The sequence below is a fragment of the Streptomyces vulcanius genome, assembly GCF_042653945.1.
GTDB classification, from domain to species: Bacteria; Actinomycetota; Actinomycetes; order Streptomycetales; family Streptomycetaceae; genus Streptomyces; species Streptomyces mangrovi.
Genome location: NZ_JBHSFK010000005.1, coordinates 335,933 through 391,717 on the forward strand (window position 1 = coordinate 335,933; position 55,785 = coordinate 391,717).

The window sequence follows — 55,785 nt, forward strand, 5'->3', positions numbered from 1 at the left end:
GGCCCCGGACAACAGCGGCAGCGGCCGGGGGGCCCTTTCCACACGCATCGCGAAGCGGTGTGCGGGGGAAGGGCCCGTCTGCTGCCGCTGTGACTTTTTTATGGAGGCACGATGGGGCGATATGTCGCACGACGACTGCTCCAGATGATCCCGGTGTTCTTCGGGACCACCCTGCTGATCTTCCTGATGGTCTACGCCCTGCCCGGTGACCCCGTCCGAGGGCTGTTCGGCGACAAGGGCGGCAGCCCACAGGTGATCGCCGCGCTGCGGCACGAGTACGGCCTGGATCAGAACATCTTTGTGCAGTACTTCAATTACATGAAGGGCATCATTCTGCACTTCGACTTCGGTACGCAGATCGCCAGCGGACGGCCCGTCACCGACGTGCTCAGCGACGCCTTCCCGGTGACCCTGCGCCTGGGCGGCTTCGCCTTCGCCATCGAGGTCGTCATCGGTATCGGCCTCGGTGTCTTCGCCGGCCTGCGCGCCGGACGCGCCGCCGACACCGTGGTACTGCTGATCACCCTGCTGCTGATCTCGATCCCGGTCTTCGTCCTTGGCTTCATCCTCAAGTGGATCTTCGCCGACGAACTCCAGTGGCTGGAACCGAACGTCAGCGACCCCTCGAACTATGGTCAGTTGCTGATGCCGGCGATTGTGCTGGCCACGGCGTCACTCGCCTATGTGTCCCGGCTGACCCGTACGTCGATCGCGGAGAACATGCGCGCCGACTACGTCCGTACGGCCATCGCCAAGGGTCTGCCGCGGCGCCGGGTGGTGACCGTCCACCTCATGCGCAACTCGATGATCCCCGTGGTCACCTACCTGGGCACGGACATCGGCGCCCTGCTGGGCGGTGCCGTCATCACCGAGGGCATCTTCAACATCCAGGGCATCGGCGGCACGATCTACCAGTCGATCATCCGCCGGGAAGGCACCACCCTCGTGGGTCTGGTGACCATCCTCGTGCTCGTCTATCTCGTCGCCAGCCTCCTTGTCGACCTGCTCTACGCGGTCCTTGACCCGAGGATTCGCTATGCCTGACATGACCAAATCCCCCGCCGCCACCGCACCGGACACCGTGAGCGCGGCAGACCTCGCCCCGCAGCCGGTCAAGTCCGAGAAGACCCGCAGTCTGTGGGGCGACGCCTGGCAGGACCTGCGGCGCAACAAGATCTTCCTCGTCTCCTCGGTGATGATCCTGCTGCTCCTGACGATCACCTTCTTCCCCGGCTGGTTCACCAGCGCCAACCCGACCTACGGCGACCTGTCCAAGTACTACCTGCAGAAGCCGCAGCTCGGAAAGGTCTTCTCGCCCGAGTGGCTGGGCTACGACCAGCAGGGCCGCAGCGTCTACGCACGGCTCATCTACGGCGCCCGGGCCTCCATAGCCGTCGGCTTCGGCACCACGATCGTCGTCACGATCGCGGGCGGCCTGGTCGGCATGATCGCCGGCTACTTCGGCGGAGTCGTCGACTCCATCCTGTCCCGGTTCGTGGACGTGTTCTTCGGCATCCCGTTCCTGCTGGGCACCATGGTCGTCCTCAACTCCTTCCCGGAGCGCACCACCTGGGTCGTCATCGGCGCCCTGGGCTTCTTCGGCTGGACCCAGCTGGCCCGCGTGATGCGCGGCGCGGTGATCACCACCAAGCAGTCCGACTACGTCCAGGCGGCCAAGGCGCTGGGTGCGAGCACTCCGCGCATCCTGTTCCGGCACATCCTGCCGAACACCCTGGCCCCGGTGATCGTCGTCGCGACCATCTCACTCGGCGTCTACATCGGCGCGGAAGCCACCCTGTCCTTCCTGGGCCTCGGCCTCAACGGCGTCTCCTGGGGCAACGACATCTCCGACGGCGGCAACCAGATCCGGGTGGCCCAGTGGATCATGCTCTACCCGTCGATCATGCTCACCATCACGGTGCTGGCATTCATCATGCTCGGCGAAGCGGTCCGCAACGCCCTTGACCCGAAGACGCGCTGAGGGAGGCGTACGTGACCACCATCGAAGAAGTCGCTCCGGTACCGGAGCCCCGCGACGGCGGGGACGCCCCGCTGCTCGAAGTGCGTGACCTGCACGTCGAGTTCGTCACCCGCGAGGGTGTCGTACGGGCCGTCAACGGCGTCAACTACAACGTCCACGCCGGTGAGACCCTCGCCGTGCTCGGCGAGTCCGGCTCCGGCAAGTCGGTGACCGCGCAGGCCGTCATGGGCATCCTCGACATGCCGCCGGCCCGGATCCCGCAGGGCGAGATCCTCTTCCGCGGCCAGGACATGCTCAAGATGTCCGCCGAGGAGCGCCGCCGTATCCGCGGCCGGCGGATCGCCATGATCTTCCAGGACGCGCTGAGCTCGCTCAACCCGGTGCTCTCCGTGGGCTACCAGCTCGGCGAGATGTTCCGCGTCCACCAGGGCCTCTCCAAGAAGGACGCCAAGGCCAAGTCGATCGAGCTGATGGACCGGGTGAAGATCCCGGCCGCCGCGGCCCGGGTGAACGACTACCCGCACCAGTTCTCCGGCGGTATGCGCCAGCGCATCATGATCGCCATGGCGCTGGCCCTCGAGCCGGACCTGATCATCGCCGACGAGCCCACCACGGCTCTCGACGTGACCGTCCAGGCCCAGGTCATGGACCTGCTCGCCGACCTCCAGCGCGAGTACAACATGGGGCTCATCCTGATCACCCACGACCTCGGCGTGGTCGCCGACGTCGCGGACAAGATCGCGGTGATGTACGCGGGCCGGATCGTGGAGCGCGCGCCGGTGCACGAGCTCTACAAGCGCCCCGCGCACCCCTACACCCGGGGTCTGCTGGACTCGATCCCGCGCCTGGACCAGAAGGGCCAGGAGCTGTACGCGATCAAGGGCCTGCCGCCCAACCTGCTGCACGTGCCCACCGGGTGCGCCTTCAACCCGCGCTGCCCCAAGGCACAGGACATCTGCCGTACCGAGGTCCCGGCGCTGGTTCCGGTGACCGAGCAGGACGGCACCGATCTGGTCGGCCGGGGTTCGGCATGCCACTTCTGGAAGGAGACGATCCATGGCTGAGCTCAGCAAGAACGACGAGCCGCAGGAGGCCACGCCGAACGTCTCCGAGGTGGAGACCGCCGAGGTCCACTCCGAGACGGAGGCGGTCGCCGCCATCGAGGCGCCCGTCGACCGCGGCGAACCGATCCTTCAGGTGCGCAACCTGGTCAAGCACTTCCCGCTCACCCAGGGCATCCTGTTCCGGAAACAGATCGGCGCGGTCAAAGCCGTCGACGGGGTCTCCTTCGACCTCTACCAGGGCGAGACCCTCGGCATCGTGGGCGAGTCCGGCTGCGGCAAGTCCACGGTCGCCAAGCTCCTGATGAGCCTGGAGCGGGCCACCGCGGGTGAGGTCTTCTACAAGGGCCAGGACATCACCAAGCTGTCCGGGCGCGCCCTGAAGGCCGTCCGCCGCAACATCCAGATGGTGTTCCAGGACCCGTACACCTCCCTCAACCCGCGGATGACGGTCGGCGACATCATCGGCGAGCCCTTCGACATCCACCCGGAGGTGGCCCCCAAGGGCGACCGGCGCCGCAAGGTGCAGGAACTCCTGGACGTCGTCGGTCTCAACCCGGAGTACATCAACCGCTACCCGCACCAGTTCTCGGGCGGTCAGCGCCAGCGCATCGGCATCGCCCGCGGCCTGGCCCTCAACCCCGAGATCATCATCTGCGACGAGCCGGTCTCCGCACTGGACGTGTCGGTCCAGGCCCAGGTCATCAACCTGATGGAGCGCCTGCAGGACGAGTTCAACCTGTCCTACATCTTCATCGCGCACGACCTGTCGATCGTCCGGCACATCTCCGACCGGGTCGGGGTCATGTACCTCGGCAAGATCGCCGAGATCGGCTCCGACGAGCAGATCTACGACCACCCGACGCACCCCTACACCCAGGCGCTGCTGTCGGCGGTCCCGGTCCCCGACCCGGAGGCCCGTGAGGGGCGCGACCGGATCATCCTCACCGGTGACGTGCCGTCCCCGGCGAACCCGCCGTCCGGCTGCCGCTTCCGCACCCGCTGCTGGAAGGCGCAGGACAAGTGCTCGACCGAGGTCCCGCTGCTGGCCGTACCCGAACGCTTCCGTGGGGAGGACACACCGGCCGCGCATGAGTCGGCGTGCCACTTCGCGGAGGAGAAGGACGTCGTGCACGCGGCGTGATCCGCGTACCGGCTCGCCGGTGCCCGGCACCTTTGGGGAGGTGCCGGGCATCGGTGTGTTTCCAGGAGAAGCAGTTCGAGGAGGAACAGTGCTGCACCATGTCGAACTGTGGGTCCCCGACCTGGCGAGGGCCGTGGAGGAATGGGGCTGGCTGCTCGGCCGGCTCGGCCACGAGCCGTACCAGGAGTGGGAGCACGGCCGCAGCTGGCGGCTGGGGCCCACCTACCTCGTCGTGGAGCGGTCCCCGGCGCTACGGGGTGAGTCCCACGACCGGCTGCGGCCGGGCCTGAACCACCTGGCGTTCCACGCCGGAAGCCCTGCGGCGCTCGACGCGCTCGTGGCGGAGGCGCCGGCGCACGGCTGGACGCCGCTCTTCGCGGAGCGCTACCCGCACGCGGGCGGTCCGCAGCACTACGCGGCCTACCTGGAGAACACGGACGGCTTCGAGGCCGAGCTGGTGGCCGGCTCCTGACGTCATCCTCTTGACGCCTGTTTTGACGCCCATTCAACCCGTACGGGTGGGGTGAAAGTGCACTGAACCCCTCATGTGCCGATATTGACTGGTAAAGGATCAAGGCGTCAGGGCGACAGGCGCGCAGTCAAGAGGAGGCATCCCATGCGTGGAGCCACGCACGCGAAGTGGGCCGTATGTGCGGCGCTGACGGTGCTCGCGGCGACGGCCTGCGGGGGCGAGGGCAGCGGCAGCGGCAACGGCGGCGCGGTGCTCAGTTCCTCCTGGGGCGACCCGCAGAACCCGCTGGAGCCGGCCAACACCAACGAGGTGCAGGGCGGCAAGGTCCTCGACATGATCTTCCGCAGCCTGAAGCGGTACGACCCGGGGACCGGCAAGGCCTACGACATGCTGGCCGAGAGGATCGACACCTCCGACTCGCAGAACTTCGCCGTCACCGTCAAGAGCGGCTGGACGTTCAGCAACGGCGAGAAGGTGACGGCCAAGTCCTTCGTCGACGCGTGGAACTACGGCGCGAGCCTGAAGAACAACCAGAAGAACGCGTACTTCTTCGAGTACATCGACGGCTACGACAAGACCCACCCGGACGACGGCAGCGCACAGAGCGCCGACACCCTCTCCGGACTGAAGGTCACCGGCGACCTCACCTTCACGGTGAAGCTGAAGCAGAAGTTCTCGACCTTCCCCGACACCCTCGGCTACAACGCCTACGCCCCGCTGCCCCAGTCCTTCTTCACCGACCACGCCGGCTGGGTGGACAAGCCGGTCGGGAACGGGCCGTACGCCATCGACTCGTACACCAAGGGCTCGCAGATGTCCCTGCGGAAGTGGGACGACTACCCGGGCGAGGACGTGGCGCAGAACGGCGGCGTGGACCTCAAGGTCTACACCGACAACAACACGGCCTACACCGACCTGCTGGCCGGCAACCTCGACCTGGTCGACGACGTGCCCGCGGCCCAGCTGAAGAACGTCAAGGCCGACCTCGGCGACCGCTACCTCAACACCCCGGCCGGCATCATCCAGACCCTGGCCTTCCCGTACTACGACCCGGACTGGAACAAGTCCGGCTCGGACAAGGTCCGTACAGGGCTGTCCCGGGCGATCGACCGTGCGCAGATCACCAAGACGATCTTCCAGAACACCCGCACCCCGGCCACCGACTCGACCTCCCCGGTGCTCGGCGAGGACGGCGGCTACAAGGCGGGCCTGTGCGGGGACGCCTGCGTCTACGACCCGGCGGCCGCCAAGAAGCTGATCCAGGAGGGCGGCGGCCTCCCGAACGGCCAGGTCAAGATCACGTACAACGCGGACACCGGCTCCCACAAGCAGTGGGTGGACGCGGTCTGCAACTCCATCAACAACGCCCTGGGCAACGACAAGGCCTGCGTCGGCAATCCGGTCGGCACCTTCGCCGACTACCGCGGACAAATCACCGACAAGAAGATGACCGGTCCCTTCCGGGCCGGCTGGCAGATGGACTACCCGCTCATCCAGAACTTCCTCCAGCCGCTCTACTACACCAACGCCTCCTCCAACGACGGCAAGTGGTCCAACAAGGAGTTCGACCAGCTCGTCGACCAGGCCAACGCCGAGAGCGACACCGCCACGGCCGTGGAGACCTTCCAGAAGGCCGAGGGGGTCGTCCGCGACAACATGGCGGCCATCCCGCTCTGGTACCAGAACGGCAGCGCCGGCTACGCGCAGCGGCTGTCGAACGTCAGGCTCAACCCGTTCTCCGTCCCCGTCTACAACGAGATCAAGGTCGGCTGACCCGGGATGGGACGCTACGTCGTCCGGCGTCTGCTGCAGATGATCCCGGTGTTCATCGGCGCCACGCTGTTGATCTTCCTGATGGTGAACGTGATGGGCGACCCCATCGCGGGCCTGTGCGGTGACCGCCAGTGCGACCCGGCGACATCCGCACAGCTCAAGAAGGAGTTCGGCCTCGACAAGCCGGTCTGGCAGCAATACCTGACCTACATGGGGAACGTCTTCACCGGCGACTTCGGCACGGCGTTCAACGGCCAGCCGGTCACCGAGCTGATGGCGTCCGCGTTCCCCGTCACCATCCGGCTGACGATCGTCGCGATCCTCTTCGAGATCGTCATCGGCATCACGCTGGGCGTGATCACCGGCCTGAAGCGGGGCCGCCCGGTCGACTCGGGGGTCCTGCTCGTCACACTCGTCGTCATCTCCGTCCCCACCTTCGTCACCGGTCTGCTGCTCCAGCTGCTGCTCGGCGTCGAGTGGGGCTGGATCAAACCGTCCGTCTCCACGGAGGCCACCTTCGGCGAGCTGATCGTGCCCGGCCTGGTGCTCGCGTCCGTGTCACTGGCCTACGTCACCCGCCTCACCCGGACCTCCATCGCGGAGAACCGGCGCTCCGACTACGTCCGCACGGCCGTCGCCAAGGGCCTCCCGCGCCACCGGGTCATCACCCGGCACCTGCTGCGCAACTCCCTCATCCCCGTGGTCACCTTCATCGGCACCGACATCGGCGCCCTGATGGGCGGCGCGATCGTCACCGAGCGCATCTTCAACATCCACGGCGTCGGCTACCAGCTCTACCAGGGCATCCTGCGCCAGAACACCCAGACGGTCGTCGGCTTCGTGACCGTCCTGGTCCTGGTCTTCCTGGTCGCGAACCTCCTCGTCGACCTCCTGTACGCCGTACTCGACCCGAGGATCCGCTATGCCTGAAGCCCTGGAGCCCGAAGGCGCGATCGCCGGCACGGGTGCGGGCGGCGGGATGGACCTGGCCACGGCCGAGGGCGAGACCCTCGAGGAGACCCCGCCGGGCCAACTCGGCACCGGACCGGCGGAGAAACCCCGCTCCCTCTGGTCCGACGCCTGGTGCGACCTGCGCCGCAACCCGGTCTTCGTCATCTCCGGCCTGATCATCCTCTTCCTGCTCTTCATCTCCCTGTGGCCCGGGGCCATCACCTGGATGAGCCCCCTGAAGTGCGAGCTCTCCAAGGCCCAGGAGGGCTCCCAGCCCGGCCACCCCTTCGGCTACGACGGCCAGGGCTGCGACGTCTACACACGCGTGGTCTACGGCGCCCGTACGTCCGTCACGGTCGGCGTCCTCGCCACCTTCGGGGTGTCCCTCCTCGGCAGTGTGCTGGGCGGCCTCGCCGGCTTCTTCGGCGGCACGGGCGACTCGGTCCTCTCCCGCATCACCGACATCTTCTTCGCGATCCCGGTGGTCCTCGGCGGCCTGGTGCTCCTCTCCGTCGTCACCAGCAACACCGTCTGGCCCGTCATCGGCTTCATGGTGCTGCTCGGCTGGCCCCAGATCTCCCGTATCGCCCGTGGCTCGGTCATCACCGCCAAGCAGAACGACTACGTCCAGGCCGCCCGCGCCCTGGGCGCCTCCAACTCCCGCCTCCTGCTGCGCCACATCGCCCCGAACGCCGTCGCCCCGGTGATCGTCGTGGCCACCATCGCGCTCGGCACGTACATCGCCCTGGAGGCGACCCTGTCCTACCTCGGCGTCGGCCTGAAGCCGCCCACCGTCTCCTGGGGCATCGACATCTCCGCCGCCTCCCCGTACGTCCGCAACGCCCCGCACGCCCTGCTGTGGCCCTCCGGCGCCCTCGCCCTCACGGTCCTGGCGTTCATCATGCTCGGCGACGCGGTCCGCGACGCCCTCGACCCGAAGCTGAGGTGACGGACGGATGCCGCGTGACGTGCGTGAAGTGAGGGTGCGGGTGGCGCCCGGTCAGGGGTGTTGGCGCGCCGCGTGTTCCGGGACGGCCGCCGGCGGTCTTCGAACGGGGCGGCGATCACAGCGGCCGCGTTCATCATGCTCGGCGACGCGGCTGCGCGACGCCCCCGGCCCGAGGACGAGGTGACGGCGCGATGCTGCTCGAAGTGCGGGATCTGCACGTGGAGTTCCGGACCCGGGACGGGGTCGCCAAGGCCGTCAACGGGGTCAGTTACGCGGTGGACGAGGGGGAGACGCTCGCCGTGCTCGGGGAGTCCGGGTCGGGGAAGTCCGTCACCGCGCAGGCGGTCATGGGGATCCTGGACATGCCGCCGGGGCGGATCACCGGCGGCGAGATCCTCTTCCGGGGGCGGAACCTGCTGAAGCTCAAGGAGGACGAGCGGCGCAAGGTCCGGGGCGCCGAGATGGCGATGATCTTCCAGGACGCGCTGTCCTCCCTCAACCCCGTCCTCTCCGTGGGCGACCAGCTCGGCGAGATGTTCGTCGTGCACCGGGGGATGTCCAGGAAGGACGCGCGGGCGAAGGCCGTCGAGCTGATGGACCATGTGCGCATCCCGGCCGCCAGGGAGCGGATCAAGGACTACCCGCACCAGTTCTCCGGCGGGATGCGCCAGCGCATCATGATCGCCATGGCGCTGGCCCTGGAGCCGGCCCTCATCATCGCCGACGAACCCACCACCGCGCTGGACGTCACCGTCCAGGCCCAGGTCATGGACCTCCTCGCGGAACTCCAGCGCGAGTACCGCATGGGCCTCATCCTCATCACCCACGACCTCGGCGTGGTCGCCGACGTCGCGGACCGGATCGCCGTCATGTACGCGGGCCGGATCGTCGAGTCGGCGCCCGTGCACGACATCTACAAGGCGCCGGCGCACCCTTACACCCGCGGCCTGCTGGACTCCATCCCGCGCCTGGACCAGAAGGGCCAGGAGCTCTACGCCATCAAGGGCCTGCCGCCCAACCTCATGAACATCCCGCCCGGATGCGCCTTCAACCCCCGCTGCCCGATGGCCCGCGACGTCTGCCGCACCGACGTACCGCCGCTCCACGACGTCACCGGCGCCTCCGAGGGCCGTACCAGCGCCTGCCACTTCTGGAGGGAGTGCCTCGATGGCTGAACCGATCCTCGAAGTGACCGGGCTGTACAAGCACTACCCGCTCACCCAGGGCGTCGTCTTCAAGAAACAGGTCGGCTCCGTGAAGGCCGTCGACGGCGTCGACTTCGCGCTCGGGAAGGGTGAAACCCTCGGCATCGTCGGCGAGTCCGGCTGCGGCAAGTCCACGGTCGCCAAGATGCTGGTCAACCTGGAACGGCCGACGGAAGGGCAGATCCGCTACAAGGGCGAGGACATCACCAAGCTGTCCGGCAAGGCGCTCAAGGCCGTCCGGCGCAACATCCAGATGGTGTTCCAGGACCCGTACACCTCCCTCAACCCCCGGATGACGGTGGGCGACATCATCGGGGAGCCGTACGAGATCCACCCCGAGGTGGCCCCCAAGGGCGACCGGCGCAAGCGGGTCCAGGACCTCCTCGACGTCGTCGGCCTCCACCCGGAGTACCTCAACCGCTACCCGCACCAGTTCTCCGGCGGCCAGCGCCAGCGCATCGGCATCGCCCGGGGGCTGGCGCTCCGCCCGGAGATCATCGTCGCCGACGAACCGGTCTCCGCGCTGGACGTCTCCGTCCAGGCCCAGGTGATCAACCTCCTGGACCGGCTCCAGACCGAGTTCGAGCTGTCGTACCTCTTCATCGCCCACGACCTGTCGATCGTCCGGCACATCTCGGACCGGGTGGGGGTGATGTACCTCGGCCGGATCGTGGAGATCGGGCGGGACGCCGAGATCTACGACCATCCCACCCACCCCTACACCCAGGCGCTGCTCTCCGCGGTCCCGGTGCCCGACCCGGAGGCGCGGGAGCACCGGGAGCGGATCATCCTGTCCGGCGATGTCCCGTCCCCGACGAACGTCCCCTCCGGCTGCCGCTTCCGCACCCGCTGCTGGAAGGCCCGGGAGCTGTGCGCGCTGGAGGTCCCGCTGCTCGCGGTACCGGCGGAGTTCCGGCACGCGAGCGGGCCGGCGGCGCACGATTCGGCGTGCCATTTCGCGGAGGAGAAGCGGGTGGTTCCGCTGGACGATCTTGCGGAAGGGCGGGAATAACCGCACAAATGCACAGTAACTGCGTTAACAAGCAGGCAACTTGGCCGACCCGGTACCGATATACGGACGCGTCAGTCTGAACAGCGTACGGCCGTGCGGGTGCCGTAAACGGGCCGGGATGCGCCATGTCATCCCGGCCCGTTGCCGTATCTAGCCGCTCAGCCCCAGTGAACGCTTCAGGAAGTCCACCTGAAGTCGGAGCAGGTTCTCCGCCACCTGTTCCTGGGGGGTCATGTGGGTGACGCCGGACAGGGGCAGTACCTCGTGCGGGCGGCCGGCCGAGAGCAGGGCCGAGGAGAGCCGCAGGGAGTGTGCGACGACCACGTTGTCGTCGGCGAGGCCGTGCACGATCATCAGCGGCCGGTGCGGCTCCGCGGGCGCGGACAGTCCCTCGTCGGTGACGAGCGAGCTCTTGGCGTACGACTCCGGGTGCGCGGCCGGGTCGCCGAGGTACCGCTCGGTGTAGTGGGTGTCGTACAGCCGCCAGTCGGTCACCGGGGCGCCCGCGATGCCCGCGTGGAAGACGTCCGGGCGGCGCAGCACCGCGAGCCCCGCCAGCCAGCCGCCGAAGGACCAGCCGCGGATCGCCACCCGGGTCAGGTCCAGGGGGTGCCGGGTCGCGAGGTCCTGGAGCGCCTCGATCTGGTCGTCGAGGGTGACGGTGAGGTCGTGGTGGATCGCCTTCTCCCAGCCGGGGGAGCGGCCCGGGGTGCCCCGGCCGTCGGCGACGACCACCGCGAAGCCCTGGTCGGCGAACCACTGCGAGGTGAGGTGCGCGTTGTGCGCGGCGAGCACGCGGGGCCCGTGCGGCCCCCCGTAGGGGTCGAGCAAAACCGGAAGCAGCGGTTGTGCGGTGTCACCGGGGTAGTCCGCAGGCATAAGCACGGCGCACGGGATGCGCCGTGCGCCCCCCTCGGTGAGCGTCACGCGCGGGGACAGACCGGGATCTTCCGCATATGACCGGACGGTCGTCGTCTCCTTGCCGTCCCGCAGGACCCGGGCCAGGCTCCCCGGCCGCTCCGGCACCGCCGACACCAGCACGGTCACGCCCCCGGCGCGCACGGCGGAGTGCACACCGGGCTCCTGCGACACACGCTCCACGCCGAGTTCGTTGACCCGGTAGACGTGCACCTCGCCGATTTCCGGGCCCTCGGCTCCCGGGAAGGCCTCGCCCGCCGACGCCGAGACCAGCACGTCGTCCGATGTCACGTCCAGCACCGCCCGCACCTGCAACTGCGCGCCCGTCAGCGGCCGTTCACCCACCGCGAGGACCCGCGCCCCGCCCTCGTCGGCGATCCGCACCAGCTGTCCCGAGGGGCTCCAGCACGGCACTCCGGGGAAAAGATCAAGCCAAATCGGATCTTCGTCGGCATGCACCATCCGGGTCGCCCCCGAGTCGGTGTCCACCGCGAGGAACAGCTGGCTGCGCTGGTCGCGCGCCTGGACGAGCAGCAGCGGCGCACCCGCCCCTGACCAGTGCACTCGCGCCAGATACGGATAGCGCGCCCGGTCCCAGACGACCTCCGTGCGCACCCCGTTCAGGGCGAAGAGGAACAGCCGAACGTCCGCGTTGGGCGTCCCGGCAGCCGGATACGGCACGTGTTGTGGGTCACGTTTCGGCTGGGCCGGATCCGAGATCCACCACCGCTCCACCGGCGTGTCGTCCACGCGCGCGACGAGCAGCCGGTCCGACTCCGGGGCCCACCAGAAACCTCGCGAACGGGCCATTTCCTCCGCCGCGACGAACTCGGCCAATCCATAGGAAACCGTGTCCGACTCGGGCTCCACCACCGCCCGGTCGTCCTCGCCCCCGGCGCCCACCACCCGCAGCGCGCCCTGGGCGACATACGCGACGAGCCGCCCGTCGGGGGACGGACGGGGGTCGATCACCGGCCCGGGAACCGGCAGTTCACGGGCCGTCCCGACCCGCAGCTCGGCCGTGAACAGCCGCCCCGACAAGGCGAACGACGCCAGTTCCACGGTCTCGTCGGTGGCGTACCCGACGATCCCTGCGCCGCCCTCGCGGCTGCGCTCACGGCGTGCCCGTTCCTCGGGCGAGAGGTCCTCGGAAGCACCCCCGAGGAGGGCGCGCGGATCGGCCGCCACGCGCTCCGTACCGTCCGAGGGGTCGAGCACCCACAGGGAGTTGGCGCGGTCCGTGCCGCTGCCGGAGCGCAGAAACGCGACCCGGGAGCCGTCGGGGGCCACCGTGAACGAACGCGGCGCGCCGAGCGTAAAACGCTGGGTGCGGGCGTGCCGGCGGGGGAAGGAGTCGGACTCGGTCGTCATCCCCCGACCATATTGGCCATGCGCCCCCTTGTGCGGCCGTGCGCCGCGAGATGCGCACGCACCCGTAGTTATGATCACTAGCGCTGAGTGGGTATGAACCTGCTGGCAGTCGTATGGATTTACAAGTTCCCCCGTTCTGTTCTGCTCCCACGTTCCCGGGTTCTTGGAGGTGAGCCGCCGTGGCACTCTCGATTTCGGCGGTGGTGCTGCTGGCGATCATCGTCGTTCTGCTGATCAGGAGGTCAGGCCTGAAGGGCGGTCACGCGGTCGTCTGCATGCTGCTCGGCTTCTATCTCGCCTCCTCGACGATGGCGCCCACGATCAGCGATCTGACGTCGAGCGTGGCGAGCATGATCGGAAGTATCAAGTTCTGATCCCCCTGGGGTGGTCCCCTTAGGCTGGGGGCCATGACGGAACTGCCCGACCGGCGTCTGCTGCTGGTGCACGCGCACCCGGACGACGAGTCGATCAATAACGGCGCGACCATGGCCAGGTACGCGGCCGAGGGTGCCCGGGTCACCGTGGTGACCTGCACCCTCGGGGAGCGTGGCGAGGTCATCCCGGCGGAGCTGCGGCATCTCGCGGGCGCCGCACTGGGTGCGCACCGGCTTGGTGAGCTCACCGCCGCCATGGCCGAACTCGGGGTGACCGACTTCCGGCTGCTGGGCGGCGCCGGTCGGTACGGCGACTCCGGGATGATGGGCCTGCCCGACAACGACGACCCGGCCTGCTTCTGGCAGGCCGACGTCGACGAGGCAGCCGCCGTGCTGGTCCCGGTGATCCTGGAGGTACGGCCCCAGGTCGTCGTCGCGTACGACGACAACGGCGGCTACGGCCACCCCGACCACATCCAGGCCCACCGCGTCGCCCTGCGCGCCGTGGAGCTGGCCGCCGAGGCCGGCTGGACCGTCCCCAAGGTCTACTTCAACCGCGTCCCGCGCTCGGTCGCCGAGGCCGCCTTCGCCCGGCTCCAGAGCGAGCTGCCCGGGCTGCCCTTCGCCAAGAGCGCCGCCGTCGACGACGTGCCCGGAGTCGTCCCCGACGAGCGGATCACCACCGAGATCGACGGCACCGCGTATGCGACGGCAAAGGCCGCAGCGATGCGCGCCCACGCCACCCAGATCGAGGTCGCCCCCGGCGAGCGCCACTTCGCGCTCTCCAACGAACTCGCCCAGCCCCTCTTCACCACCGAGTACTACGAGTTGGTGCGCGGGGACGCGGGCGACGGTGACGGCCCGGAGACCGACCTGTTCGCCGGGCTGCGAACGGAAACGGACGGGGTGGCCTGATGTCCGACCGTGGCTCCATGCTCGCCCAGCCCCTGCAGCGCCCCTCCGCCGGACGGATCGCCGTCTATCTCGGGCTCGTGCTGCTCGGCGCGGTCGCCGGGCTCGCCGGCGCGCTCGTCCAGGCCGGCTGGTTCCCCGGCGGTCTGCTGCTCGCGCTCGCCGGCGCCGCAGGGCTGTTCCTCGGCGGGGCACGCGCCGCCGACAGCCGGGCCGGAGCGGTCGCCCCGGCCGCCGGCTGGATGATCGCCGTCGTGCTGTGCACCGCGGGCCGCCCCGAGGGCGACTTCCTGTTCGGCGCGGGAGGCGGCTCCTATCTCTTCCTGCTCGGTGGGATGGCCCTCGCTGTGATCTGCGCCACCCTTGGGTTCGGACGGCAACCGGTCGGCCGTGACGTCCGACTTGGCAAGTGACGTACCACTTCGCCACGGAGTTCGCGTGCGAGTCCCGTGGGGGTTTCAACGGCGGTCGTGGGTTACCGGCCAGAAGTGGCCAGTATGGTGGACGCGCCGCCGAGCTGCCCGTGAGGTTGTGGCGGGCGGCGGAGCCAACCTGGAGAACCTGCCTTGAGTCGTGAAACTGACAGTCCGTCCTCCGGGCCCAACGGGCGCGGTGGAGCCGCTTACCCGTCGGGCACGCCGCCGTACGGCACCCCTGTGGTGTCCGACGGCGGTACGGACGCGGGCCGTTCGGCCGGACGGCCGGAGGAACGGAAGACCGAGACCACGCTGACGACCCGGATCCGGATCAACATTCCGGGGTCGCGGCCCATTCCGCCGGTCGTCGTGCGCAAGACCGTCGCGGACGCCGAGGGCGACGACACCGCCGGCACCGACGCACAGCAGGCGCCCGCTTCGGGCCCTGCCGGTGCTTCAGGTGCCTCGGGTGATCCGATGTCCGACACCGGTGCCTTCGAGCTGCCCCCCGAACCGGCGCCCGCCGCCGAGGAGAAGACCAGCGACTGGTTCGCCCCGCGCAAGTCCGGGCCCGCCAAGGGCGGTCAGGGCGGCGGCTCCACCAACGGGGCCGGAATGCCGGGCGGTTCGGCCGCGGGCTCCGGGGCTCCGGCTCCCGGTGCGTCCGCTCCCGGCAGCCCGCGTCCCGCTCCCCGGCGGCCCGGTGGCGTGGTCGGCTCCATGTCCGCGCCGGGCTCCCGCCCGGGCGGCACCAACGGCGCGGGGCTTCCCGGAGGCACCAACGGCGCGGGGCTCCCCGGCGGGGCCACCGGCGGTCCGGTGGCTCCCGGGCACGGCGGCGGCACCGGTTCCTTCGACGTGACCGAGGCACTGGCCGCGGGCCCGCTCGGCAACTCCCGCCCGGGACAGGGACAGGGCCAGGGCCAGGGTCAGGGACCCGTACAGGGCCGAGGGCCCGGGCAGGGTCAAGGACCGGCTCAGGGCCAGGGGCAGGGACTCGGCCAGCCTCAGGGCCCCGGCCAGGGGCAGGGTCAAGGCCAAGGCCAGGGGCCGGGGCGTGACAACCTGCCGTACTTCTCGGACAACGGCCGTGCCGACCAGCACGGCTTCGCCGGTCCGCAGGGCCCGGGCGGCCCCGGCGGTATGCAGGACTTCAACTTCAACGGCCCCGACGGCCCCTCCGGCCCCCTCGGCCAGGGCGGTCCGCAGGGCCCCGCGGGCCCCACCGGCGGTCCGGTCACCGGCGCCGCCGGCCCGATGGCGCCCCCGGCCGCCCCGAACGGCTACGCGGGCCCCCGCACTCCCGCTCCCGGCGCCGGCAACACCGCCGTCCGGCTCCCCGGCGGCGGCCTCAGCGACGACACCGCCGTCCTCACGCCGCAGAAGCAGGTCCCCGAGCCGGGCCCGGGCGGCTACGGCCGTCCCGTCGACAACGTCTCCGGGCACACCCTCACCAGCGGCATCCCCGTCGTGCCCGCCGGCCCCGGCACCGGCACGCAGAGCGCAGCGCAGGCCCCGCCCAAGGCACCCGCCCCGGCCGGGCAGAACGCGAACGCGTCTTCGTCGTCTTCGTCGTCCCCGTCGTCCGGGGGCTCGAAGAAGAAAAAGAAGAAGGGCCGCAGCAAGCTGGTCCTGCTCGGCGGGCTGCTGGTCGTCGCCGGCGTCGGCGTCTACGGTGCCGGGCTGCTGATGAACCACTCCGACGTGCCCAAGGGCACCAGCGTGCTCGGCGTCGACATCGGCGGCGGCACCCGCGACGACGCCGTCAAGAAGCTCGACGACGCCTTCGACAAGCGGATCGCGCAGCCGCTGAAGCTGTCCGTCGGCGGCGACACCGTCAGCCTCAAGCCGGACCAGGCGGGCCTGCAGTTCGACATCCAGGCCACCGTCGACGGCGCCGCCAAGGCCGACTACAACCCGGTCTCCGTCGTCGGCTCGCTCTTCGGGCAGCAGCGCGTGGTCGAGCCCGAGATGCCGGTCGACGAGGAGAAGCTCCAGGCGGCCCTGCAGAGCGCCGCGGGCGGCTCCGGCACGGCCACCGACGGCACGATCAAGTTCGAGTCGGGCAAGGCCGTCGCCGTCTACGGCAAGGCGGGCAAGGGCATCGACGCGGCCAAGGCCGCGGACGCCGTCGTCACGGCATACCGCAACCAGGTGGCCACCGGCGGGACCATCCCGGTGCAGGTGCCGACGACCACCAAGCAGCCGACCATCACCGACGCCGAGGTCGACCGGATGATGAAGGAGTTCGCCGAACCGGCGATGTCCGGAACCGTCACCGTCGAGACCGACGCGGTGCACTCCGTCCCCCTGAGCCCGCAGAACTCCCTGTGGAAGTTCCTGGGCGTCAAGGCCATCGACGGCAAGCTGGTCGAGAGCTACGACAAGGAAGCGCTGAAGGAGCTGTACGGCAACGCCTTCGACGGCGTCCTGATCGCCCGCGGGACCGGTCAGAAGACGGCCGTCACCGTCGAGGACGTCATCGGCGCCCTGCGCCCCGCCCTGGTCAGCAAGACGGACCGGACCGGGGTCATCGACACCGACCCGAGCTGACGCGACAGCGGTGCCGTATGACATCTGTCATGCGGCACCGTGGACGGCCGACACTGACGCCGGACCGGCCCCCGGCGCGACGATTGCCGTCATGACGACGACAGCACCGACGACAGCACCGGTGGTCGGCTTCGACCAGGTGAGCAAGAGCTACGGCGAGGTACGGGCGGTGGACGGGCTGACGCTCGCCCTGCACCCGGGGGAGACCGTGGCGCTGCTGGGGCCCAACGGGGCCGGCAAGTCCACCACCCTCGACCTGCTGCTCGGCCTCAGGCAGCCCGACAGCGGCACGGTCCGTGTCCTGGGCGCCAGCCCGCGCGAGGCGATCGTCGCCGGGCGGGTGGGCGCCATGCTGCAGAGCGGCGGCCTGATGGACGAGGTCACGGTCGGCGAACTGGTCGGCCTCGCCTGCTCCCTGCACCCGAGGCCGTACCAGCCCTCCGACGTACTGGCCCGCGCGGGCGTCGCGCAGATCGCCGGCCGCAAGGTCGACAAGCTCTCCGGCGGCCAGGCCCAGCGGGTCCGCTTCGCCCTCGCCACGGCCGGCGACAGCGACCTGATCGTCCTGGACGAGCCCACCACCGGCATGGACGTCACCACCCGCCAGGGCTTCTGGGCCACCATGCGCGAACAGGCCGACCAGGGCCGCACGGTCCTCTTCGCCACCCACTACCTCGAAGAGGCCGACGCGATAGCCGACCGGGTGCTCGTCCTGCACCGGGGCCGGCTGCTCGCGGACGGCACGGCCGCCGAGATCAAGGCCAAGGCCGGGGCACGGCGGATCTCCTTCGACCTGGAGGGCGAGATCGACGAGGCCGCCCTGCGCGCCCTGCCCTTCCTCACCACCGTCGACGTGTCCGGGCAGACCGTCCGCATCCAGTCCTCCGACGCCGACGCCACCGTCCACGCGGTCTACGGCCTCGGTGTCTACCCCCGCAACCTCGAAGTCGCCGGGCTCGGTCTGGAGCAGGCCTTCGTCGCCATCACCGCCGCCGAGGAGGCGAAGACCAAGTGATGAACACCTTCGCCTCACGGGGCCTGATCAAGCTGGAACTGACCCGCGCCCTGCGCAACCGCAAGTTCCTGTTCTTCTCGGTGATCTACCCCTCGGTCCTGTTCCTGCTGATCGCGGGCAGCGCCGACACCACCGAGAAGGTCGACGGCACGGGCCTCACCCTCCCGACGTACATGATGGTCTCGATGGCCTCCTTCGGCGCCCTCACGGCCGTCCTGATGGGCAACAGCGAGCGCATCGCCAAGGAGCGCGAGAGCGGCTGGGTACGGCAACTGCGGCTGACCACGCTCCCGGGCCACGGATACGTCCTCGCGAAGACCGCCAGCGCGGCCGTGGTGAGCCTGCCGTCCATCGTCGTGGTGTTCGCCGTCGCCGCCGCGGTGAAGGGCGTACGGCTCGACGCCTGGCAGTGGGTCGCGCTCACCGGCGCGATCTGGGCGGGCAGCCTCGTCTTCGCCGCCCTGGGTGTCGCGATCGGCTATCTGGCGAGCGGGGACGCGGTCCGCCCGATCACGATGATCACCTACTTCGGGCTGTCCATCCTGGGCGGCCTGTGGATGCCGACGACGACCTTCCCGCAGTGGCTCCAGGACATCGCGAAGTGGGTGCCCACGCACGCGTACGCTGCCCTGGGGCAGGCGATCGAACAGAGTCACGCCCCGCACGCCAAGGACATCGTCATCCTGGCCGTCTTCTTCGCCCTGTTCACGGGCGGCGCGGCCTGGCTGTACCGGAAGGACACGCTGAAGGCGTGAGCGCCATGACGGACGACCAGCTGTATCGGGAAGCCCGGCGGGAGCCGCTGATCCCGCTGGGGCAGCCCGCCGGTACCCGGCGTGAGCTGTGGCGGCGCAAGTTGCTGTGGATCGGCGTCTGGCTGGTGTTCCTCAGCTCGCCGGTCCACGACCTGGTCTCCGGCCACCACGGCACCGCGGGCACCGTCGCCGGCTGGCTGGGCCTGGCGGTGTTCGTCGCCGTCTACCTCTCGCTCCTTTTCCGGGACATGGGGGCGACCCCCTACCCCTCGAAGCTCGTCGGAGCCCTCATCGGTGCCATGGCGGTCCTCGCCACCGTCCTCTCCCTCACCCTCGGCTCCGCCTGGCTCGGCCTGTACTGCTACGTCTCCGTGGCCTGCGGGATCACCCTCCCGCTGCGGCTGGCGTTCTGGACGATCCCGGGCACGGGCGCGCTGATGCTCCTCGTGGGCCTGCGCACCGACGAGGACGAGGCGCTGAACCTTCTCGTCCTGGTTGTGCTCATCGGCTTCGCGATGACGGGCGTGAGCCAACTCGTCCGTACGACGGTGGAGTTGCGCAAGGCCCGTGCGACGGTCGCCCAACTCGCCGCCAACGAGGAGCGGTTGCGTCTGGCCCGAGACCTGCACGACCTCCTGGGCCACTCCCTCTCCCTGATCACCCTGAAGAGCGAGCTGGCCGGGCGGATGCTCCCCGACCACCCCGAGAAGGCGGCCCGGCAGGTCGCCGACATCGAACAGGTCAGCCGGCAGGCCCTGGTGGACGTCCGCGAGGCCGTCACCGGCTACCGCCGCCCCCGACTGGCCGCCGAACTCGCGGGCACCCAGGTCGCGTTGACGGCGGCCGGTATCACCGCGGACGTCCCCGCCGACCCCGGCCTCGACAACGTGCCCGAGGAGAGCGAGGCCGCCCTCGCGTGGGCCTTGCGCGAGGCGATCACCAACGTCGTACGGCACAGCGGCGCCGAGCGCTGCCAGGTGGAGCTCCACAGACGCCAGACCCTCGACGGCCCCGTCCTCGAACTCTCGGTCGAGGACAACGGCTCGGGCGGCTCGGGCAAGGGCCCCGGCAACGGTCTCACCGGTCTCACCGAGCGCCTGGAGAAGGCGGGCGGCACGCTGGAGGCGGGCCGCGTCAAGCACGGCTTCCGCCTGGTGGCCCGCGTCCCGGTGGGCGGCCCCGCGGCCGTAGGATCCGGCTCATGAGTGGTGGCACGATCCGGGTCCTCCTGGCGGAGGACCAGTCGATGGTCCGCGAGGCACTGGCGGCCCTTCTGGGCCTGGAGGACGACATCGAGGTGGTCGCCCAGGTGGCCCGCGGCGACGAGGTACTGGCGGCTGCCCGCGCCCACGACATCGACGTGGCCCTGCTCGACATCGAGATGCCGGGCCAGACGGGCATCGAGGCGGCGGCCCAGCTCCACAAGGAACTCCCGGCCCTCAAGCTGGTCGTCCTCACCACCTTCGGCCGTCCCGGCTACCTCCGCAGCGCGATGGAGGCGGGCGCCGACGCGTTCCTGGTCAAGGACGCCCCGGCGGCCCAACTGGCCCAGGCGGTCCGCAAGGTCCTGGCGGGCGAACGCGTCATCGACCCCACGCTCGCGGCAGCGGCCCTGGCGGAGGGCGCGAACCCCCTGACGGACCGTGAGCGCGAGGTCCTGCGGGCGGCGGCCGACGGCTCGACGAACGCGGAACTGGCAGCGGCCCTGCACCTGTCCCAGGGAACGGTCCGCAACTACCTGTCGACGGCGATCCAGAAGCTGGCGGTACGCAACAGGGCGGAAGCGGTGCGCATCGCGCGGGAGAAGGGCTGGCTGTAAGCGCCGGCAAACCGAGCGCCCAAGTGCGGTGATTCGGTGAAGAATAAAATGCCCTGCCTGTTCGAATTCACGCTCCCTTCTTTTTCTTCACGGAATGTAATGCGTGCATTAGGCCGGGGAGGTCCGACCTCACAGACCACTCCCCGTTCAAAGTGAGGCAACGAAACCGGCGATTAACTAATGCGTAGTCGTCGGGAATCCTCGGCTCTGGTCCACTCCTGGGCACTGCGGTTCACGCACAGAGTCTGGAGGGCCCATGTCCTTGTTCGCCAGGGCGTCCTGGCCGGGGGACCATCGCGACGAGATCGTCGCCGGAACACTCGTCGCGGCGGTGATCGTCGTCCTCGGGTACGCCTCCGGAATCGGCGCGCCGACTCCCACGACAGTCGACACCGCCGCACCTCCGGCTGCCGGGGCCCCGCCCGAGTCGTCCGGCCCTGTCAACGGCTCGGGGACCGGTGACTCCGGGATGGCGGGCTCGGACCCGGGCGCCGGTTCGGTGGGCGACTCCTGGACCGGGGGTGGTGACGCCGGGATCCCGGTCGTCGTCGGCACACCGTCCGCGGCCGGGCACGACGGCCACGGTGCGGGCGGGGACGGCACCGGACACAGCCCGACGCCCGCGCCTTCCGCCTCCGCCACGGACTCCCCCTCGCCCCCTCCCTCGGACGACTGCGACGAGGGTGAAGTGCGTCTCGTCCAGCCCTTGTTGAGCGGCACCCTCACTACGGTGACCGGCCTGCTGGACGGTCTGACCGGAATCGCCGCGTCCCCGTCGCCGTCCCCCTCGCCCTCGTCCTCCCCGGTGCCGGGCGGCCTGTGCGTCGGCCTGGCCGCCTCGCCTTCGGTCCTGGCGGGGGTGCTGCCGTGACAAGCCGTGTGCTGCCCCGGCTCCTCACCGTCCTGACCGCCCTCGCCGCCGTGCTGCTCGCCGCCCCCGCCGCGTCCGCGCACACCGAACTGGAGTCGTCCTCCCCGAAGGCCGGCTCCCGACTCGCCCATACGCCCGCCACCGTACGGCTGGTCTTCAGTGAGCCCGTCGACCTCGCCGACATCCATGTGACCAGCGGCGCCAGGCAGTTGACCGTGTCCCGGGCCGCGCACGGAGACACCGAGGGGAACGCCGTCGAGGTCGCCGTCCCGAAGGCCGCCGGCCAGGACCGCTTTACCCTTTCTTGGCATGTCCTTGACATGGAGGACGGTCATTCGACGTTCGGCACCCTGTCCTTCCCCCTCACGGCGAAGGGGAAGGACACCGGCGCGGCCGACTCCGACTCCGGCGACGACGCACAGGCCGCCCCTCGGGAGTCCGAGGCGGTGCGCACGGCCTGGGTGGCCACCCGATGGGCCGGCTACCTCGCCCTCGCCCTCTACGTCGGCGGGATCGCGTTCCTCTCGCTGCTCTGGCCCCAGGGCGCCCACGACCGCCGTACCCGCCGCATCCTCACGCTCTCCTGGGCAGCCGGCCTCGCGGCGAGCCTCCTCGCCCCCGGCCTGCAGGGCGCGTACGGAGCGATGGGCACCCTCGACGACGTACTCCGGCGATCCACCTACACCGACCTGCTGGCCACCGAGGTCGGCATCGTCGCCGCCTGCCGGGTGCTGCTGTGGGTGCTCGCGGCCATCGTGCTGGCCGCGCTGCTGCAAGGCGGCGAGCGTGCCGCACGATCGCCGGGCTGGCGGGTCGGCGCCCTCGCGGTCGGCCTCGGCCTCCTGCGCACCACCGGCATGACCGGGCACAACGCCGAGGGCACGCACCCCGGTTGGGGCGAGGTGGCCGACCTGGTCCATCTGCTCGGCGTCTCGCTCTGGCTGGGCGGGCTGACCCTCCTGCTGCTGGGCGTGCTGCCGAGGCGCCGCCCGGAGGAGCTGTCGACGACGGTGCCCGGCTACTCCGTTCTGGCCGGGGTCTCGGTCGCCGCCGTCGCGCTGGCCGGGGCGGTGCTGGCCTGGCAGGTCGTCGGCTCACTCGACGCGCTCGTCGACACCGGTTACGGCCGGCTGCTCCTGCTCAAACTCGTCCTCCTGGCCACCGTCCTGCTGATCGCCCAGCGCAGCCGCGGCTGGGTGCGGACGCGGCTCGACATCGCCGTACTCCTGCGCGGCGACCGCGCCACCGTACGGCCCTTCGTCTACTCGGTCGCGGCCGAGACGGGGCTCGTCCTCGTCGTCCTCGCCGCGACGAGTCTGCTGGTCACGTCCGCCCCCGGCCGCTGACCGGCGCCCTCCCACCCCTCTCACCTCACAAGGGAGACGCACCACCATGCACACTGACGACACCACCGAAACCCCGCCGAGCCATCGGCGCTCCCGGCTCGGTAACCGGGTGCTGCTCGCGACGGGTCTCGGCGCCGGCATCACGGCCGTCGCCTGCCTCGGGCTGCTGCAGGCGTCCAGCGGGGCCGCGGCCCCGCAGACGGCCGCACCCGCGGCCGAGGCCCACTCGATGGCGGACGAGGCGATGCCTGCCGCCGCCGACGCCAAGGCGGCCGACGTCACCATCGAGATCAAGGACTACAAGTTCGCGCAGCCGACCCTGACCGTGAAGGTCGGCCAGACCGTGAAGTGGGTCAACGAGGACACCGCTCCGCACACGGTCACCACCACCAGCGGCCCGGCCAAGTTCGACTCCGGGACGCTCAACAAGGGCGACAGCTGGTCGTACACCTTCACCAAGGCCGGCACCTACAAGTACTACTGCGCCGTCCACCCGGACATGACGGCCGCGATCACGGTGGTCGCCGACGACAGCGGCGGCAGCACGGGCGGCTCGACTGGAGGGTCCACGGGCGGCTCGACCGGAGGGTCCACCGGGGGTTCGACCGGAGGGTCCACCGGTGGTTCGACGGGCGGTTCGACGGGTGGCAGCAGCGGTGGTTCGACGGGCGGCTCCACGGGTGGCTCCACCGGCGGATCGACCGGCGGCTCCACCGGTGGTTCGACCAGCGGGGGCAGCACCTCCGGCAGCTCCGGCGGCACCAGCGGTGGTGACGACGGTGGGGACGAGAGCTGCGTCAGCGTCCAGCAGGTCCTGCTGCCGATCCTCCAGCACCTGAACAAGGCCCACCTCGAGGAGTCCCCCGGCCAGCAGGTCCAGGACGCGCTCCAGCTCGACAGCTACATCAAGATGCACACCGTCTGGCTGGAGTCCATCCTCACCCCGGCCGTGAACGGCACCGGCAGTATCACCGACGACACCCTCAGCGTGCTGCTCCAGCACATCAACTCGGCACACCTGGAGGAATCGCTGGGCCAGCAGGTCGCCGACCTCCTCAACCCCGACGCGTACGTGAAGATGCACACCGTCTGGGCCGAGCACCTGCTCGCCCCCACCACGGAGTACCTCACCAACTCCTGCTGACCCGAGTCCGGCAGAACGTGGCGGGCCGGCCGAGTCGCAGTCGGCCGGCCCGCCACGGGCCCATTGTCGTCCCCCGTCTCTCCTCTCGACCACCGAGGTGCCCGAGATGACCGCCGAAACCCTCCCCACCGCCGTCCTTCCCCCGCCCCCGCCCCGGCCCGGACCCTCCTGGCTTCCCCTCCCCGGCGCCTACACCGCCGCGCCGGGCCGCTGTATCGCCGAACTGACCGCCCGGCTGGGCCCGGTGCCGACCCTGCGCCGCCGTCTGACCGCCGCGCGGACCGCCCTCACGGTCACGCCCGACGCCGAGGGCTGCCTGCTGAGCCTGGAGCTGACCGGCCGGCCGCTGCGGGGCAGGACCCTCGGTTTCGTCAGCACGAGCATCACGCCGGAGGCCGACGGATCCCGCCTGACCGTGCCCGGCGAACTCGCTCTGGACGACACCGACACCGACACCGACACCGACACCGACAGCGACGCCGACGACGCCCGCGTGCCGGCCACGCTCACGCTGCGCGTCGTCGACCGCGCCGACGACCTCCTTCTCGTCCTCGGGGACCTACGACTCCCGTACGGCCCGCTCCGCCGCAGGACCGGACTCACCCTGTCCCGCATCCGTCCCGCAGACCGCATACGGCTGCTTGTCGCCGTGGAGTTCACATGCCCCGCCTGACCGTCCTGCGCGCGCTGCCGGCCGCCCTCCTCGTGACCGGCGCCGTCGCCGTCCTGCCCGGTGCCGCTTCCACGGCGCACGCGGCCTCGGCCCACCAAGTCCTCATGTCGGGCTACGCGTTCAGCCCGCGCTCGCTCACCGTCACCGCCGGGGACACCGTCACCTGGACCAACCAGGACCAGGCACCCCATGACGTGAAGACCACCTCCGGTCCCGCCTCGATCCACTCTCCGATGCTGAACAAGGGCGGCACCTGGAGTCACACCTTCACCACCGCGGGCACCTACGGTTACGTCTGCACCGTGCACCCGGGCATGACCGCACAGCTCGTCGTGAAGGCCGCCGCCGCGCACACTGCCGCCGCGCACCCGACCGCCCACGAGCACGTCCACCAGCCCGCCACGTCCGCCCCCGCCGCCGGTCGCCCCGCGGCACAGCCCACCCGCACGACCGCATCCGCCTCCCACGCCCACCACAACGGCACGGCCGCCACGGAGGCGGACGACTCACCCTCGCCGTCGGGTTCGGCCGCCGCGGGGGCCGAGGCGTCCGCGGCCCCGGCACAACCCGCCGTTGCCCTCCAGAGCGACACCGCGGCGGCCCGGCCGCTCGATCCGCTGCTCCTCCTCGCGGGCATCGTCGCCGGCGTCGCGGTGCTGTGCCTGCTCCTCGTCGGCTCCCGGTCATCGGCCACGGCGACCCGAAGCAGCGGGGACTGACCCGCACTTTGGTTCAGTCGACGAAGTCGGCGACCAGGATGGCGAATTCGTCGGGGCCGGCGAGGCGGATGCCGAGGCTCTCGGCCTTGGCGCGCTTGGACCCGGCACCTTCGCCGGCGACGACCAGGGTGGTCTTCTTGGAGACGCTGGAGGAGGAGCGGCCGCCGGCGCGTTCGACGAGTTCGTTCATCTGGTTGCGGCTGAGCTTCTCCAGGGGGCCGGTCATCGCGCCGGTGACCACGACCGTCATCCCGGCCAGCGGCCCTCCCGCCGGCTCGGCGGCGGCGGTGGTGCCGTCGGCGTCGCTGTCCGCCGGGGCGGGCGGGGTGGCGCCGGGTTCGGTCATGTTGACGCCGACCGCGGCGAGCTTGTCGATGAGCGGGGCGAGTTCGGCGAGTTCCGCGACGATCGAGGGGGCTTTCTCGGTGCCGATGCCCTCGACCTGCTGGACCGCTTCGGCGTCGGCGGCGCGGAGATGCTCCATGGTGGCGAAGTGGCGGGCGATGCGGCGGGACATGGAGCGCCCGGTGCCGCGGACGCCGAGCGCGCACAGCACCCGCGACAGCGGCTGGGCCTTGGCTGCGGCAAGGGCGGCGAGGAGGTTGTCGGTGCTGGTGGCGCCCATCCGCTCGAGGCCGAGGAGCTGCTCACGGGTGAGGGTGAACAGGTCGGCGAGGTCGGCGACCAGGCCGGCGTCGACGAGCTGGACGACGCGGGTGTGGCCGAGCCCTTCGATGTCGAGCTGGTCGCGGCCGGCGGCGTAGGAGAGGGAGGCGACCAGGTGGCAGTTGCGGCCGTTCACGCAGCGCCAGCGCTGCTCGGTGGTGTCGATGTCCGATCCGCAGCGCGGACAGGTTTCGGGGAAGACGATGGGCTGTTCGTCGCCGGTGCGCAGGTGGGCGACGGGGGCTTCGATACGGGGGATGACGTCGCCGGCCCGGTGGACCATGACGTGGTCGCCCAGCCGTAGGTCGCGGCGGGTGATGTCGGCCGGGTTGTGCAGGGTGGCGTAGGTGATGGTGGAGCCGTCGATCTCGACCGGCTCCAGCACGGCGCGCGGGGCGATGACGCCGGTGCGGCCCACGTTCCACTCCACCTCCAGCAGCCGCGTGATCTTCTCCACGGCCGGGAGCTTGTAGGCGATCGCCCAGCGCGGGGCCCGCGACCCCGAGCCGGCGGCCTGCTGGTCGGCGGCCAGGTCGGCCTTGATGACGATCCCGTCGATCCCGAACGGCAACTGGGCGCGCAGGGCGGCGATCTCCCGCACCCGGGCCAGGACCTCATCGACGGTGCCGGCGGTGAGGCCCGGTACGGCGGTGGCCGCGGTCGTGTTCACCCCGAGGGCGGCGGCCCGGGCCATCAGGTCGCTGTGCGCGGCCTCGGCCAGCCGGGCGGCGAGCGCGGACTCGGTGCCGGCGAGGGGCAGCAGGCCGTAGCCGAAGAACGTCATCGGCACGGTGTAGGCGCGCTCCCGGGCGCGCAGGGTGCCCGCCGCGGCGTTGCGCGGGTTGGCGAACGGCTGGCCACCATGCCCGGTACGCACCTCGTTGGCGTGCTCGAACTGGGCGGTCGTCATCAGTACCTCGCCGCGCACCTCCACCGTGACCGGCTCGGCCAGCTCGTCCGGGAGTCCCTCGATGGTGCCGATCGCGTGCGAGACGTCCTCCCCGGCCGTCCCGTCGCCCCGCGTGATCAGTCGCGTCAGACGGCCTCGGGTGTAGCGGGCCACGACCGCCAGACCGTCCAGCTTCGGCTCGGCGCTGTACCGCTCCACCTCGTGCCCGATGCGGCGGGCCAGCGAGGCGGCCCACGCCGTGAACTCCTCCGGCGAGAACACGTTGTCCAGGCTCAGCATCGCCACCGTGTGCGGGACGTCCCCCTGCACGGCGCCGCCGGCGACCTTCCCGGTCGGCGAGCCGGGCAGCACCTTGCCGGGATGGGCGGCCTCCCACTCCGCGATGGAACGCACCAGCCGGTCGTAGGCGTCGTCGTCCAGCGTCGAGGTGCCTCCGGTGTAGTAGGCGGCCGACGCCTTCACCGCGTCCTCGACCGCCTGCGCGTAGGCGGCGGCATCCATGATCACAGCAGGTGTTGTCATGGACGTCATCCTGCACGCCACCACTGACAACGCCCCCGATCAGGAGAACGACCTGCCCGTCACCCATTTGGTGCAGCGACAAAACGATCCGCTGGGTGAATGACGCCGGGCTTCGTGCCGCGTCCGGGGACGGGCGACGATCCTGGGCCGGATATCCGACCGGCCAGGAGGCCCGCTCACCGGGTCCTGGTCCTCGACCGGCGAGGAGTTTCACGTTGCGATTTCGTCGTTTGACCGCGGGCGCCCTTGGGTGCGCGGCCGTCGTCCTCACGTCACTGGGTGCGATGACCACTGCCGCGAGCCCCGCGGCCGCCACCCCGTGCGGCTTCTACGAGACCGGCTCCGACGCCTTCTACAACCACTGCACCTCTGACGGCTCACAGGTCGTCATCAAGGTCGAGGTCGCCCGGGCGCCCGATCACGAGTGGTGCGTCGGGCCCGGCAGGACCTGGCTCGGCTCCGCCGGCAGGATCCAGGGCGCCCACTACACCGGTCGTACCTGCTGACCGACAGGGAGAGTTCGTCGTCGGGGAGTGCTAGTTCAACCGTGCCCGCGCGGCCTGGGCCTCCTGGCGGACCCGTTCCGCGCCCTCCTCGTCGACGACCTCCACCAACTGCGCGTACTCCTCCAGCTCGTCCGCGCCCCCCAGGAAATCCCCCCGCCGCACGAGCAACTGTCCCTTCTCGTGCCGCAAGCGAGCGGGATGATGCGGAATCAGCAGTGACAGCTCCACCGCCCACAGGGAGACCTCCGACCGCTCGGGGCGAGCCGCCGCCCACGACCGGATGTTGTTGAGGATCCGCATGACCACGGCCAACGGCTCGGCAGGCGTCACCGAGGCCCCCTCCAGGGAAGGCTCCGCCCCGCTCCGCACCTGCCCCCCGTCGAACGGATCCACCAGCACCTGCCCGTCCGCGGCCCCGAACCCCACCACGAAGTGCCCCGGCAGCGCGACCCCGTACACCGGAGCCCCCGCCCGCCGGGCGACCTCCATCCACACCACCGACAGCAGGATCGGCAGGCCCTGCCGCCGCAGCAGCACCCGGTGCAGCAGGGAGGACTCCAGCCGCTGATAGTCCGCGGAGGAGCCGCGGAACCCGTACCGCTCGCCGAGCAGGACCCGCACCGCCTCCGCCCAGGCCGACGCCCCGCCCGGCCGGTACGGCAGCTCCCCGGCGAGCCGGTCGAGCTCCGCCTGCGCCGCGTCCAGCCCGGCCGGACCCAGCTCCGGGTCCGCCTCCGCGCCGATCAGCAGGCACAGCGTGGCGAGGTCGGGCCGCTCCGCGCGCGCCTCCTCGGCGAACAGCCGCCGTACCTCACCGGCGGCGAAACCCGTCACGAGGGCTCCCGGTAGTGGTGGTACGCGTGATGCGGCGAGAACCCCATCCGGGAGTAGAGCGCCCGCGCCCCCGCGTTCTCCTCCTCCACCTGGAGCCAGGCGGCCGACGCGCCCTCCTCCAGCGCCCGCCCGGCCAGCGCGGCCATCACCGTCGTGGCGAGCCCCTTGCGCCGATGCGCCGGATCCACCTCGACCGCGCCGAACCCGGCCCAGCGCCCGTCCACGACACACCGCCCGATGGCGGCGGGCGCGTCACCCGGCGCCGGCCCGGGCACGGACGCGAACCACACCGAAGGTCCGCTTCCCAGCACCCTCAGGGCCACCTCGCCCACCGCCTTGCGCTGATACCGGGCCAGCCACCCGTCGTCCGCGACCCGCGACAGCACGACCGCTGAGGAGTCCGCGTCGGCGACCGGCGCCAGCGCCCCGATCCACAGGTCCGCGGTCACCTCGCGCACCCATCCGCGCCGCTCCAGCTCAGCGCCGAGCAGTTCCTGGGTGCCCTCGGCCCCGGTCGCGGTCTGGACGTAGGCGGGCAGACCGCGGTCGCCGTACCAGCGTCGTACGACGTCCAGCGCGTCGTCGAGCGGGCGGCCCGGGTCGCCGAGGGGCAGCACCGAGTTGGCGCGGCGCGTGTACCCGGAGGCGGCCCGCAGCTCCCATCCGCCGAGCCGCTCGCTCTCCAGCGGCTGCCAGCCCCGCGCGGTGACCCTGGCGAGCTCCTCGTAGGTGGCGGCGGGACCCCGGCGGCGGGCCGGGGCGGGCGGTACGACCTTCCCGGCGACCAGCGAGGACTCGTCAACGCGCACGCTCTCGCCGCTCTTCCGTGTGATCACGAGCACACCGTCGTCCCATGATGTGAGAACACCCACCGTGTCGGTGAATTTCCCGTCCGTCACCCCGGGGGCGGTCAGGCATCGCACTGAGACACGTTTTCCCACGTCAGCAGTGGTTATACGGACTTCGAGGCGCCCGTAGGCCGAGATTTCCACAGGTCGGTCCACCCCTCCTGTTCGGATCATGCCCAAGAACGGAGATACTAGGGGCGGGCATCGACGACGCCGCGCTCCCGCGCGCCAGGCGGCAGGGCCTGAGGAGGCCCGCCAGCGCCCTATCGAGGAGGAACGACAGCGTGACCTACGTCATCGCGCAGCCTTGTGTCGACGTGAAGGACAAGGCGTGCATCGAGGAGTGCCCGGTCGACTGCATCTACGAGGGCCAGCGGTCCTTGTACATCCACCCGGACGAATGCGTTGACTGTGGTGCCTGTGAGCCGGTCTGCCCGGTCGAGGCGATTTTCTACGAGGACGACACTCCGGAGGAGTGGAAGGACTACTACAAGGCGAACGTCGAGTTCTTCGACGAACTCGGCTCGCCCGGTGGCGCGAGCAAGCTGGGGCTGATCGAGCGGGACCACCCGTTCGTCGCCGCGCTGCCGCCGCAGGCCGAGTAACCAGTCCGAGCGGCCCGCCCACAGACGCGTCGCCTCGGTCCCGTACGGCCTGATCACCCCCCGATGACGATCTCGGCGGCCGTACGGGACCGAGGCGTTTGCCGTACCGACGAAAGTGAGCCCGTAACCGTGTCCTCCGTAGTCTCCGACCGGCTGCCCACCTTCCCCTGGGACAAGCTGGAGCCGTACAAGAAGACGGCCGCCGCTCATCCCGGCGGCATCGTCGACCTGTCCGTGGGCACGCCGGTCGACCCGGTTCCCGAGCTGATCCGGAAGGCGCTGATCGACGCGGCGGACTCGCCGGGCTACCCGACGGTCTGGGGCACCCCGGCGCTGCGCGACGCGATCACCGGCTGGCTGGGACGGCGCCTCGGCGCGCGGGACGTCACCCACCGCCACGTCCTGCCGATCGTCGGCTCGAAGGAACTCGTCGCCTGGCTCCCCACCCAGCTGGGCCTCGGCCCCGGCGACCGGGTGGCGTACCCGCGCCTGGCCTACCCGACGTACGAGGTCGGCGCCCGCCTCGCCCGCGCCGGGTACGAGGTCTACGACGACCCGACCGAGCTGGACCCCGAGGGCCTGAAGCTCCTCTGGCTGAACTCCCCGTCGAACCCCACGGGCAGGGTCCTCTCCCAGGCCGAGCTGACGCGGATCGTCGCCTGGGCGCGCGAGCACGGCGTCCTGCTCTTCTCCGACGAGTGCTACCTCGAACTGGGCTGGGAGGCCGACCCCGTCTCCGTCCTGCACCCGGACGTGAACGGCGGCTCGTACGACGGCATCGTCGCGGTGCACTCGCTCTCCAAGCGCTCGAACCTGGCGGGCTACCGCGCGGCCTTCCTGGCCGGCGACCCGGCGGTCCTCGCGCCGCTCCTGGAGATCCGCAAGCACGGCGGCATGATGACGCCGGCGCCCACCCAGGCGGCCGTGGTGGCGGCCCTGTCCGACGACACCCACGTCCACGAACAGCGCGAGCGCTACCTGGCCCGCCGGGAGGTCCTGCGGGCGGCACTGGTCGGGCACGGCTTCCGCATCGAGCACAGCGAGGCCAGCCTCTACCTGTGGGCCACCCGCGACGAGTCCTGCTGGGCCACCGTCGCCCACCTCGCCGACCTGGGCATCCTCGTCGCCCCCGGCGACTTCTACGGCACGGCGGGCGAGAAGTTCGTACGCGTGGCCCTGACGGCGACGGACGAACGGGTCGGGGCAGCGGTGGCGCGCCTGTAACGGCTCATACCTAGCGGCTCATACGACGACGGGGCCCGGGGGAGTCCCCCGGGCCCCGTCGTCGTGTCCGGACGTCAGCCGAGCGGCAGGCCCTTCACCGGCAGGGTCTGCGCGCCCGGGAGGCCGCCCCCGGCGAGGGACTCCGTCGGCAGGCCGCCCTTCGTCGCGGTCGTGGCGGTGTCCCCGAGGATGGCCCCCGCGGAGCCCGCCGCCTCACCGGCGGCCTTCTGCGCGGCCGGTGCCGCCTTCTTCACGGCCTTGCCGCCGGTCTTGCCCGCGGCCGGCACCGCCTGCTCGACCGCCTTGCCGCCGGCCTCGCCCGCGAGCCCGGTGACGTGCTGCGTCGCGCCGTCGGCCGTGGTCGCGACGCTCGTCGCGTCCAAGGCCGTCAGCCCGCCGAGGTTCGGGGTGGCCGGCAGGGTGGAGGGGGCCGCACTGGCGGAGCCGGCCGCACCGACCCCGGCGGCCGCTCCCGCAGCGACAAGCAGTGCGGCACGGGCGATCCTGCGGGTCAGGGGGAGGGACATGATGCTCCTTCGACGGGAGAGAACAAAGACGCCGTGACTACCGCTCGAAGGCCATGAAGGTTGCGGACGCCCAACGTAAAGAGTTGGCAATGCGTCGCATTATCGGCTGCGGATAAAAACGGGCAAAGACCGCCCGATGTGAAAGTCCGTCAAACCATCGGAGCCCTTTGATCCCAAGGGATTCGCCGGATGCGAGGGTGACGGCGCGAAAACCTGCGCACACGGCCGCACGGCCACCCCGTACGGCACCCGGTCGAGTGACGACCCGTACTCCTGCGCGGACCCGTACTACTGCGCGGTGACGATCCGCACGCTGTCGGTTCCGCCGCCCGCCGCCGAGACGCCCGCCGCACCCGCGGCCTCCGCGTTGCTCGACCCCGTCGACCGCCACTGGCTGTCGGTGTTCCCCGCCGTCCACTGCCGGCCCGCGTACGCCACGCTCTGGATGCGCAGCGCCGAGGCGTTGGCCACCGCCCAGTGGGCCAGCTGCCAGCCGCGCTCCGGGACCGTGCGCCCGGCCGCGGTGGTGTCCTCGGACACCGGCAGGATCACGGTCCGCCCTTCGGTCTCGGCGGTCGGTTCGGTGATCGGCTCGTCGGTCGCGGACGTCTCCCGCGTACCGGAACCGGACTCCGCGTCCTTCAGCGCGTCCCGCCCGAAGTCCCGTACCAGCGCCGCGCGCACCGCCGCCGGACCGGTGGCCGTCGTGGCCTCCGCCCGGCCCTCACAGGTCAGCGTGGCCGCCGAGGTCCCGGTGAGCGCGGCCGCCAGCAGCTCGGCGTCCTTCTCGTGCTTGGCGTACGCCTCCGGGTACCCGCTGCGCTGCACCCGCTGCGCCGCGACGGTGAGCGGGAGGTCGAGATAGTCGGGCACCTTGGCCAGGTGCTCGTAGAAGATGTCCGCCGCGTACGCCGGGTCCGTGACCTGTTTCTCGGTGCCCCAGCCCTGCGAGGGCCGCTGCTGGAACAGGCCCAGCGAATCCCGGTCGCCGTGGGTGAGGTTGCGCAGCGCCGACTCCTGGATCGCGGTCGCCAGGGCTATGGCGACCGCCCGCTCGGGCAGGTCCCGGTTGGTGCCGACGGCCGCGATCGTGGCCGCGTTCACCGCCTGCTCCGGGGTGAACTCGTACGTCGTGCTCTCTGTCTCACCGGTCACGCCCGCCTCGCCGGAAACGACTCTGCAGCCGGGATCGCCGGTGCCGCCGGCGACGTACTGGACCACGACATAGCCCACGACAGCGGACAGGGTCACGCAGGCTGCCCCGAAACGGAGGAGGCAGCCGCGGCGCTTGGGAGAGGGGTACGGCTCTGGCACGCGTACAAGGTACTGGAGAGTACGGAGTCGTAGGAGACTGGTGCGCGCATGTGTGGGAAGCGTGATGGTCGCACTGGCGCGTTAGGGTCGACGCCATGGCCGACACCCCCCTTGACCTCACTCTGGACGCCGCCACGCTCACCGCGCGGCTCGTCGACTTCCCCTCCGAGAGCGGCACCGAGAAGCCCCTCGCGGACGCGATCGAGACCGCCCTGAGCGCGCTGCCCCACCTCACGGTCGAGCGCCACGGCAACAACGTGGTCGCCCGCACGAACCTGGGCCGCGCGCAGCGGGTGATCCTGGCCGGCCACATCGACACCGTCCCGATCGCGGACAACGTCCCCTCCCGCCTGGACGAGGACGGCGTGCTCTGGGGCTGCGGCACCTGCGACATGAAGTCGGGCGTCGCGGTCCAGCTCCGCATCGCGGCCACCGTCCCGGCCCCCAACCGCGACCTGACCTTCGTCTTCTACGACAACGAGGAGGTCGCCGCCGACCTCAACGGCCTCCGGCATGTCGCCGAGGCCCGCCCCGAGTGGCTGGCCGGGGACTTCGCGGTGCTCCTGGAGCCGTCGGACGGCCAGGTCGAGGGCGGCTGCCAGGGCACCCTGCGCGTGCTCCTGAGGACCTCGGGCGAGCGGGCCCACTCGGCGCGCGGCTGGATGGGCTCCAACGCGATCCACGCCGCCGCCCCGATCCTGGCGCGCCTCGCCGAGTACAAGCCGCGGTGGCCGGTGATCGACGGCCTGGAGTACCGCGAGGGCCTCAACGCGGTCGGCATCAGGGGCGGCGTCGCGGGCAACGTCATCCCCGACGAGTGCGTGGTCACCGTCAACTTCCGCTACGCGCCGGACCGGACCGCGGAGGACGCGATCGCCCACGTCCACGAGGTCTTCGCCGACTGCGGAGTGACGGAGTTCGTCGTCGACGACCACAGCCCCGGCGCCCTGCCCGGCCTCTCCCACCCGGCAGCGGTCGCCTTCATCGAGGCGGTGGGCGGCACTCCGATGCCCAAGTACGGCTGGACGGACGTCAGCCGCTTCTCCGCCCTCGGCATCCCCGCGGTCAACTACGGCCCCGGCAACCCGCACTTGGCCCACAAGCGCGACGAACGCGTCGAGACGGCGAAGATCCTGGCCGGGGAGGAGCGCCTCCGGGCCTGGCTGAGTGACTGAGCAGTGGCCGGGTCCTGGCCGGGTCCTGGCTGAGGAGCGGCTGGGTACGAGCACGCTTCGAGCCGGACACGCCGACGTCCCCCGTCCGTAACCCGGGTGGATCTACGCTGGCACGGAAAGACCTGCAAGCGGAGGGAGCGCACATGGCTACCGGCAACCCCGAGGGGAAGCAGCAGCCGCCGGAGGAGCAGCGGCTGGGACCGGTCCTCCGACGGCGAGGTCAGGTCACGGCCAGCACCACCGACCAGCGGCTGCTGGACGCGGGCGGACCCTCCGACTGGGTCCACACCGACCCCTGGCGGGTCCTGCGCATCCAGTCCGAGTTCATCGAGGGCTTCGGCACACTCGCCGAACTCCCCCCGGCGATCAGCGTGTTCGGCTCCGCCCGGACCCCCGTCGACTCGCCGGAGTACGCGGCGGGTGTGCGGCTGGGCAGCGCCCTCGTCGAGGCGGGCTGGGCCGTCATCACCGGCGGCGGCCCGGGCGCCATGGAGGCGGCCAACAAGGGCGCGTGCGAGGCGGGCGGCATCTCGGTCGGCCTCGGCATCGAGCTGCCCTTCGAACAGGGGCTCAACCCCTACGTCGACATCGGGCTCAACTTCCGGTACTTCTTCGTCCGCAAGATGATGTTCGTGAAGTACGCGCAGGGATTCGTCGTCCTGCCCGGCGGCCTCGGCACCCTCGACGAGCTCTTCGAGGCCCTGACCCTCGTCCAGACCCAGAAGGTCACCCGCTTCCCGATCGTCCTCTTCGGCACGGAGTACTGGGGCGGCCTGATCGACTGGCTCAGGAACACCCTGATCGCCCAGGGCAAGGCGTCGGAGAAGGACCTGCTCCTGTTCCACGTGACGGACGACGTGGACGAGGCGGTGGCACTGGTCTCGAAGGAGGCGGCGCGCTAGAAGCCGCTGCTTTTTGGCCTACCGAGACGGTGGTGGGCGGGCGTAGGCCGGGGGTCCGGGGAGCGGGAGCCCCCTGGTACCCGGAGTGGGCCTACGCCAGCCCTCGCCGTGCCACCGCCGGGGCCCGGTGGCCTGCGATCGACGCCACCATCTCGAGTACCTGCCGTGTCTCGGCAACTTCGTGCACCCGGTAGACCTGGGCCCCCAGCCACGCCGACACCGCAGTCGTCGCAAGGGTCCCCACCACCCGCTCCTTCACCGGCCGGTCCAACGTCTCCCCGACGAAGTCCTTGTTGGACAGCGACACCAGCACCGGCCAGCCCGTCTCCACCATCTCGCCCAGCCGCCGCGTCGCCTCCAGGCTGTGCCGCGTGTTCTTCCCGAAGTCGTGCCCCGGATCGATCAGCACCGACTCCCTCGGCACCCCGAGCGCCACCGCCCGCTCCGCCAGCCCCACGGTCACCCGCAGAATGTCGGCCACGACGTCGTCGTACGTCACCCGGTGCGGCCGGGTCCGCGGCTCCGCGCCCCCCGCGTGCGTGCACACCAGCCCCACCCCGTACCGCGCGGCGACCTCCGCGAGCCCGGGGTCGACGCCACCCCACGCGTCGTTCAGCAGGTCCGCGCCCGCCTCGCAGACCGCCTCCCCGACCTCCGCCCGCCAGGTGTCGACGCTGATGATCACGTCCGGGAAGCGCCGCCGTACCTCCGCCACGAAACCGACGGTCCGCCGCGCCTCCTCCTCGGCGGTCACCTCGTCACCCGGGCCCGCCTTCACCCCGCCGATGTCGACGATGGCGGCACCCTCCGACACCGCCTGCTCGACGCGGGCGAGCGCCGGCTCGTCGCGGAAGGTCGCGCCCCGGTCGTAGAACGAGTCGGGGGTCCGGTTCACGATCGCCATGATCACCGGCTCATGGGCCCCGAACTCCCGCCTGCCCAGCCTGAGCATCGCCTGTGACCTCTCCTAGTACGTGCTGCGCATCCACCGCCTGCGACCCTAACTGTCCGACCCGCATGGCACGATCGGACCCACACACTTTCGAGACCGAGCACACCGAGCCTGGGGACCCACCGATGGTTATGTTCTTGTTCCTGGTCATCGCGCTCGCCGTGGTGGTCGCCGCGGTGACACTCGCCGTGGTGGGCGGCGGCGAGGGCACCGGCCCGCTGCCGGAGGCCGCGCCCCAGCGGTTGCACGACCCGCTGCCCGCGGACCGCCAGGTCGAGCGCTCCGACGTCGACCGCCTGCGCTTCCCGCTGGCCGCCCGCGGCTACCGCATGGCGGACGTCGACGACGCCCTGAACCGCCTCGGCGCGGAGCTCGCCGAGCGCGACGCCCGGATCGCCGACCTGGAGTCCGCCCTGTCCGGCGCGCAGGCCCCGAGCGGGTCCCAGGTCTCCTTCGAGAAGCCCGCCCCGGAGGACCAGCAGTGACCGACGGTACGGCCGTCGCCGGTCCGGACGGCGCGCTGCGCTGCCCCTGGGCGCTGTCCACCGAGGACTACGTGGCGTACCACGACGAGGAGTGGGGCCGCCCGGTCCACGGCGACGACGCGCTCTTCGAACGGCTCAGCCTGGAGGCCTTCCAGTCCGGCCTCTCCTGGATCACGATCCTGCGCCGCCGCACCGGCTTCCGCGCCGCCTTCGCCGACTTCAAGATCGCCTCGGTGGCCACGTTCACGGACGAGGACCGCACCCGCCTCCTCGCCGACGCGGGCATCATCCGCAACCGGGCCAAGATCGACGCGACGATCGCCAACGCCCGCGTGCTGGCCGACTGGCCCCCGGGCGACCTGGACACCCTGATCTGGTCCCACGCCCCGGACGCGGCGACTCGCCCGATCCCGCAGACCTTGTCGGACATCCCGGCGGTCACGGACGAGTCGACAGCCCTGTCCAAGGCCCTGAAGAAGCGCGGCCTGAGATTCGTGGGCCCGACGACGGCGTACGCCTTGATGCAGGCCTGCGGCCTGGTCAACGATCACCTGCAAACCTGCGTCAGTCGTATGCCCTAGGGGCTCAACGCCCCAAGTACCTCGGCGTCTCCTTCTTCACGAACGCGGACACCGCGGTCGCATGGTCCTCGGACGCCCCGGCCCGCCCCTGCAACTCGTCCTCCTTGTCCAGCGTCTCGGAGAGGGAGTGCGAGAACCCGTAAGCCACCGCTTCCTTGATCGCCGCATAGGCCACGGTCGGCCCCGCGGCCAAGGCCCGAGCGACCCGCTCACCCTCGGCCCGCAGCTCCGCAGCCGGCACGACCCGGTTGGCGATCCCCAGCTCGTAAGCCTCCTGAGCCTTGATGCTCCGGGGGAAGAGCAGCAGATCGGCGGCCCGCCCGGGCCCGATCACGCGGGGCAGGGTCCAGGAGACCCCGGAGTCGGCGGTGAGCGCGACACCCGCGAACGACGTGTTGAAGGACGCCGTGTCGGCCACGACGCGGTAGTCCGCGGCGAGGACGAACCCGAATCCGGCCCCCGCGGCGACCCCGTTGACCGCGCAGACCACCGGCTTCGGCGCCTCCGTCAGGGCGCGCACGATCGGGTTGTAGTGCTCCTTGACCGTGCTCATGACGACGTCCGAGCCCTTGGCCAGCAACTCGATGTGCTCCTTGAGGTCCTGCCCCACGCAGAACGCCCGCTCCCCGGAGGCGGTCAGCAGCACCGCCCGTACCGCGGGGTCGTCCGCCGCCTCCCGCACCACGTCCCGCAGCGCGATCTTCGTGGCGACGTTCAGCGCGTTCATCGCCTCCGGGCGGTTGAGCGTGATCGTCGCGAGTCCGTCGCTCACCTCGTACAGCACGCTGTCGGCCATCCCGTATCCCCTCTGAGTCCTGACGTACGTCGGTGTACGGAGCACAGCATGGCGGAGATCACTGTCCGAGGACCGGACGCGACGTGTGACCTGCGTCAAAGAATTCGACTCGGTTTACGGACCGCAGATGTCTGTGCGGCGGCGCAGTATCGCAGTCACACCGCCGAATTGAGTGGTTTTGCTCGCGTGCGTTGCCCAAGCGATGCCGTCTGATGTTGGTCATCGGGTCCTGAGATGCGGGATAATGGCCTGGAAGCAATGTGTTCGATGCCGGTGTCGCGAGTCCCACGTTGGGCCGCGCCTGCCCTCCCAGGGCCGTCGGCTTTGACGTGAGCTGGTTTCAGGAAGGGGAACGAGCATGGCGGCCATGAAGCCGCGGACGGGCGACGGCCCGCTCGAGGTGACCAAGGAGGGGCGGGGCATCGTCATGCGCGTTCCGCTCGAAGGCGGCGGTCGGCTCGTCGTCGAGCTGACCCCTGACGAGGCCGACGCGCTGGGCGACGCCCTCAAGAAGGTCGTCGGCTGACGCGCAAGCGACCATACCCTTTCAGTCGCCCCGGCATCCTCTTGGGTGCCGGGGCCGCTGTTTGGGCGGGGTGTACGGCGCCCTACGGCTCGTCCGGCCCAACGGTCATGGTCACCGTTTGACCGCGCAGAGCATCCCGTCGCCCACCGGCAGCAGCGACGGTACGAGCTCCTGGCTCTCGCGCACCGCCCGCAGCAGCTCCCGGATTCTTATGACCTCCGTGGGCTGCGGGCCGGAGTCGACGGTGCGGCCGTTGGCGAAGACGCCCTCGAAGACCACCAGGCCACCGGGGCGCAGCAGGCGCAACGATTCAGCGAGATAGTCGAGGAACTCCAGGCGGTCGCCGTCGCAGAAGACCAGGTCGTAGCCGGCGTCCGCGAGGCGGGGCAGGACGTCGAGCGCGCGGCCGGGGATGAAACGGGCCCGGTTGCTGGCGAAGCCGCAGGCGCGGAAGGCCTGGCGGGCGAACTGCTGGTGCTCGGGCTCGGGGTCTACGGTGGTGAGAACACCGTCGGGGCGCATACCGTGCAGCAGGTGGATCCCGGAGACGCCGGTGCCGGTACCGATCTCCGCGACCGCCTTCGCGTCCACGGTGGCGGCGAGCAGACGCAGCGCGGCGCCCGTGCTGGGCGACACCGAGCGCAGCCCTGCCTCGCGGGCCCGGTCACGGGCCCAGCGCAGCGCTTCGTCCTCGGCGGCATAGGCGTCGGCGAACGCCCAGCTTGCCTGCCGGTTGCCGGTAATGAGCCTCTCCTGTCCCCGCTGGTTGCCTGGGCGTGACTGTATCCGTTGCCGCCGGGAACCCGCAGATGGGACCGGGCGTTTGTAGGGGTGGGAACTACGAGCGGGGGACACAGTTGGATCACGATGAGGAGTGGGGCGTCGAGCAAGTGCTGACGCAGCAGTATGAGCCGTATCAGCCCAGATCAAATTCTCGTAAAACCACTTATCCGGAGCTAACGGGCGAGGTGGCTATGGTAGGGGCTCCACTGGACACCACCAGAGCCGACAGGGGAGGTGCGGCCGTACCTGTGGATCGGGGAGGAGTGCTCCGGCGCTTTCTCGGATCGGCGGGCAGGCCGAAATCCGTGAACGACACCGCTGCTGACCACAGCCACACCGCCGGCTTCAGCGCCGGCCACAGCCAGACCGCGACCTTCTCCACCGACGCGGACGGGCAGGCGTGGACTCCGCCCACGTGGGAGGAGATCGTCAGCATGCACAGCGGCCGGGTCTACCGGCTCGCCTACCGGCTCACCGGCAACCAGCACGACGCCGAGGATCTCACCCAGGAGGTCTTCGTCCGCGTCTTCCGCTCGCTGTCGACGTACACGCCGGGCACCTTCGAGGGCTGGCTGCACCGCATCACCACCAATCTCTTCCTGGACATGGTCCGCCGCAAGCAGCGCATCCGCTTCGACGCGCTCGGCGAGGACGCGGCCGAGCGGCTCGCCAGCAAGGAACCCACCCCGCAGCAGATCTTCAACGACGCCCACTTCGACGCGGACGTCCAGCAGGCTCTCGACACCCTCGCGCCCGAGTTCCGCGCCGCGGTCGTCCTGTGCGACATCGAAGGACTGTCGTACGAGGAGATCGCCGCGACCCTGGGCGTCAAGCTGGGCACGGTCCGCTCGCGCATCCACCGCGGCCGCTCGCAGCTGCGCAAGGCCCTCGCGCACCGCTCGCCGGAGGCGCGCGAGAAGCGCCGCTCGTTCGTGGCCCGGGTGCCCGCTCTGGGAGGAGGGGGCGCGACCGCGTGAGTGGAACTCGACGTAATCCCCCCACCGAGGGCCTCCTCGCGGAGCAGCACCTGGGCGACCGGCTGTCCGCCCTCGTGGACGGCGAGCTCGGTCATGACACCCGTGAGCGCGTGCTGGCCCATGTGGCGACCTGTACGAAGTGCAAGGCGGAGGTCGACGCCCAGCGCCGGCTGAAGAACGTTTTCGCGGAAGTGGCCCCGCCCGCTCCCTCCGAAAGCTTCCTGGCCCGGCTCCAAGGGCTTCCCGGCGGCGGCGACCAGGACCCCGGCAGCTCGCGGCTCGGAGGAGGCGGCGGCTTCGGCGAGGGCGTCTTCGGCCGGGAGCAGCCCTTCGAGTTCGGGTACGTTCCCGCCGGCGACCACGGCTCCGTGCTCCCGCCCGCCACCGACCGCGGCTTCCGTATCCACCCCGTGGGGCGCGGCGACCGGCATGCCTCCGAGGGCGAGCGCTCGCGCAGTATGCGGTTCGCCTTCGTCGCCGCCGGCGCGGTGTCGCTGGCCGCGATCGCCCTCGGCGGCATGAGCACCGGTGTGCCGGTCGACACCACGGCGGACGCCCGCGGTGGATCCGGCGGCAGCAATGTGACACCGGCCCGCACCCCGGGCACGGGTTCCGCCACCTCGGAGAACCAGCGGCGCCGGGGCACCGGTCCGCTGCTCGCCCAGGGCGGCCAGTTCCTCGGCGATACCCCGGTGGCCCCCACCGAGGTGTCCGCCCCGCTGCTGCCAGGCGTGCCCACCCCGGCCTCGGGCCATCCGGAACAGGCCGTCCTGCACCGGTTCACCTCTCCCGTGGTGGCCGGCGCGGCGGTCATGTCCCCGCTGATACGTCCGCTGGTGGCAACCCCGCCGATCGCCCTGACCTCCTTCGCCTCGGCCCCCGAGGTGACCGGAACGGGCCTGCTCGCCGCGCCCGTCCCTGACGCCACATCGGCCCCCACCTCCTCGCAGCGCCCCCGCTGACCCTGTGTCTGCACCGGCCTGCGGCGAACCTGGTTGAATCCAGAAGAGGCGGTGTCAGGGAGCCGCGACGGGGCCCGAACGTGGGGAGAGCATGGAAAAGGGGACGGGGACGCAGGGGGAGTCACTTGAGGGCGACTTCGAACTGGCAGAACCTGGAGCGACCTCCGCGGAAGCGGCACCACCGAGGGGTTCGGAGGGGTCCGGGGGACCGGCCGGTACGAAGACCGACGCGAATGGCGCCGGCGGCGGTGGCGGTGACTACGAGCTCAGCCGCCCCCTGAGGGCGCCGGCCGCGCCCTTGCCGGCGGCGGCTGAGGAGCCACCCAAGCCGCTGCACGACCCCGACCCCTACAGCACCCCGCCGTACGGCCACCCGGGCCCCTGGGCACCCGCACCGCCGGTCCAGCATCCGGCGGTCACATCGGCCTCGGGTACGGCCTCCACCGCTGCCGCGCCCGCCGGGTCCGGTGCGGTTGCCTCCGGTGCCGCGCCCGTCGGCGCCCTGACCGGGGCCGTTTCTTCCGGTGCCGCGCCGATCGGCGATCCGTCAGGGGCTGTACCGTCCGGTGCCGCCCCGTCGGGAGCCGCATCTGCCGGTGCTGTCGCTCCGGGTGCAGAGCCTGCGGTGACCCCGCGGGGAGTCGCCTCCGGCGCCGCTCCGGCTGCGGTTTCCTCGGGTGCCGCTCCGGCCGAGGCCCCATCCGGCGCCGCTCCCGTTCCCGGTACCGCTCCCTCCGGCGCAGGTGCCGTCGGCCCGGTCGCCGACCCGTCTGCCGCTCCGGGCACGCACGACCCGTCTGCCGCGCCCGCTGCTTCCGACCCGTCTGCCCAGTCCGCCGTGTCCCCCGGGCCCGGCTCGTCTCCGGTGCCCGAGCCGTCGGCCGGGTCGGCCGGGCCCGACCCGGCGGACGCGCCCGCCGCGGTCGCATCCTCCGAACAACCCCTCGTACCCGCCAACCCCTGGCACCGCTACGACCCTTGGTCCGCCACCCCTGGCACCCCCGGCACCCCTGGCTTCCCGGAAGCCTCCGGAACCTCGGGCTCCCCAGGCGTCTCTGCCTCGGGCGCTCCCGGCGCTCCCGGCGCTCCCGGCGCTCCCGGCGCTCCCGGCCTCCCCACCCCCGGCGCTCCCGACCTCTCGGGAGCCCCCGGCACGCCCGGTCTCCCCGGAGCCCCGGGAGCACCCGGTCTCCCTGGAACCCCTGGCTTCCCGGGGGCTCCCGAAAACCCCGCCCTTCCCGGAGCCCCTGGCACCACCGCCCTCCCCGGAGACTCCGGTACCCCCGCCGCCCTTCACGCCCCCCATGCCCCCCACGCTCCCCTCCTCCACGCCGGTGAAGGTGTGGTCAGTGAGGCTGAGCGGCGTAGGCAGGTTCGGGGGCGGTTGGTGGGGGGTGCGTTGGCGTTGGCGTTGGTTTCCGGGGTGCTCGGTGGGGTCGTGGGGGCCCGTCTGGAGCGCAACGGAGGGCTGGGCGGGGTCGTGCTGCCGCAGGCGTCCGCGGAGCCCACGGGGCGGGCCGCGGACAGCGTCGCGGGGATCGCCTCGCGTGCCCTGCCGAGCGTCGTCACCCTGCACGTCAGCGGGGACGAGGAGTCCGGCACCGGCACCGGGTTCGTCCTGGACACCCGCGGCTACATCCTGACCAACAACCACGTCGTCGAGCCCGCCGCGGGCAACGGCGAGATAACCGTCGTCTTCAACGGAGGACAGACCGTCGAGGCGGAGGTCGTCGGGCGGGACAGCGGCTACGACCTCGCCGTGGTCAGGGTCAGCGGGGTCGGCAACCTCCAGCCCCTCCCGCTCGGCAACTCCGACAACGTCCAGGTCGGCGACCCGGTCGTCGCCATCGGCGCCCCCTTCGACCTGGAGGGCACCGTCACCGCGGGCATCATCAGCGCCAAGGAGCGGCCCATCACGGCCGGCGGCGGCAGCGGGGACGGCACTGATGTGTCGTATGTGGACGCGCTGCAGACCGACGCCCCGATCAACCCCGGCAACTCCGGCGGGCCCCTCCTCGACTCCCGGGGCCGGGTCGTCGGCATCAACTCCGCGATCCGTTCCGCCGCCGACGGTACCGACTCCGGCAGTGCCCAGGCCGGCTCGATCGGCCTCGGCTTCGCCATCCCCGTCAACCAGGGCAAACGCGTCGCCGAGGAGCTGATCAACACCGGCCACGCGACCCACCCGGTCATCGGCGTCACCCTCGACCTGGACTACGCCGGCGACGGCGCCCGCGTCGGCCCCAAGGGCGGTGACGGCGCCGCGGTCACCCCGGGCGGACCCGGCGACCTGGCCGGCATCAGGGCCGGGGACGTCATCACCGAAGTGGACGGCCGCCGTATCCACTCCGGCGACGAACTGATCGTCAAGACCCGCGCCCACCGACCCGGCGACCGCCTGGAGCTGACCGTCGAACGGGACGGGAAGGAGCGGACGCTCTCCCTGGTCCTCGGGTCCGCCGAGGGCAGCTGAGACGCAGCTCAGGCCCAGCTCGGGCCCGCTACGCACAGCGATTGACAGAAACCTCACAGATCGGACCCGGAAACCCGCTCCCACAAGGCAAACAACGCGAAAAACCGGCCGTGTACACCCACTCGGACCCGGCGGGACGGTACCGGTCGGCCAGGTGCGGAAGGTACCGTGGACCCGGCCCGGACCACGGAAGACCTGACCCGACCGAGGGCCCAGGGCCACATGCCGATGGCCGAGGACATCGCAAGGAGCTTCAGGTGTTCAATGACATAGGACCGCTCGAGCTGGTGACGATCGTCGTCCTGGCCGTGCTCGTCTTCGGTCCGGACAAGCTCCCGAAGGTCATCCAGGACGTGATGCGTACCGTCCGGAAGATCCGTGAGTTCTCGGAGAGCGCCAAGCAGGACATCCGGCAGGAACTCGGCCCGGAGTTCAAGGACTTCGAGTTCGAGGACCTCAACCCCAAGACCTTCATCCGCAAGCAGCTCGACAACGAGGAGCTGGGGCTGAAGGAGATCCGCAACGGCTTCGACCTCAAGAAGGAGATGGCCGAGGTCACCGACGCCGTCCACAGCCGTGACGCGGAGGCCGGGTCGGGGTCGTCCAGCGGTTCGTCGGGCGGCCGGATCGACATGACGAAGAAGCCCGAGGACGCGGGCAGGGACGAGCGCCCGCCGTTCGACGCGGACGCCACCTGAGCGCCCCTGCGTGATCTCGACCGCCCTCTGAACGACTCCGACCGCCTCCCCGGCGCGACCTGCGCACCGGGCGGGTTCCCCGCCGTCCGTGGTGGGGTGGCTATGCTGCCTGGTTGTTGTGCGGAGCGGACGAGTACGCCCGAAGGGGGGCGGGCCCGCCACTCCGTCGAGAGCGAGGAGGCGTCCGGGCACATGGAGACGACGAGTCGGGCAGTCGAACAGGCGCCGGCCGCGGAGGGTGGACAACAGGTCCCCTCCGCCCGGCGTACCGTCGACGGCTACCTTGAGGCGCCCTTCCCCTGGTACGGCCTTGACGAGGCCTTCACGGGGCCGCGCTGGCTGATGCAGGTAGGGACGGCGGCGGACGGTGCCGTCGAACACGGTTCCGTCGGACACGGCGACGAACCCTCCGTACGGCACGAGACGGCGGGCGAGGACCGCGGACGGTTCGCGGTCGTGGTGACCGTCGCCGCGCACCCCTCCCGCCGGAGCGCCGACGGCACGGGCCTCCTGGAGGCCACCTCGGTGTCCTCCGCGGCCTGGCTCGCCGGGGTGGGGCTGCTGTCCTTCACCTGGCCCGGCCAGATGGACCACACCCTGCGCGACGACTGGCTGGACCAGCAGACCGAGACGGCGTGGGTCCTCGCCGACGACCTCGACGGACCGGACTGGTCGACCCTGTCCCTCCCGGTCGACGGCGTGCCGACGCCCTTCCACTACCGGGAGTCCGAGTTCGGCTGGGTACTCGCCGGGTCGACGGAGGAAGGGGTGCACGTGGGGGCGTACGGCAGGGGCATGAGCGCGTACGGTCTCGGCTTCGCCGTGATCAAGGACATCGCCGAGTACGCCTAGGCCCGAGGAAGGGTGCCCTCGCGGCGGAGGGCGCCCTGACCGTCGTAGCGCGAAGAACCGCGCTGGAAGTTGTTCTTCACCGCGCTAGAACTTGTTCTTCGGGGTGATTCCCAGGGACAGTCCCGAAAGGCCGCGCTGGCGGCCGCCCAGCTTGCCCGCGATGGCCCGCAGCGCGGAGCCCGCCGCGGAGTCGGGGTCGGTCAGGACCACCGGCTTGCCCTCGTCACCGCCCTCGCGCAGCCGGACGTCGATCGGGATGCTGCCGAGGACCGGGACCGTGGCGCCGGTCGTGCGGGTGAGGCCGTCGGCGACCGACTGACCGCCGCCCGTGCCGAACACGTCGAGCATCTCGCCGCAGTGCGGGCAGGGCAGACCGGACATGTTCTCGACCACCCCGACGATCTTCTGGTGGGTCTGCACGGCGATGGAGCCCGCCCGCTCGGCGACCTCGGCCGCCGCCTGCTGGGGCGTGGTGACGACCAGGATCTCCGCGTTCGGGACCAGCTGCGCGACGGAGATCGCGATGTCGCCGGTGCCCGGCGGCAGGTCCAGGAGCAGCACGTCCAGGTCGCCCCAGTACACGTCCGCGAGGAACTGCTGGAGCGCGCGGTGCAGCATCGGGCCGCGCCAGACGACCGGGGTGTTGCCCGGCGTGAACATGCCGATGGAGATGACCTTCACGCCGTTCGCCGACGGCGGCATGATCATGTTCTCGACCTGCGTCGGACTCCCGTACGCGCCGAGCATGCGCGGCACGCTGTGGCCGTAGATGTCGGCGTCGACGACGCCCACCTTGAGGCCGTCGGCCGCCATCGCCGCCGCCAGGTTCACCGTCACCGAGGACTTGCCGACACCGCCCTTGCCGGACGCCACCGCGTAGACCCTGGTGAGGCTGCCGGGCTTGGCGAACGGGACCTCCCGCTCGGCCGTGCCGCCGCGCAGCGCGCTCGCCAGCTCCTTGCGCTGCTCGTCGCTCATCACGTCGAGCGTGACGTCGACGCGGGTGACGCCCTCGACCGCGCTCACCGCGTCCGTCACCCGTTGGGTGATCGTCTCCCTCATCGGGCAGCCCGAGACCGTCAGGTACACGGTGACCGCGACCGCTCCGTCCGCACCGATCTCCACCGACTTGACCATCCCGAGTTCGGTGATGGGGCGGTTGATCTCGGGGTCGTTCACCGTCGCCAGTGCCTCGCGCACCGCGTCTTCGCTAGCCATGGGTCGATGGTACGGCGCCGACGGGGGACTGCGGCCAGCCCCTCAGCGGTCGTCTGTGTCACGTCCCGACGGCCGGTCCGCCGGGAATACGACCTTCCCGTGCTGTCCGTCGTGCCGCTCGTCCAGTTCCTTGAGCACGTCCTGGAGTTCGGAGCGGATCCAGTCCCGGGTGGCGACCTCGCCCAGGCCCATCCGCAGGGCGGCGATCTCGCGGGTCAGGTACTCGGTGTCCGCGATCGACCGCTCGTTCTGGCTGCGGTCCTGTTCGAGGTTGACGCGGTCGCGGTCGTCCTGGCGGTTCTGCGCGAGCAGGATCAGCGGGGCCGCGTAGGACGCCTGCAACGACAGCATCAGGGTCAGGAAGATGAACGGGTAGTTGTCGAAGCGCAGGGATGCCGGGGCGAAGATGTTCCACACCACCCACAGGATGATGACGAACGTCATCCAGACGATGAACCGTCCGGTGCCGAGGAAGCGGGCGATGCGCTCCGACAGCCGCCCGAAGGCCTCCGGGTCCCATTCGGGCACCAGCCGGCGCCGGGGTGTGCGCGGCTGGTCCAGGCGGGGGCCGCGCGGCCGGGTGCTCTCACGCTCGGGAGTCATCGGTGTCCACCCCCTCTTCCTCGACGGTCTCCTCGTGCAGGTGGAACTCCGTCTCCCGCCAGTCCTCGGGCAGCATGTGGTCCAGTACGTCGTCCACGGTCACGGCGCCGAGCAGCGCGCCCGCCTCGTCGACGACGGGCGCGGCGACCATGTCGTACGTCGCGAAGAACCCGGCGACGACGGGCAGCGCGTCCTCGGGGTCGAGCGCCTGGAGGCTGTCGTCGAGGAGTGCGCTGACCAGGGTGTACGGGGGGTCGCGCAGGAGCCGCTGGAAGTGGACCATGCCGAGGTACTTGCCGGTCGGGGTCTCGTCGGGCGGGCGGCAGACGTAGACCTGGGCGGCGAGCGCGGGGGAGAGGTCGGGGTTGCGCACGCGCGCGAGGGCGTCGGCGACGGTGGCGTCCGGCCGCAGGATGATCGGTTCCGTGGTCATCAGACCGCCGGCCGTGTGCTCCTCGTAGGACATCAGGCGGCGCATGTCGGCGGCGTCGTCGGGCTCCATCAGGCTCAGCAGCCGCTCCTGGTCGTCCGTCGGCAGTTCGGCGAGCAGGTCGGCCGCGTCGTCGGGGTCCATGGCCTCCAGGACGTCCGCGGCGCGCTCCTCCTTCAGCTTGCCGAGGATCTCGATCTGGTCGTCCTCCGGAAGCTCCTCCAGGACGTCGGCGAGCCGGTCGTCGTCGAGGGCGGCGGCGACCTCGGCGCGCCGCTTGGGGGAGAGGTGGTGCAGCACGTTGGCGAGGTCGGCGGGGCGCAGCTGCTCGAAGCTGGCCAGCAGGCTCTCGGCGCCCTGTCCCTGCTCCTCCAGGGAGAAGCCGGTGACCGCCGACCAGTCCACGGTGAGCGTCTCGCCCCTGGCCCGCCGGAAGGCCGTGCCCTTTCTGCCCTTGCGGACGAAGACCCGGTCGATCTCCCACTCCCGGCGGGCGGGCAGCTGCTGCACGGACACGTCGAGGACGGTGACCTCCTCGTCCGTCTCGATGAGTGTGACGCGCCGGTCCAGCAGTTCCCCGAACACCAGCCGCTCGGTGGGCCGTTGCTCGAAGCGGCGGACGTTGACCACGCCGGTGGCGATGACCTGGCCGGACTCGACGCCGGTGACCCGGGTCATGGGCAGGAAGATCCGGCGCCGGGTGGACAGTTCGACGACCAGTCCGAGCAGTCGAGGGGGCCGGCGCCCGACGCGCAGCATGACGACGAGGTCGCGCACCCGGCCCACCTGGTCGCCGTTCGGATCGAAGACGGGGACTCCGGAGAGGTGCGAGACGAAGATCCGGGGGACGCCGGCTGCCATGGCTGTGGTTCCTTTGCCTACTGCGGTTCCGCTGGGTGTCTTATCCCGATTGCCCTCTCCTGTGGGCTTCAGGCTAGCCCGTCCCGATCGGATACGCCCTGGTGAGCGCTCCGGACGGACCCGTTCCGTGGCCGGTCCCGCACCCCGGTACGCTGCGGTACGCCGCTCGGCACACCCCCGCAGAAAGGCAGCCGATTTGCTGACCGCGATTCCCCAGGGCCGTACCCGCCGGGCCGTGCTGGTGAGCGCGCTGTGCGCACTCGCCGTGGGTCTCACGGGGTGCAGTGAGGATCCCGACGCGGGCACGAACGGCGTGGGCAAGCTGACCCCGCCGCAGATCCAGGCGAAGACCCAGTCCGCCGCCGGGGCGGTCGACGCCGTGCGGCTGTCGGGGACCGTGGTCACCAGCGGCCGTACGTACAAACTGGACATGCGGCTGAAGGCGGACGGCGGCACCGGGTCGGTCACCGCGGAGGGCGCCACCTTCCATCTGCTGCGGCTCGGCGAGCAGCTGTACCTGAAGGCGGACGCCGCGTTCTGGAAACACGAGGAAGGCGACGACGGCGGGGACGGCAAGGGTGACGGCGGCGGTACGGACACGGCGGCCGCGGACAAGCTCGACGGCAAGTACGTGAAGGTGCCGACGGGGGACCCCTCGTACAGGAAGTTCAGCGGCTTCACGGACAAGGACCTCCTTCTCGACGGTCTGCTGACGCTGCACGGCTCGGTGAAGACGGACGGCCACCACGAGCAGGCCGGGACGCGCACCATCCGGATCACCGGCGACGGCGGCAGCGGCGGCACGCTGGACGTGTCCCTGGAGGGCGAGCCGTATCCGCTGCGCCTGGTGCGCGGTGGCGGTGCGGGCACGCTGAGTTTCTCGGCGTGGGGCAAGGACTTCGCCCTGGAGGAGCCGGCGAAGGGCGAGACGGTCGACTACGGCAAGCAGCTGCCGACGTCCTGACGGGCCGGACGGGCCGGGAAGGGCTACTTCCGGCGTCTGCGCGCCAGCAGCTTCGGCAGGCCCGCCGGGGCCGGTTCACGGGTCGTCGCCGGGGACGGCACCGGCCGCGCCGCCAGATCGCCGTCGGGCAGGGGCAGTACGGCTCCTGTGGGCTCCAGGCGGAGCACCCGGCACTCCCGTGCCCACCGCTCCGTCATGGCCTCGCCGTCGGGCGCGTTGAGCCGCTTGCCCTTCAGCTCGGCGACGGCGGCCTCCCAGACCTCGGTGCCGGGCGTGAGCCCCACGACGTTCGCGGTCCAGGAGACCAGCCGGCCGCCCTTGTCCTTGCTGCGTACGGTGACCTCGGCGGCGGTGCCTTCGACGAGCCCCGGCAGCGGCTGCTCCCCGGGCCCGTCGCCGAGCAGACAGACCGCGCCCTCGTGCCACACGTGCCACAGCGCCCGCGCGGCCGGCTCACCCGCGCCCCTGACCCAGATGAGGCCGGACTTCTTCGTGGACTCCTCGACGAGGGCCCGATCGAGGACGGTCTGGTCGAGCGGCTCGCTTGTCATGGCGTTCAGCCTATCCAGCGCGCCCTCAGAGCCACCCGTTGCGCTTCAGCGTGCGGTGGATGCCCAGGCAGAGCCCCACCATCGCGGTCATGACGACGGGGTAGCCGAACTTCCAGTGCAGTTCCGGCATGTAGTCGAAGTTCATGCCGTACACCCCGCAGACCATCGTCGGCACGGCGATGATGGCCGCCCAGGAGGTGATCTTGCGCATGTCCTCGTTCTGCGCGACGGAGGCCTGCGCGAGGTTGGCCTGGAGGATCGAGTTGAGCAGTTCGTCGAAGCCGACGACCTGCTCCTGGACGCGGGCGAGGTGGTCGGCGACGTCCCGGAAGTACTTCTGGATGTCGGGGTCGATCAGCCGCATCGGCCGCTCGCTCAGCAGCTGCATGGGCCGCAGCAGCGGCGAGACGGCCCGCTTGAACTCCAGGACCTCACGCTTGAGCTGGTAGATCCGGCCGGCGTCGGTGCCGCGCGGGGTGCCCTTGCGGCCCGGCGAGAACACCTCGGTCTCGACCTCGTCGATGTCGTCCTGCACGGCGTCGGCGACCGCGACATAGCCGTCCACGACATGGTCGGCGATGGCGTGCAGCACCGCCGAGGGGCCCTTGGCCAGCAGCTCCGGGTCGTCCTGGAGGCGGTGGCGCAGCCCGCGCAGCGAGCCCTGGCCGCCGTGCCGGACGGTGATGAAGAAGTCCTTGCCGGTGAAGCACATCACCTCACCGGACTCGACGACCTGGCTGTTGGCGTCGAGCTGCTCGTGCTCGACGTAGTGGATGGTCTTGAAGACGGTGAACAGGGAGTCGTCGTAGCGCTCCAGCTTGGGGCGCTGGTGCGCCTGCACGGCGTCCTCCACGGCGAGCGGGTGCAGCCCGAACTCGCCCGCGATACCGGAGAATTCGGCCTCGGTCGGCTCGTGCAGTCCGATCCACACGAAGCCGCCGTCGCGCCGCACCTGGCGCATGGCCTCCTGCGGGGTCAGCGCGTGCGTGAACTCCACCCGGGAGCCGTTGCGGTAGACGGCGCAGTCGACCACGGCCGACGGGGTGGCGGGGTCGCGGGTGGCGTCGTACACGCTGCCGTCCATCCGGACGCCGCTCTTGCGCAGGGACGGGCGGACGGGGCGGACGGCGTCACGCAGGTCGCGGATCATCGACATGGCAGGCTCCTTCGCATCGGGCGACGAAGGCCGCGGTGACGGGTGGAACTACCCGGAATGAGGACGTCCTGACTGCGGATGTTTGGCACGTCCACAAAGCGGGGAGCACCGCACCGTCGCGGTGGCGAACTTCGTTGCTGAATCAGCTACTGCTGCAAGCAAGAGAAACTTCAGGCAAGAGAAATTCAGGCAAGAGAAGACGAAGTGCTCTTCCGGCGTGGAGACGCGAACAGGAAAGGCGGCGACCAGCCAGAGCCAGGAAGCCGGAGCAGTTGTGTCAGCGGCGGGAAGAGCGAGTGGTACTGCACGGGTGACTTCGATCCATGACAGCCCCACCTCCTCCAGCCGGTCCCTCGTAAGGGAGTCCTTTGGGCGTCGGGACAAGATGGCGACGCTTCTGCGTGCTGCCCCGAACCACCGGGCAAGACTATCAGCCGACCGAAGTGTCAAGGCGCTGGTTTGCCCGGTACTGACGAGTTCTATGCTCGCGACATGGCTGATGTTCTTCCTCTGGTCGAGGCCCGGTTGCGCACCGCGCTGGGTGAGCCGGACGCCCGCGCGGCGGTCACTTTTCTGGGCACGGACCGTATCGAGGTGCTCCGCTTCCGCGCGGGGGACATCGTCCGTTACGCCACTCTCGGCATGTCCGCGCAGCCCATGGCGGACCCCACGGCGATGGTCGCCGACCCGGTCGCGGGACCGCGCGCCGAGCTGATCGTCTCCGTGCGCGGCGGCCTTGCCGAGACCGACAAGGTACTCCGCCCGCTCGCTGCACTGGCCGCGTCTCCGCAGGTGGAGGGCGTGGTCGTGGCGCCCGGCGCCTCCCTGGACGTCGGTGAGCCGCTCTGGCCCGGCGCCGCGTTCACCGCGGTGCTGGTCGCCGAGCCGGGCGGTCTGGTGGAGGACCTGGAGCTGGACGAGCCCCTCGACCCGGTCCGTTTCCTGCCGCTCCTGCCGATGACCCCGAACGAGGCGGCCTGGAAGCGCGTCCACGGCGCCCAGGCCCTCCAGGAACGCTGGCTGGCGAGCGGCACGGACCTCCGGGATCCGTCCCGGAGGTCCGTGCCCCTGGAGTGAGCCCCGGGTGACCGATGTCACCAACCGGTGGCCCGAATCGCTCAGTTGGCGAACACGGAGACACTGTCCTCCGTCGCGTGCCGCGTCTCCAGCTCCTGGGCGTCGTGAGTGAGCGCCTTCCGCCGTACGGCGACCACGACCGCGCCCAGCACCGCGGTGACCGCCGCCACCACGAACGGCATGCGGATGTCGGTCCACTCCTCGATCTTCGGCGCGAAGAAGGGCGCGGCAGCCGCGGCGAACCAGCGCACGAAGTTGTAGCCCGCGCTCGCCACCGGTCGGGGGGCGTCGGACACCCCGAGCGCCAGCTCGGTGTAGACGGTGTTGTTCACGCCGATGAACGCGCCGGACAGGATCGTGCAGACGACGGCCGTGGTGTGGGAGCCGTAGCCGAGGACGAGCACGTCGGCCGCGAGCAGCACCAGCGAGCCGCCGAGCACCCTCAGCGAACCGAACCGCTCCTGCAGCCGCGGGGCCACCAGCACCGAGAAGACGGCGAGCAGCACACCCCACGCGAAGAACACGGCTCCCGACCTGTACGGGGTCATGTCCAGCACGAACGGGGTGAAGGCCAGCACGGTGAAGAACGTGTAGTTGTAGAAGAACGCCGAGGCCGCGGCGGAGGCGAGACCGCCGTGGCCGAGCGCCCTGACCGGGTCGAGCAGCGAGGTCTTCCGGGCCGGCTTCGGCTGCTCCTTCAGGAACACCGCGACGCACAGGAAGCCGACCGCCATCAGGAACGCGGTGCCGAAGAAGGGGTAGCGCCAGCTGGCGTCGCCGAGCAGCGCGCCCAGCAGGGGGCCGCACGCCATGCCGAGGCCGAGGGCGGACTCGTACAGCAGGATCGCGGTGGCGCTGCCGCCCGCCGCCGCGCCGACGATGACCGCGAGGGCCGTCGAGACGAAGAGGGCGTTGCCCAGGCCCCAGCCGGCGCGGAAGCCGACGAGTTCGGCGACCGAGTTCGAGGTGCCGGCCAGGCCCGCGAAGACCACCACGAAGGCGAGGCCGAGCAGCAGGGTCCGCTTGCCGCCGATCCGGCTGGAGACGAAGCCGGTCACCAGCATCGCGAAGGCGGTGATCAGGAAGTACGAGGTGAAGAGCAGGGAGACCTGACTGGGTGTGGCGTCGAGGCCCTGGGCGATGGACGGCAGGATCGGGTCGACCAGCCCGATGCCCATGAAGGCGACGACGGATGCGCCGGCCGTCGCCCACACCGCCTTGGGCTGCCTAGAAATAGTTGCCATATACACACAGTAGATTAGGATGCCTAACTAATGCAAAGTGCATCTATGTGGGGCCGGTCTGGGTCCGGAGCGGGCCGCTTCGGACCGGACGGGTGATCGTCCTTGACGTGGGCCTGCTCGGGTAGGACCGTGGGGCCCTATGAGGGGCGAACCCAGTTGCCCGAAGTGTGGTGGCCGGGTCAGGGCTCCCGGACTCTTCTCCGACTCCTGGCAGTGCGATGCGCATGGGACGGTGCATCCGCTGCAGCCCGTGATCCCGCCCAGCGTCGAGGCCCTCAGTGTCGTGGTGCACCGCACCCAGGTGCCCGTGTGGATGCCGTGGCCGCTGCCGGTCGGCTGGCTGTTCACGGGAGTGACCTACGCCGGTGACGACCGCAGCGGAGGCCGGGCCACCGCCGTGGCCTGCTCCGGGCCCGGGCCGCTCGGCGGCGTCGGTGAGCTGATCCTCGTCGCGGAGGAACTCGGCGTCGGGCTCGGCGCGCGGTACGCCGGGGTCGACGGGCCGGATCCGGGGCCGTACATGAGCGTCGAGAAGCCGCCGCAGGCGAAGGTACTGGCGGCCGGCCGGCCCACTCCGCTGTGGCATGTCTCCGCCACGCCGGACGACCGCGCGGTGTTCGCGGGGGAGGCGCTGGGGCTGTGGCTGTGGGCGGTGGTCTGGCCCGAGCAGTCGGGGCTGCTGATGTACGACGAGCTGGTGCTGACGGATCTGCGGGACGCGGGGGCCGAGGTGGAGTTGGTGCCGTGCGGGGCGCTGTCACCCAGGCTGTTGAAACCCTGAGGGTCGACTGTAGGGGGTGCACCCCTGCTGCGGGTGTGACAGGAGTGCTGGAAAATCCGGTTATCCTTGAGCGTCCACCCCGTCCCGTCACCACCTGGAGTCCGCGTCGTGCGCATCGATCTGCACTGCCACTCCACGGCCTCCGACGGTACGGACACCCCGGCCGAGCTGGTGCGCAACGCTGCCGCCGCCGGGCTGGACGTCGTCGCGCTGACCGACCACGACACCACGCGCGGGTACGCCGAGGCGACCGCCGCGCTGCCGGAGGGGCTCACCCTGGTCACCGGGGCCGAGCTGTCCTGTCGCGTCGACGGCGTCTCCCTGCACATGCTGGCCTACCTCTTCGACCCCGAGGAGCCCGCTCTGCTCGCCGAGCGCGAGCTGGTGCGGGACGACCGGGTGCCCCGGGCGCGCGGGATGGTCGAAAGGCTCCAGGGAATGGGCGTGCCCATCACCTGGGAGCAGGTCGCGCGGATCGCGGCGGGTGGATCCGTCGGGCGTCCGCATGTGGCGACCGCGCTCGTCGAGCTCGGGGTGGTGCCCACCGTGAACGACGCCTTCACCCAGAACTGGCTGGCCGACGGCGGCCGGGCCCATGTGGAGAAGCACGAGACCGACCCGTTCGAGGCGATCCGGCTGGTCAAGGGCGCGGGCGGGGTCACCGTCTTCGCGCATCCGGCCGCCGGCAAGCGCGGCCGCACGGTGCCGGAGTCCACGATCGCCGAGCTGGCCGCCGCCGGCCTCGACGGCATCGAGGTCGACCACATGGACCACGACGACGAGACCCGCGCCCGGCTGCGCGGACTCGCCGCCGACCTGGGACTGCTGGTCACCGGCTCGTCGGACTACCACGGCAGCCGCAAGACCTGCGTACTCGGCGAGTACACGACCGACCCCGAGGTGTACGGCGAGATCACCCGGCGGGCGACGGGCGCGTTCCCGGTGCCGGGGACCGGCGGGGCCTGAGCTCCCGCTCGGCGTCCCCCTGTTCACCCTCTTTCGCGCAAGGCCCCTGTACTGATGTTCGATGTCGCCGTCTTCGGCTCTCTCTTCCTCACCCTTTTCGTCATCATGGATCCCCCGGGGATCACCCCGATCTTCCTCGCCCTCACCTCCGGCCGGCCCGGCAAGGTGCAGAAGCGGATGGCCTTCCAGGCGGTCTGCGTGGCGGGCGGTGTCATCACCGTCTTCGGGCTCCTGGGCCACCAGATCCTCGACTACCTGCATGTCTCCGTGCCCGCGCTGATGATCGCGGGCGGGCTGCTGCTCCTGCTCATCGCGCTCGACCTGCTGACCGGCAAGACCGACGAGCCCAAGCAGACGAAGGACGTCAACGTCGCGCTCGTCC

General features: G+C 71.0%; 56 protein-coding genes (1 of these 56 running past the window's edge). 41 read left to right on the forward strand and 15 right to left on the reverse strand.

Annotated features, from left to right (window positions below; all coding sequences use genetic code 11):
* Positions 1 to 111 precede the first annotated feature (111 nt).
* The 10 genes from ACFPIH_RS10560 to ACFPIH_RS10605 all read left to right on the forward strand — a co-directional run bounded on the left by ACFPIH_RS10560 (position 112) and on the right by ACFPIH_RS10605 (position 10,548).
* Positions 112 to 1,044, forward strand: coding sequence for an ABC transporter permease (locus ACFPIH_RS10560; protein WP_381165150.1), 933 nt, complete (start codon positions 112 to 114; stop codon positions 1,042 to 1,044).
* A complete protein-coding gene (locus ACFPIH_RS10565; RefSeq protein WP_381165147.1) occupies positions 1,037 to 1,981 on the forward strand; it encodes an ABC transporter permease in 945 nt (314 codons plus the stop codon). Before ACFPIH_RS10560 ends, ACFPIH_RS10565 begins: the two co-directional genes overlap by 8 nt.
* 11 nt (positions 1,982 to 1,992) lie before the next feature.
* On the forward strand, positions 1,993 to 3,045 hold the full coding sequence (locus tag ACFPIH_RS10570; protein WP_381165144.1) for an ABC transporter ATP-binding protein: 1,053 nt from the start codon (positions 1,993 to 1,995) through the stop codon (positions 3,043 to 3,045).
* On the forward strand, positions 3,038 to 4,186 hold the full coding sequence (locus ACFPIH_RS10575; protein WP_381165141.1) for an ABC transporter ATP-binding protein: 1,149 nt from the start codon (positions 3,038 to 3,040) through the stop codon (positions 4,184 to 4,186). The genes ACFPIH_RS10570 and ACFPIH_RS10575 overlap by 8 nt, the downstream gene beginning before the upstream one ends.
* An 88-nt stretch (positions 4,187 to 4,274) precedes the next feature.
* Complete coding sequence (locus tag ACFPIH_RS10580; protein WP_381165138.1) at positions 4,275 to 4,658, forward strand: VOC family protein; 384 nt, start codon at positions 4,275 to 4,277, stop codon at positions 4,656 to 4,658.
* Between the two features lie 144 nt (positions 4,659 to 4,802).
* Positions 4,803 to 6,431, forward strand: a complete 1,629-nt coding sequence (locus ACFPIH_RS10585) for a peptide ABC transporter substrate-binding protein (RefSeq protein WP_381165135.1) — start codon at positions 4,803 to 4,805, stop codon at positions 6,429 to 6,431.
* A gap of 6 nt (positions 6,432 to 6,437) precedes the next feature.
* Entirely contained in the window at positions 6,438 to 7,361 is a 924-nt protein-coding gene (locus ACFPIH_RS10590; RefSeq protein ID WP_381165132.1) for an ABC transporter permease, read from the forward strand.
* Positions 7,354 to 8,331 carry an ABC transporter permease gene (locus ACFPIH_RS10595; protein WP_381165129.1) on the forward strand — a complete coding sequence of 326 codons (978 nt, stop codon included), beginning with the start codon at positions 7,354 to 7,356 and terminating at the stop codon, positions 8,329 to 8,331. Before ACFPIH_RS10590 ends, ACFPIH_RS10595 begins: the two co-directional genes overlap by 8 nt.
* Positions 8,332 to 8,522: 191 nt before the next feature.
* On the forward strand, positions 8,523 to 9,506 hold the full coding sequence (locus ACFPIH_RS10600; protein WP_381165126.1) for an ABC transporter ATP-binding protein: 984 nt from the start codon (positions 8,523 to 8,525) through the stop codon (positions 9,504 to 9,506).
* Positions 9,499 to 10,548, forward strand: coding sequence for an ABC transporter ATP-binding protein (locus tag ACFPIH_RS10605; RefSeq protein WP_381165123.1), 1,050 nt, complete (start codon positions 9,499 to 9,501; stop codon positions 10,546 to 10,548). Before ACFPIH_RS10600 ends, ACFPIH_RS10605 begins: the two co-directional genes overlap by 8 nt.
* Before the next feature lie 150 nt (positions 10,549 to 10,698).
* Here ACFPIH_RS10605 and ACFPIH_RS10610 read toward each other — a convergent pair whose 3' ends face one another.
* Positions 10,699 to 12,837: a prolyl oligopeptidase family serine peptidase gene (locus tag ACFPIH_RS10610; protein WP_381165120.1), complete on the reverse strand. Its 2,139-nt coding sequence runs from the start codon at positions 12,835 to 12,837 to the stop codon at positions 10,699 to 10,701.
* Positions 12,838 to 13,016: 179 nt separating this feature from the next.
* Between ACFPIH_RS10610 and ACFPIH_RS10615 the strand changes: the two genes are divergently transcribed.
* From ACFPIH_RS10615 to ACFPIH_RS10675, 13 genes are all read left to right on the forward strand, one after another.
* A complete protein-coding gene (locus ACFPIH_RS10615; RefSeq protein ID WP_381165117.1) occupies positions 13,017 to 13,211 on the forward strand; it encodes a hypothetical protein in 195 nt (64 codons plus the stop codon).
* Positions 13,212 to 13,244: 33 nt separating this feature from the next.
* On the forward strand, positions 13,245 to 14,126 hold the full coding sequence (gene mshB / locus ACFPIH_RS10620) for an N-acetyl-1-D-myo-inositol-2-amino-2-deoxy-alpha-D-glucopyranoside deacetylase (protein WP_381165114.1): 882 nt from the start codon (positions 13,245 to 13,247) through the stop codon (positions 14,124 to 14,126).
* The gene (locus ACFPIH_RS10625) at positions 14,126 to 14,536 is read left to right on the forward strand and encodes a DUF6113 family protein (RefSeq protein WP_381165111.1); all 411 of its coding nucleotides are present in this window, start codon (positions 14,126 to 14,128) and stop codon (positions 14,534 to 14,536) included. The genes mshB and ACFPIH_RS10625 overlap by 1 nt, the downstream gene beginning before the upstream one ends.
* Before the next feature lie 153 nt (positions 14,537 to 14,689).
* Positions 14,690 to 17,092 carry a hypothetical protein gene (locus ACFPIH_RS10630; RefSeq protein ID WP_381165108.1) on the forward strand — a complete coding sequence of 801 codons (2,403 nt, stop codon included), beginning with the start codon at positions 14,690 to 14,692 and terminating at the stop codon, positions 17,090 to 17,092.
* 91 nt (positions 17,093 to 17,183) lie between these two features.
* Positions 17,184 to 18,107, forward strand: coding sequence for an ABC transporter ATP-binding protein (locus tag ACFPIH_RS10635; protein WP_381165105.1), 924 nt, complete (start codon positions 17,184 to 17,186; stop codon positions 18,105 to 18,107).
* On the forward strand, positions 18,107 to 18,862 hold the full coding sequence (locus ACFPIH_RS10640; RefSeq protein ID WP_381165102.1) for an ABC transporter permease: 756 nt from the start codon (positions 18,107 to 18,109) through the stop codon (positions 18,860 to 18,862). The genes ACFPIH_RS10635 and ACFPIH_RS10640 overlap by 1 nt, the downstream gene beginning before the upstream one ends.
* A gap of 5 nt (positions 18,863 to 18,867) precedes the next feature.
* Positions 18,868 to 20,067, forward strand: coding sequence for a sensor histidine kinase (locus ACFPIH_RS10645; protein WP_381165781.1), 1,200 nt, complete (start codon positions 18,868 to 18,870; stop codon positions 20,065 to 20,067).
* Positions 20,064 to 20,681: a response regulator gene (locus ACFPIH_RS10650; protein ID WP_381165099.1), complete on the forward strand. Its 618-nt coding sequence runs from the start codon at positions 20,064 to 20,066 to the stop codon at positions 20,679 to 20,681. Before ACFPIH_RS10645 ends, ACFPIH_RS10650 begins: the two co-directional genes overlap by 4 nt.
* Before the next feature lie 256 nt (positions 20,682 to 20,937).
* A complete protein-coding gene (locus tag ACFPIH_RS10655; RefSeq protein WP_381165096.1) occupies positions 20,938 to 21,552 on the forward strand; it encodes a hypothetical protein in 615 nt (204 codons plus the stop codon).
* Complete coding sequence (locus ACFPIH_RS10660; RefSeq protein ID WP_381165093.1) at positions 21,549 to 22,898, forward strand: copper resistance CopC/CopD family protein; 1,350 nt, start codon at positions 21,549 to 21,551, stop codon at positions 22,896 to 22,898. Before ACFPIH_RS10655 ends, ACFPIH_RS10660 begins: the two co-directional genes overlap by 4 nt.
* Before the next feature lie 46 nt (positions 22,899 to 22,944).
* On the forward strand, positions 22,945 to 24,042 hold the full coding sequence (locus tag ACFPIH_RS10665) for a cupredoxin domain-containing protein (RefSeq protein ID WP_381165091.1): 1,098 nt from the start codon (positions 22,945 to 22,947) through the stop codon (positions 24,040 to 24,042).
* Between the two features lie 106 nt (positions 24,043 to 24,148).
* A complete protein-coding gene (locus ACFPIH_RS10670; RefSeq protein WP_381165088.1) occupies positions 24,149 to 24,715 on the forward strand; it encodes a hypothetical protein in 567 nt (188 codons plus the stop codon).
* Positions 24,703 to 25,434 (forward strand): cupredoxin domain-containing protein, encoded by a 732-nt coding sequence (locus ACFPIH_RS10675; protein WP_381165085.1) that lies wholly within the window; start codon positions 24,703 to 24,705, stop codon positions 25,432 to 25,434. The genes ACFPIH_RS10670 and ACFPIH_RS10675 overlap by 13 nt, the downstream gene beginning before the upstream one ends.
* A 13-nt stretch (positions 25,435 to 25,447) precedes the next feature.
* On the opposite strand, the gene ligA is transcribed toward ACFPIH_RS10675, so the two are convergent.
* The gene (gene ligA / locus ACFPIH_RS10680; protein WP_381165082.1) at positions 25,448 to 27,532 is read right to left on the reverse strand and encodes an NAD-dependent DNA ligase LigA; all 2,085 of its coding nucleotides are present in this window, start codon (positions 27,530 to 27,532) and stop codon (positions 25,448 to 25,450) included.
* A 284-nt stretch (positions 27,533 to 27,816) separates the two neighbouring features.
* Here ligA and ACFPIH_RS10685 point away from each other — a divergent pair, with 284 nt between their 5' ends.
* Positions 27,817 to 28,038: a DUF6355 family natural product biosynthesis protein gene (locus tag ACFPIH_RS10685; protein ID WP_381165079.1), complete on the forward strand. Its 222-nt coding sequence runs from the start codon at positions 27,817 to 27,819 to the stop codon at positions 28,036 to 28,038.
* 30 nt (positions 28,039 to 28,068) lie between these two features.
* Here ACFPIH_RS10685 and ACFPIH_RS10690 read toward each other — a convergent pair whose 3' ends face one another.
* Positions 28,069 to 28,872, reverse strand: coding sequence for a transglutaminase family protein (locus ACFPIH_RS10690; protein WP_381165076.1), 804 nt, complete (start codon positions 28,870 to 28,872; stop codon positions 28,069 to 28,071).
* On the reverse strand, positions 28,869 to 29,864 hold the full coding sequence (locus ACFPIH_RS10695; protein ID WP_381165779.1) for a GNAT family N-acetyltransferase: 996 nt from the start codon (positions 29,862 to 29,864) through the stop codon (positions 28,869 to 28,871). The genes ACFPIH_RS10690 and ACFPIH_RS10695 overlap by 4 nt, the downstream gene beginning before the upstream one ends.
* Before the next feature lie 140 nt (positions 29,865 to 30,004).
* Here ACFPIH_RS10695 and fdxA point away from each other — a divergent pair, with 140 nt between their 5' ends.
* Together fdxA and ACFPIH_RS10705 are read left to right on the forward strand one after the other, a co-directional pair.
* Positions 30,005 to 30,325 carry a ferredoxin gene (gene fdxA / locus ACFPIH_RS10700; protein WP_007495984.1) on the forward strand — a complete coding sequence of 107 codons (321 nt, stop codon included), beginning with the start codon at positions 30,005 to 30,007 and terminating at the stop codon, positions 30,323 to 30,325.
* 129 nt (positions 30,326 to 30,454) lie between these two features.
* On the forward strand, positions 30,455 to 31,549 hold the full coding sequence (locus tag ACFPIH_RS10705) for a bifunctional succinyldiaminopimelate transaminase/glutamate-prephenate aminotransferase (RefSeq protein WP_381165072.1): 1,095 nt from the start codon (positions 30,455 to 30,457) through the stop codon (positions 31,547 to 31,549).
* 74 nt (positions 31,550 to 31,623) lie between these two features.
* On the opposite strand, the gene ACFPIH_RS10710 is transcribed toward ACFPIH_RS10705, so the two are convergent.
* Positions 31,624 to 32,076 (reverse strand): ATP-binding protein, encoded by a 453-nt coding sequence (locus ACFPIH_RS10710; protein WP_381165069.1) that lies wholly within the window; start codon positions 32,074 to 32,076, stop codon positions 31,624 to 31,626.
* Positions 32,077 to 32,364: 288 nt separating this feature from the next.
* Entirely contained in the window at positions 32,365 to 33,390 is a 1,026-nt protein-coding gene (locus ACFPIH_RS10715; protein WP_381165066.1) for a VldE C-terminal domain-containing protein, read from the reverse strand.
* A gap of 95 nt (positions 33,391 to 33,485) precedes the next feature.
* On the opposite strand from ACFPIH_RS10715, the gene dapE reads away from it, so the two are divergent.
* Positions 33,486 to 34,565, forward strand: a complete 1,080-nt coding sequence (dapE, locus tag ACFPIH_RS10720) for a succinyl-diaminopimelate desuccinylase (RefSeq protein WP_381165063.1) — start codon at positions 33,486 to 33,488, stop codon at positions 34,563 to 34,565.
* 143 nt (positions 34,566 to 34,708) lie between these two features.
* Positions 34,709 to 35,467, forward strand: a complete 759-nt coding sequence (locus tag ACFPIH_RS10725; protein WP_381165060.1) for an LOG family protein — start codon at positions 34,709 to 34,711, stop codon at positions 35,465 to 35,467.
* A 91-nt stretch (positions 35,468 to 35,558) separates the two neighbouring features.
* On the opposite strand, the gene folP is transcribed toward ACFPIH_RS10725, so the two are convergent.
* Positions 35,559 to 36,419, reverse strand: coding sequence for a dihydropteroate synthase (folP, locus tag ACFPIH_RS10730; protein ID WP_381165057.1), 861 nt, complete (start codon positions 36,417 to 36,419; stop codon positions 35,559 to 35,561).
* 131 nt (positions 36,420 to 36,550) lie between these two features.
* Between folP and ACFPIH_RS10735 the strand changes: the two genes are divergently transcribed.
* Positions 36,551 to 36,904 carry a DivIVA domain-containing protein gene (locus ACFPIH_RS10735; RefSeq protein WP_381165777.1) on the forward strand — a complete coding sequence of 118 codons (354 nt, stop codon included), beginning with the start codon at positions 36,551 to 36,553 and terminating at the stop codon, positions 36,902 to 36,904.
* On the forward strand, positions 36,901 to 37,485 hold the full coding sequence (locus ACFPIH_RS10740; RefSeq protein ID WP_381165054.1) for a DNA-3-methyladenine glycosylase I: 585 nt from the start codon (positions 36,901 to 36,903) through the stop codon (positions 37,483 to 37,485). The genes ACFPIH_RS10735 and ACFPIH_RS10740 overlap by 4 nt, the downstream gene beginning before the upstream one ends.
* Before the next feature lie 4 nt (positions 37,486 to 37,489).
* Here the strand turns inward: ACFPIH_RS10740 and chcB are convergent, their stop codons facing one another.
* On the reverse strand, positions 37,490 to 38,281 hold the full coding sequence (gene chcB / locus ACFPIH_RS10745) for a 2-cyclohexenylcarbonyl CoA isomerase (RefSeq protein WP_381165051.1): 792 nt from the start codon (positions 38,279 to 38,281) through the stop codon (positions 37,490 to 37,492).
* A 358-nt stretch (positions 38,282 to 38,639) separates the two neighbouring features.
* Between chcB and ACFPIH_RS10750 the strand changes: the two genes are divergently transcribed.
* A complete protein-coding gene (locus ACFPIH_RS10750) occupies positions 38,640 to 38,807 on the forward strand; it encodes a DUF3117 domain-containing protein (RefSeq protein WP_003966491.1) in 168 nt (55 codons plus the stop codon).
* A gap of 111 nt (positions 38,808 to 38,918) precedes the next feature.
* Here ACFPIH_RS10750 and ACFPIH_RS10755 read toward each other — a convergent pair whose 3' ends face one another.
* The gene (locus ACFPIH_RS10755; RefSeq protein WP_381165775.1) at positions 38,919 to 39,593 is read right to left on the reverse strand and encodes an O-methyltransferase; all 675 of its coding nucleotides are present in this window, start codon (positions 39,591 to 39,593) and stop codon (positions 38,919 to 38,921) included.
* Positions 39,594 to 39,781: 188 nt separating this feature from the next.
* Here ACFPIH_RS10755 and sigE point away from each other — a divergent pair, with 188 nt between their 5' ends.
* The 5 genes from sigE to ACFPIH_RS10780 all read left to right on the forward strand — a co-directional run bounded on the left by sigE (position 39,782) and on the right by ACFPIH_RS10780 (position 45,552).
* Positions 39,782 to 40,567: an RNA polymerase sigma factor SigE gene (gene sigE / locus ACFPIH_RS10760; RefSeq protein WP_381165048.1), complete on the forward strand. Its 786-nt coding sequence runs from the start codon at positions 39,782 to 39,784 to the stop codon at positions 40,565 to 40,567.
* Entirely contained in the window at positions 40,564 to 41,529 is a 966-nt protein-coding gene (locus tag ACFPIH_RS10765; protein ID WP_381165045.1) for an anti-sigma factor family protein, read from the forward strand. Before sigE ends, ACFPIH_RS10765 begins: the two co-directional genes overlap by 4 nt.
* 838 nt (positions 41,530 to 42,367) lie before the next feature.
* Positions 42,368 to 44,002, forward strand: a complete 1,635-nt coding sequence (locus tag ACFPIH_RS10770) for a S1C family serine protease (protein ID WP_417801368.1) — start codon at positions 42,368 to 42,370, stop codon at positions 44,000 to 44,002.
* Between the two features lie 257 nt (positions 44,003 to 44,259).
* The gene (locus ACFPIH_RS10775) at positions 44,260 to 44,700 is read left to right on the forward strand and encodes a sec-independent translocase (protein ID WP_381165042.1); all 441 of its coding nucleotides are present in this window, start codon (positions 44,260 to 44,262) and stop codon (positions 44,698 to 44,700) included.
* Positions 44,701 to 44,892: 192 nt separating this feature from the next.
* Entirely contained in the window at positions 44,893 to 45,552 is a 660-nt protein-coding gene (locus tag ACFPIH_RS10780) for a hypothetical protein (RefSeq protein WP_381165039.1), read from the forward strand.
* Positions 45,553 to 45,636: 84 nt separating this feature from the next.
* Here the strand turns inward: ACFPIH_RS10780 and ACFPIH_RS10785 are convergent, their stop codons facing one another.
* From ACFPIH_RS10785 to ACFPIH_RS10795, 3 genes are read right to left on the reverse strand one after another with little or no spacing between them, the layout of a single operon-like run.
* Positions 45,637 to 46,770, reverse strand: a complete 1,134-nt coding sequence (locus tag ACFPIH_RS10785) for an Mrp/NBP35 family ATP-binding protein (RefSeq protein ID WP_381165036.1) — start codon at positions 46,768 to 46,770, stop codon at positions 45,637 to 45,639.
* 42 nt (positions 46,771 to 46,812) lie between these two features.
* On the reverse strand, positions 46,813 to 47,373 hold the full coding sequence (locus ACFPIH_RS10790) for a DUF1003 domain-containing protein (RefSeq protein WP_381165033.1): 561 nt from the start codon (positions 47,371 to 47,373) through the stop codon (positions 46,813 to 46,815).
* Positions 47,357 to 48,664, reverse strand: coding sequence for a magnesium transporter MgtE N-terminal domain-containing protein (locus tag ACFPIH_RS10795; protein ID WP_381165030.1), 1,308 nt, complete (start codon positions 48,662 to 48,664; stop codon positions 47,357 to 47,359). Before ACFPIH_RS10795 ends, ACFPIH_RS10790 begins: the two co-directional genes overlap by 17 nt.
* A gap of 199 nt (positions 48,665 to 48,863) precedes the next feature.
* Here ACFPIH_RS10795 and ACFPIH_RS10800 point away from each other — a divergent pair, with 199 nt between their 5' ends.
* Positions 48,864 to 49,628: a hypothetical protein gene (locus tag ACFPIH_RS10800; protein WP_381165771.1), complete on the forward strand. Its 765-nt coding sequence runs from the start codon at positions 48,864 to 48,866 to the stop codon at positions 49,626 to 49,628.
* 23 nt (positions 49,629 to 49,651) lie between these two features.
* Here ACFPIH_RS10800 and ACFPIH_RS10805 read toward each other — a convergent pair whose 3' ends face one another.
* Both ACFPIH_RS10805 and ACFPIH_RS10810 read right to left on the reverse strand, forming a co-directional pair.
* Positions 49,652 to 50,179, reverse strand: coding sequence for a hypothetical protein (locus ACFPIH_RS10805; RefSeq protein ID WP_381165027.1), 528 nt, complete (start codon positions 50,177 to 50,179; stop codon positions 49,652 to 49,654).
* Positions 50,180 to 50,204: 25 nt separating this feature from the next.
* The gene (locus tag ACFPIH_RS10810; RefSeq protein WP_381165024.1) at positions 50,205 to 51,335 is read right to left on the reverse strand and encodes a magnesium and cobalt transport protein CorA; all 1,131 of its coding nucleotides are present in this window, start codon (positions 51,333 to 51,335) and stop codon (positions 50,205 to 50,207) included.
* Between the two features lie 492 nt (positions 51,336 to 51,827).
* Between ACFPIH_RS10810 and ACFPIH_RS10815 the strand changes: the two genes are divergently transcribed.
* Positions 51,828 to 52,412, forward strand: a complete 585-nt coding sequence (locus ACFPIH_RS10815; RefSeq protein ID WP_381165021.1) for a suppressor of fused domain protein — start codon at positions 51,828 to 51,830, stop codon at positions 52,410 to 52,412.
* Positions 52,413 to 52,453: 41 nt separating this feature from the next.
* Here the strand turns inward: ACFPIH_RS10815 and ACFPIH_RS10820 are convergent, their stop codons facing one another.
* Entirely contained in the window at positions 52,454 to 53,656 is a 1,203-nt protein-coding gene (locus ACFPIH_RS10820) for an MFS transporter (protein WP_381165018.1), read from the reverse strand.
* A gap of 139 nt (positions 53,657 to 53,795) precedes the next feature.
* Here ACFPIH_RS10820 and ACFPIH_RS10825 point away from each other — a divergent pair, with 139 nt between their 5' ends.
* The 3 genes from ACFPIH_RS10825 to ACFPIH_RS10835 all read left to right on the forward strand — a co-directional run.
* Entirely contained in the window at positions 53,796 to 54,437 is a 642-nt protein-coding gene (locus ACFPIH_RS10825; RefSeq protein ID WP_381165015.1) for a DUF6758 family protein, read from the forward strand.
* Positions 54,438 to 54,545: 108 nt separating this feature from the next.
* The gene (locus ACFPIH_RS10830) at positions 54,546 to 55,403 is read left to right on the forward strand and encodes a PHP domain-containing protein (protein WP_381165012.1); all 858 of its coding nucleotides are present in this window, start codon (positions 54,546 to 54,548) and stop codon (positions 55,401 to 55,403) included.
* A 54-nt stretch (positions 55,404 to 55,457) separates the two neighbouring features.
* Positions 55,458 to 55,785: the 5' portion of a MarC family protein gene (locus ACFPIH_RS10835; RefSeq protein ID WP_381165009.1), read on the forward strand. It continues 278 nt past the right edge of the window; the window shows 328 of its 606 coding nt (coding positions 1–328); it begins with the start codon at positions 55,458 to 55,460; its stop codon lies off the right edge, out of view.

Coding starts and splice junctions, on each gene's coding strand:
- ACFPIH_RS10790 (WP_381165033.1), bottom strand. CDS start 47,373: ATGACTCCCGAGCGTGAGAGCACCCGGCCGCGCGGCCCCCGCCTGGAC.
- ACFPIH_RS10750 (WP_003966491.1), top strand. CDS start 38,640: ATGGCGGCCATGAAGCCGCGGACGGGCGACGGCCCGCTCGAGGTGACC.
- ACFPIH_RS10605 (WP_381165123.1), top strand. CDS start 9,499: ATGGCTGAACCGATCCTCGAAGTGACCGGGCTGTACAAGCACTACCCG.
- ACFPIH_RS10785 (WP_381165036.1), bottom strand. CDS start 46,770: ATGGCTAGCGAAGACGCGGTGCGCGAGGCACTGGCGACGGTGAACGAC.
- folP (WP_381165057.1), bottom strand. CDS start 36,419: ATGCTCAGGCTGGGCAGGCGGGAGTTCGGGGCCCATGAGCCGGTGATC.
- ACFPIH_RS10710 (WP_381165069.1), bottom strand. CDS start 32,076: ATGTCCCTCCCCCTGACCCGCAGGATCGCCCGTGCCGCACTGCTTGTC.
- ACFPIH_RS10675 (WP_381165085.1), top strand. CDS start 24,703: ATGCCCCGCCTGACCGTCCTGCGCGCGCTGCCGGCCGCCCTCCTCGTG.
- ACFPIH_RS10565 (WP_381165147.1), top strand. CDS start 1,037: ATGCCTGACATGACCAAATCCCCCGCCGCCACCGCACCGGACACCGTG.
- ACFPIH_RS10600 (WP_381165126.1), top strand. CDS start 8,523: ATGCTGCTCGAAGTGCGGGATCTGCACGTGGAGTTCCGGACCCGGGAC.
- ACFPIH_RS10655 (WP_381165096.1), top strand. CDS start 20,938: ATGTCCTTGTTCGCCAGGGCGTCCTGGCCGGGGGACCATCGCGACGAG.
- ACFPIH_RS10590 (WP_381165132.1), top strand. CDS start 6,438: ATGGGACGCTACGTCGTCCGGCGTCTGCTGCAGATGATCCCGGTGTTC.
- ACFPIH_RS10610 (WP_381165120.1), bottom strand. CDS start 12,837: ATGACGACCGAGTCCGACTCCTTCCCCCGCCGGCACGCCCGCACCCAG.
- ACFPIH_RS10650 (WP_381165099.1), top strand. CDS start 20,064: ATGAGTGGTGGCACGATCCGGGTCCTCCTGGCGGAGGACCAGTCGATG.
- ACFPIH_RS10645 (WP_381165781.1), top strand. CDS start 18,868: ATGACGGACGACCAGCTGTATCGGGAAGCCCGGCGGGAGCCGCTGATC.
- ACFPIH_RS10735 (WP_381165777.1), top strand. CDS start 36,551: ATGTTCTTGTTCCTGGTCATCGCGCTCGCCGTGGTGGTCGCCGCGGTG.
- ACFPIH_RS10595 (WP_381165129.1), top strand. CDS start 7,354: ATGCCTGAAGCCCTGGAGCCCGAAGGCGCGATCGCCGGCACGGGTGCG.
- ACFPIH_RS10815 (WP_381165021.1), top strand. CDS start 51,828: ATGGCTGATGTTCTTCCTCTGGTCGAGGCCCGGTTGCGCACCGCGCTG.
- ACFPIH_RS10725 (WP_381165060.1), top strand. CDS start 34,709: ATGGCTACCGGCAACCCCGAGGGGAAGCAGCAGCCGCCGGAGGAGCAG.
- dapE (WP_381165063.1), top strand. CDS start 33,486: ATGGCCGACACCCCCCTTGACCTCACTCTGGACGCCGCCACGCTCACC.
- sigE (WP_381165048.1), top strand. CDS start 39,782: ATGGTAGGGGCTCCACTGGACACCACCAGAGCCGACAGGGGAGGTGCG.
- chcB (WP_381165051.1), bottom strand. CDS start 38,281: ATGGCCGACAGCGTGCTGTACGAGGTGAGCGACGGACTCGCGACGATC.
- ACFPIH_RS10825 (WP_381165015.1), top strand. CDS start 53,796: ATGAGGGGCGAACCCAGTTGCCCGAAGTGTGGTGGCCGGGTCAGGGCT.
- ACFPIH_RS10685 (WP_381165079.1), top strand. CDS start 27,817: ATGACCACTGCCGCGAGCCCCGCGGCCGCCACCCCGTGCGGCTTCTAC.
- ACFPIH_RS10670 (WP_381165088.1), top strand. CDS start 24,149: ATGACCGCCGAAACCCTCCCCACCGCCGTCCTTCCCCCGCCCCCGCCC.
- ACFPIH_RS10665 (WP_381165091.1), top strand. CDS start 22,945: ATGCACACTGACGACACCACCGAAACCCCGCCGAGCCATCGGCGCTCC.
- ACFPIH_RS10585 (WP_381165135.1), top strand. CDS start 4,803: ATGCGTGGAGCCACGCACGCGAAGTGGGCCGTATGTGCGGCGCTGACG.
- ACFPIH_RS10575 (WP_381165141.1), top strand. CDS start 3,038: ATGGCTGAGCTCAGCAAGAACGACGAGCCGCAGGAGGCCACGCCGAAC.
- mshB (WP_381165114.1), top strand. CDS start 13,245: ATGACGGAACTGCCCGACCGGCGTCTGCTGCTGGTGCACGCGCACCCG.
- ACFPIH_RS10810 (WP_381165024.1), bottom strand. CDS start 51,335: ATGTCGATGATCCGCGACCTGCGTGACGCCGTCCGCCCCGTCCGCCCG.
- ACFPIH_RS10635 (WP_381165105.1), top strand. CDS start 17,184: ATGACGACGACAGCACCGACGACAGCACCGGTGGTCGGCTTCGACCAG.
- ACFPIH_RS10640 (WP_381165102.1), top strand. CDS start 18,107: ATGAACACCTTCGCCTCACGGGGCCTGATCAAGCTGGAACTGACCCGC.
- ACFPIH_RS10805 (WP_381165027.1), bottom strand. CDS start 50,179: ATGACAAGCGAGCCGCTCGACCAGACCGTCCTCGATCGGGCCCTCGTC.
- ACFPIH_RS10795 (WP_381165030.1), bottom strand. CDS start 48,664: ATGGCAGCCGGCGTCCCCCGGATCTTCGTCTCGCACCTCTCCGGAGTC.
- ACFPIH_RS10625 (WP_381165111.1), top strand. CDS start 14,126: ATGTCCGACCGTGGCTCCATGCTCGCCCAGCCCCTGCAGCGCCCCTCC.
- ligA (WP_381165082.1), bottom strand. CDS start 27,532: ATGACAACACCTGCTGTGATCATGGATGCCGCCGCCTACGCGCAGGCG.
- ACFPIH_RS10780 (WP_381165039.1), top strand. CDS start 44,893: ATGGAGACGACGAGTCGGGCAGTCGAACAGGCGCCGGCCGCGGAGGGT.
- ACFPIH_RS10560 (WP_381165150.1), top strand. CDS start 112: ATGGGGCGATATGTCGCACGACGACTGCTCCAGATGATCCCGGTGTTC.
- ACFPIH_RS10820 (WP_381165018.1), bottom strand. CDS start 53,656: ATGGCAACTATTTCTAGGCAGCCCAAGGCGGTGTGGGCGACGGCCGGC.